This window comes from Rhizobium sp. 32-5/1 (genome assembly GCF_029537235.1).
In the GTDB taxonomy this organism is placed as follows: Bacteria; Pseudomonadota; Alphaproteobacteria; order Rhizobiales; family Rhizobiaceae; genus Pararhizobium.
On the sequence record NZ_CP120638.1, the window covers coordinates 2,474,648 to 2,530,000 of the forward strand.

The 55,353-nt window shown below is 61.2% G+C and carries 38 protein-coding genes and 15 pseudogenes (1 of these 53 running past the window's edge); 27 read left to right on the forward strand and 26 right to left on the reverse strand.

What is annotated here, in order from left to right; genetic code table 11:
• A protein-coding gene (locus tag P6U16_RS12585) for a low molecular weight protein-tyrosine-phosphatase (RefSeq protein ID WP_277703835.1) crosses the window boundary here: on the forward strand, positions 1-218 show its 3' end. It extends 253 nt beyond the left edge of the window; only the last 218 of its 471 coding nucleotides appear in the window; its start codon lies off the left edge, out of view; its stop codon occupies positions 216-218.
• Here the strand turns inward: P6U16_RS12585 and thpR are convergent.
• Both thpR and P6U16_RS12595 read right to left on the reverse strand, forming a co-directional pair.
• Positions 155-745, reverse strand: a complete 591-nt coding sequence (gene thpR, locus P6U16_RS12590) for an RNA 2',3'-cyclic phosphodiesterase (RefSeq protein ID WP_277700872.1) — start codon at positions 743-745, stop codon at positions 155-157. The genes P6U16_RS12585 and thpR overlap by 64 nt on opposite strands.
• A 162-nt stretch (positions 746-907) precedes the next feature.
• Positions 908-1,552 carry an arylesterase gene (locus P6U16_RS12595; RefSeq protein ID WP_277700873.1) on the reverse strand — a complete coding sequence of 215 codons (645 nt, stop codon included), beginning with the start codon at positions 1,550-1,552 and terminating at the stop codon, positions 908-910.
• An 86-nt stretch (positions 1,553-1,638) separates the two neighbouring features.
• Here P6U16_RS12595 and P6U16_RS12600 point away from each other — a divergent pair, with 86 nt between their 5' ends.
• On the forward strand, positions 1,639-2,367 hold the full coding sequence (locus P6U16_RS12600) for an ABC transporter ATP-binding protein (protein WP_277700874.1): 729 nt from the start codon (positions 1,639-1,641) through the stop codon (positions 2,365-2,367).
• On the opposite strand, the gene P6U16_RS12605 is transcribed toward P6U16_RS12600, so the two are convergent.
• On the reverse strand, positions 2,340-2,531 hold the full coding sequence (locus P6U16_RS12605) for a hypothetical protein (RefSeq protein ID WP_277704024.1): 192 nt from the start codon (positions 2,529-2,531) through the stop codon (positions 2,340-2,342). The two genes, P6U16_RS12600 and P6U16_RS12605, sit on opposite strands and share 28 nt — an antisense overlap.
• On the opposite strand from P6U16_RS12605, the pseudogene P6U16_RS12610 reads away from it, so the two are divergent.
• Positions 2,442-4,929, forward strand: a pseudogene (locus P6U16_RS12610) (ABC transporter permease). The gene P6U16_RS12605 and the pseudogene P6U16_RS12610 sit on opposite strands and share 90 nt — an antisense overlap.
• 15 nt (positions 4,930-4,944) lie before the next feature.
• Here the strand turns inward: P6U16_RS12610 and P6U16_RS12615 are convergent.
• The 5 genes and pseudogenes from P6U16_RS12615 to P6U16_RS12635 all read right to left on the reverse strand — a co-directional run bounded on the left by P6U16_RS12615 (position 4,945) and on the right by P6U16_RS12635 (position 12,422).
• A pseudogene (locus P6U16_RS12615) lies at positions 4,945-6,196 on the reverse strand (glycerate kinase).
• Positions 6,197-6,233: 37 nt separating this feature from the next.
• Positions 6,234-7,244 carry a LacI family DNA-binding transcriptional regulator gene (locus tag P6U16_RS12620; RefSeq protein WP_277700875.1) on the reverse strand — a complete coding sequence of 337 codons (1,011 nt, stop codon included), beginning with the start codon at positions 7,242-7,244 and terminating at the stop codon, positions 6,234-6,236.
• Between the two features lie 171 nt (positions 7,245-7,415).
• On the reverse strand, positions 7,416-10,580 hold the full coding sequence (locus P6U16_RS12625) for an efflux RND transporter permease subunit (RefSeq protein ID WP_277700876.1): 3,165 nt from the start codon (positions 10,578-10,580) through the stop codon (positions 7,416-7,418).
• A gap of 27 nt (positions 10,581-10,607) precedes the next feature.
• Complete coding sequence (locus tag P6U16_RS12630; protein ID WP_277700877.1) at positions 10,608-11,714, reverse strand: efflux RND transporter periplasmic adaptor subunit; 1,107 nt, start codon at positions 11,712-11,714, stop codon at positions 10,608-10,610.
• Between the two features lie 102 nt (positions 11,715-11,816).
• Complete coding sequence (locus P6U16_RS12635) at positions 11,817-12,422, reverse strand: TetR family transcriptional regulator (protein ID WP_277700878.1); 606 nt, start codon at positions 12,420-12,422, stop codon at positions 11,817-11,819.
• Positions 12,423-12,628: 206 nt separating this feature from the next.
• Between P6U16_RS12635 and P6U16_RS12640 the strand changes: the two are divergent.
• Positions 12,629-14,274: pseudogene (locus P6U16_RS12640) on the forward strand (AMP-binding protein).
• A gap of 16 nt (positions 14,275-14,290) precedes the next feature.
• Here P6U16_RS12640 and P6U16_RS12645 read toward each other — a convergent pair.
• The 3 genes from P6U16_RS12645 to secA form a co-directional block, all read right to left on the reverse strand.
• The gene (locus P6U16_RS12645; protein WP_277700879.1) at positions 14,291-15,574 is read right to left on the reverse strand and encodes a GNAT family N-acetyltransferase; all 1,284 of its coding nucleotides are present in this window, start codon (positions 15,572-15,574) and stop codon (positions 14,291-14,293) included.
• A complete protein-coding gene (locus P6U16_RS12650) occupies positions 15,571-17,010 on the reverse strand; it encodes a lipopolysaccharide biosynthesis protein (RefSeq protein WP_277700880.1) in 1,440 nt (479 codons plus the stop codon). The genes P6U16_RS12645 and P6U16_RS12650 overlap by 4 nt, the downstream gene beginning before the upstream one ends.
• 432 nt (positions 17,011-17,442) lie before the next feature.
• Positions 17,443-20,154: a preprotein translocase subunit SecA gene (secA, locus tag P6U16_RS12655; protein ID WP_277700881.1), complete on the reverse strand. Its 2,712-nt coding sequence runs from the start codon at positions 20,152-20,154 to the stop codon at positions 17,443-17,445.
• Between the two features lie 242 nt (positions 20,155-20,396).
• Here secA and P6U16_RS12660 point away from each other — a divergent pair, with 242 nt between their 5' ends.
• From P6U16_RS12660 to P6U16_RS12685, 6 genes and pseudogenes are all read left to right on the forward strand, one after another.
• Positions 20,397-21,257 carry a peptidylprolyl isomerase gene (locus tag P6U16_RS12660; RefSeq protein ID WP_277700882.1) on the forward strand — a complete coding sequence of 287 codons (861 nt, stop codon included), beginning with the start codon at positions 20,397-20,399 and terminating at the stop codon, positions 21,255-21,257.
• A 151-nt stretch (positions 21,258-21,408) separates the two neighbouring features.
• Positions 21,409-22,649 (forward strand): annotated as a pseudogene (gene argJ / locus P6U16_RS12665) (bifunctional glutamate N-acetyltransferase/amino-acid acetyltransferase ArgJ).
• 19 nt (positions 22,650-22,668) lie between these two features.
• Complete coding sequence (locus P6U16_RS12670) at positions 22,669-23,439, forward strand: GNAT family N-acetyltransferase (protein WP_277700883.1); 771 nt, start codon at positions 22,669-22,671, stop codon at positions 23,437-23,439.
• Positions 23,436-23,852: an 8-oxo-dGTP diphosphatase MutT gene (gene mutT, locus P6U16_RS12675; protein WP_277700884.1), complete on the forward strand. Its 417-nt coding sequence runs from the start codon at positions 23,436-23,438 to the stop codon at positions 23,850-23,852. Before P6U16_RS12670 ends, mutT begins: the two co-directional genes overlap by 4 nt.
• A gap of 243 nt (positions 23,853-24,095) precedes the next feature.
• Positions 24,096-24,416 (forward strand): hypothetical protein, encoded by a 321-nt coding sequence (locus P6U16_RS12680; RefSeq protein WP_277703836.1) that lies wholly within the window; start codon positions 24,096-24,098, stop codon positions 24,414-24,416.
• A 77-nt stretch (positions 24,417-24,493) separates the two neighbouring features.
• Positions 24,494-24,667 carry a Flp family type IVb pilin gene (locus P6U16_RS12685; RefSeq protein ID WP_277700885.1) on the forward strand — a complete coding sequence of 58 codons (174 nt, stop codon included), beginning with the start codon at positions 24,494-24,496 and terminating at the stop codon, positions 24,665-24,667.
• Between the two features lie 10 nt (positions 24,668-24,677).
• On the opposite strand, the pseudogene P6U16_RS12690 reads toward P6U16_RS12685, so the two are convergent.
• Positions 24,678-25,561 (reverse strand): annotated as a pseudogene (locus tag P6U16_RS12690) (methyltransferase domain-containing protein).
• Positions 25,562-25,792: 231 nt separating this feature from the next.
• Here P6U16_RS12690 and P6U16_RS12695 point away from each other — a divergent pair.
• The 5 genes from P6U16_RS12695 to P6U16_RS12715 are packed head-to-tail and all read left to right on the forward strand — an operon-like array spanning position 25,793 to position 28,718.
• Positions 25,793-26,533: a ComF family protein gene (locus tag P6U16_RS12695; RefSeq protein WP_277703837.1), complete on the forward strand. Its 741-nt coding sequence runs from the start codon at positions 25,793-25,795 to the stop codon at positions 26,531-26,533.
• 49 nt (positions 26,534-26,582) lie between these two features.
• Positions 26,583-26,840 carry a glutaredoxin 3 gene (gene grxC / locus P6U16_RS12700; protein WP_158474948.1) on the forward strand — a complete coding sequence of 86 codons (258 nt, stop codon included), beginning with the start codon at positions 26,583-26,585 and terminating at the stop codon, positions 26,838-26,840.
• A 9-nt stretch (positions 26,841-26,849) separates the two neighbouring features.
• Positions 26,850-27,707 carry a carbon-nitrogen hydrolase family protein gene (locus tag P6U16_RS12705; protein ID WP_277700886.1) on the forward strand — a complete coding sequence of 286 codons (858 nt, stop codon included), beginning with the start codon at positions 26,850-26,852 and terminating at the stop codon, positions 27,705-27,707.
• The gene (locus tag P6U16_RS12710; protein WP_277700887.1) at positions 27,704-28,132 is read left to right on the forward strand and encodes a DUF1178 family protein; all 429 of its coding nucleotides are present in this window, start codon (positions 27,704-27,706) and stop codon (positions 28,130-28,132) included. The genes P6U16_RS12705 and P6U16_RS12710 overlap by 4 nt, the downstream gene beginning before the upstream one ends.
• 1 nt (position 28,133) lies before the next feature.
• A complete protein-coding gene (locus tag P6U16_RS12715; RefSeq protein ID WP_277700888.1) occupies positions 28,134-28,718 on the forward strand; it encodes a DUF3291 domain-containing protein in 585 nt (194 codons plus the stop codon).
• A 35-nt stretch (positions 28,719-28,753) separates the two neighbouring features.
• Here P6U16_RS12715 and P6U16_RS12720 read toward each other — a convergent pair whose 3' ends face one another.
• The 4 genes and pseudogenes from P6U16_RS12720 to P6U16_RS12735 form a co-directional block, all read right to left on the reverse strand.
• The gene (locus P6U16_RS12720) at positions 28,754-29,653 is read right to left on the reverse strand and encodes a DUF3616 domain-containing protein (protein WP_277700889.1); all 900 of its coding nucleotides are present in this window, start codon (positions 29,651-29,653) and stop codon (positions 28,754-28,756) included.
• On the reverse strand, positions 29,650-30,396 hold the full coding sequence (ubiG, locus tag P6U16_RS12725; protein WP_277700890.1) for a bifunctional 2-polyprenyl-6-hydroxyphenol methylase/3-demethylubiquinol 3-O-methyltransferase UbiG: 747 nt from the start codon (positions 30,394-30,396) through the stop codon (positions 29,650-29,652). Before ubiG ends, P6U16_RS12720 begins: the two co-directional genes overlap by 4 nt.
• Positions 30,393-30,836 (reverse strand): hypothetical protein, encoded by a 444-nt coding sequence (locus P6U16_RS12730; RefSeq protein WP_277700891.1) that lies wholly within the window; start codon positions 30,834-30,836, stop codon positions 30,393-30,395. The genes ubiG and P6U16_RS12730 overlap by 4 nt, the downstream gene beginning before the upstream one ends.
• Positions 30,837-31,347: 511 nt before the next feature.
• Positions 31,348-32,243: pseudogene (locus tag P6U16_RS12735) on the reverse strand (LysR family transcriptional regulator ArgP).
• Between the two features lie 100 nt (positions 32,244-32,343).
• Between P6U16_RS12735 and P6U16_RS12740 the strand changes: the two are divergent.
• The 3 genes and pseudogenes from P6U16_RS12740 to P6U16_RS12750 all read left to right on the forward strand — a co-directional run bounded on the left by P6U16_RS12740 (position 32,344) and on the right by P6U16_RS12750 (position 34,525).
• The gene (locus tag P6U16_RS12740) at positions 32,344-32,952 is read left to right on the forward strand and encodes a LysE/ArgO family amino acid transporter (RefSeq protein ID WP_277700892.1); all 609 of its coding nucleotides are present in this window, start codon (positions 32,344-32,346) and stop codon (positions 32,950-32,952) included.
• A gap of 34 nt (positions 32,953-32,986) precedes the next feature.
• A pseudogene (locus P6U16_RS12745) lies at positions 32,987-33,621 on the forward strand (LysE family translocator).
• Between the two features lie 13 nt (positions 33,622-33,634).
• Entirely contained in the window at positions 33,635-34,525 is an 891-nt protein-coding gene (locus tag P6U16_RS12750) for a dihydrodipicolinate synthase family protein (RefSeq protein WP_277700893.1), read from the forward strand.
• Positions 34,526-34,546: 21 nt separating this feature from the next.
• Here P6U16_RS12750 and P6U16_RS12755 read toward each other — a convergent pair whose 3' ends face one another.
• Positions 34,547-35,008 (reverse strand): DUF1801 domain-containing protein, encoded by a 462-nt coding sequence (locus P6U16_RS12755; RefSeq protein WP_277700894.1) that lies wholly within the window; start codon positions 35,006-35,008, stop codon positions 34,547-34,549.
• A gap of 114 nt (positions 35,009-35,122) precedes the next feature.
• Positions 35,123-35,781 (reverse strand): annotated as a pseudogene (locus P6U16_RS12760) (glutathione S-transferase family protein).
• Positions 35,782-35,873: 92 nt separating this feature from the next.
• Here P6U16_RS12760 and P6U16_RS12765 point away from each other — a divergent pair.
• Positions 35,874-36,383, forward strand: coding sequence for a helix-turn-helix domain-containing protein (locus P6U16_RS12765; RefSeq protein WP_277700895.1), 510 nt, complete (start codon positions 35,874-35,876; stop codon positions 36,381-36,383).
• 22 nt (positions 36,384-36,405) lie between these two features.
• Here P6U16_RS12765 and P6U16_RS12770 read toward each other — a convergent pair whose 3' ends face one another.
• Positions 36,406-36,726, reverse strand: a complete 321-nt coding sequence (locus P6U16_RS12770) for a helix-turn-helix domain-containing protein (RefSeq protein ID WP_277700896.1) — start codon at positions 36,724-36,726, stop codon at positions 36,406-36,408.
• Between the two features lie 47 nt (positions 36,727-36,773).
• Between P6U16_RS12770 and P6U16_RS12775 the strand changes: the two genes are divergently transcribed.
• The gene (locus P6U16_RS12775; protein WP_277700897.1) at positions 36,774-37,229 is read left to right on the forward strand and encodes an SRPBCC family protein; all 456 of its coding nucleotides are present in this window, start codon (positions 36,774-36,776) and stop codon (positions 37,227-37,229) included.
• Between the two features lie 48 nt (positions 37,230-37,277).
• Here P6U16_RS12775 and ppk2 read toward each other — a convergent pair whose 3' ends face one another.
• Together ppk2 and P6U16_RS12785 are read right to left on the reverse strand one after the other, a co-directional pair.
• Positions 37,278-38,180: a polyphosphate kinase 2 gene (gene ppk2 / locus P6U16_RS12780; RefSeq protein ID WP_277700898.1), complete on the reverse strand. Its 903-nt coding sequence runs from the start codon at positions 38,178-38,180 to the stop codon at positions 37,278-37,280.
• A 192-nt stretch (positions 38,181-38,372) separates the two neighbouring features.
• Positions 38,373-38,776, reverse strand: a pseudogene (locus tag P6U16_RS12785) (host attachment protein).
• Between the two features lie 466 nt (positions 38,777-39,242).
• Here P6U16_RS12785 and P6U16_RS12790 point away from each other — a divergent pair.
• Entirely contained in the window at positions 39,243-39,461 is a 219-nt protein-coding gene (locus P6U16_RS12790; RefSeq protein ID WP_277700899.1) for a DUF6500 family protein, read from the forward strand.
• A gap of 92 nt (positions 39,462-39,553) precedes the next feature.
• On the opposite strand, the gene P6U16_RS12795 is transcribed toward P6U16_RS12790, so the two are convergent.
• Positions 39,554-40,420, reverse strand: coding sequence for a transglutaminase-like domain-containing protein (locus tag P6U16_RS12795; RefSeq protein ID WP_277700900.1), 867 nt, complete (start codon positions 40,418-40,420; stop codon positions 39,554-39,556).
• Between the two features lie 230 nt (positions 40,421-40,650).
• Between P6U16_RS12795 and P6U16_RS12800 the strand changes: the two are divergent.
• The 6 genes and pseudogenes from P6U16_RS12800 to clpB all read left to right on the forward strand — a co-directional run bounded on the left by P6U16_RS12800 (position 40,651) and on the right by clpB (position 50,352).
• A pseudogene (locus tag P6U16_RS12800) lies at positions 40,651-41,904 on the forward strand (aspartate kinase).
• Positions 41,905-41,992: 88 nt separating this feature from the next.
• The gene (gene ptsP / locus P6U16_RS12805; RefSeq protein WP_277700901.1) at positions 41,993-44,260 is read left to right on the forward strand and encodes a phosphoenolpyruvate--protein phosphotransferase; all 2,268 of its coding nucleotides are present in this window, start codon (positions 41,993-41,995) and stop codon (positions 44,258-44,260) included.
• A gap of 74 nt (positions 44,261-44,334) precedes the next feature.
• Positions 44,335-45,416, forward strand: a pseudogene (gene prfA, locus P6U16_RS12810) (peptide chain release factor 1).
• Between the two features lie 5 nt (positions 45,417-45,421).
• Positions 45,422-46,283: pseudogene (gene prmC / locus P6U16_RS12815) on the forward strand (peptide chain release factor N(5)-glutamine methyltransferase).
• A gap of 339 nt (positions 46,284-46,622) precedes the next feature.
• Entirely contained in the window at positions 46,623-47,420 is a 798-nt protein-coding gene (locus P6U16_RS12820; protein WP_277700902.1) for a DUF4167 domain-containing protein, read from the forward strand.
• A 325-nt stretch (positions 47,421-47,745) separates the two neighbouring features.
• Positions 47,746-50,352, forward strand: coding sequence for an ATP-dependent chaperone ClpB (gene clpB, locus P6U16_RS12825; protein WP_277700903.1), 2,607 nt, complete (start codon positions 47,746-47,748; stop codon positions 50,350-50,352).
• Between the two features lie 87 nt (positions 50,353-50,439).
• Here clpB and P6U16_RS12830 read toward each other — a convergent pair.
• The 4 genes and pseudogenes from P6U16_RS12830 to P6U16_RS12845 all read right to left on the reverse strand — a co-directional run.
• A pseudogene (locus P6U16_RS12830) lies at positions 50,440-50,628 on the reverse strand (pyridoxamine 5'-phosphate oxidase family protein); the annotation flags it as partial.
• 273 nt (positions 50,629-50,901) lie between these two features.
• Positions 50,902-51,944 (reverse strand): annotated as a pseudogene (locus tag P6U16_RS12835) (IS110 family transposase).
• A 76-nt stretch (positions 51,945-52,020) separates the two neighbouring features.
• Positions 52,021-52,494 (reverse strand): annotated as a pseudogene (locus tag P6U16_RS12840) (MSMEG_1061 family FMN-dependent PPOX-type flavoprotein); the annotation flags it as partial.
• Between the two features lie 145 nt (positions 52,495-52,639).
• Positions 52,640-54,601, reverse strand: coding sequence for a M23 family metallopeptidase (locus P6U16_RS12845; RefSeq protein WP_277700904.1), 1,962 nt, complete (start codon positions 54,599-54,601; stop codon positions 52,640-52,642).
• Positions 54,602-55,353: the final 752 nt, after the last annotated feature.

Sequence of the window (55,353 nt, forward strand, 5' to 3'; positions counted from 1 at the left end):
TCTTCGGCATGGATCGCCGCAATGTCGACCATCTGCGCGCGCTGGCGCCGGATGCAGCACAAATGCGAATCCACCTGTTTCTCGACTATGCGCTTGGCACCGCCACCGATGTGCCGGACCCGTACTACGAAAGCGAGGATGGCTTCGAAACGGTCTACAGAATGCTCTCCGCCGGGTGTTCGTCGCTCATCGGCAGGCTCGACGAGCGTTTCTCGTAGAGCGGAAAAATCTCTTCCGTCAGATAGGGGCCGCCGCCCACGGAATCGCGTGACGAGAGCAGCACGAAGCGCGAGACGGTGAAAGGATTGGTGTGGAAGTTGCCACGCCCGCCAAGATAGCTGACGACGTCATCGACACGGGACGAGCGCAACCGCGCCAGCGACACATGCGGGGTGAACTTACGCGGGTCGGCGGGCAGGCCGAGCCTCTGGCAGATGCGTTCGATCTCCGCCTGCAGCGCATACATTTCCGGCGGGTTGCTGACGCCGGCAAAAACCGAGTGCGGCTTCTTCGATCCGAATGCGCCCATGCCGGTGAGTTGAAGCTGGAATTCGGGGCGTTCGATCCGGTCCAGCCGATCGACGATCTCGTCTGCGGTGCGGTTATCGACATCGCCGATGAAGCGAAGCGTGATGTGGTAGTTTTCCACATCGATCCAACGGGCACCGGGAAGACCACCACGCAACAATGAAAGGCTCATCGCGGCATTACGCGGAATCTCGAGGGCGGTGAAAAGTCTCGGCATGACGAGCTCCCCGAATCTCTTTCAGACGTCTCAGCGAAACATGCCGATCATCTGTAAGCAACTGTTATTTAGCACCTGCAATATTTGGCGCGCATCCTGTTAACAACTTCTGAACGGTCACCGCGCGGTCTGTCGATTCGCGCAAGCCGCAACATCCGCCGATCAGCCGCCCGCGGAAAGACGCCCGATAAACCGTTCTGCAACCGGCAGAAATTTTTCGACCATGACGCCAATGCCCTTGCCGTTCGGGTGCATGCCGTCTTCGAGCTTGAGCGTTGCGTCGTCGATGACTCCATCGAGAAAGAATGGATAGAGCTCCAGCCCGTGGGTCTTGGCGAGTTCTGCATAGATCGGGTTGAAGCGGTCGGCATAGTCGCCGCCCATGTTCGGCGGCGCGAAGATGCCGATCAGCAGCACCGGGATACTGCGCGCCTTGAGCTTGGACAGCATGGCGTCGAGGTTCTTGCGACTGTCCTCCGGCGGGATGCCGCGCAGCGCGTCATTGGCGCCCAGTTCGAGGATCACGCCCTTGGTGCCATCAGGCACCGACCAGTCGATCCGTGCCAAGCCACCCGAGGTCGTGTCGCCGGACACACCGGCATTGGCGATCGTCACGTCGAGCCCCTTTTCGCGCAGGGCTTTCTCCAATCGCGCGGGAAAGGCATCTTCCGGCGGAAGCTGGTAACCGGCCATCAGGCTGTCGCCGAAGCCGACAAGACTGATCGTTTCCGCACGGGATGCCACGGGCGTTGAGAGAAAGATGGACGCCAACACCAACAAAAATGCCCTGAAACCTTTTAATCGCATGATGTCGTCCCTAAATCCGTTCCCATCCGCCCGTCGTAACAGTCAGGCTGGCATTTTTCATACTTTCACATATAGGGCGGTTTCCTTTGGTAAAAACCATGATCGAACTGAAAAATGCGGATCTGACGCTCGGGCAGGCTGCAGCCTCGGTGCATGTTCTCAAGGGGATGAGCCTCTCCATCGGTACCGGCGAATCCGTTGGCATTGTCGGGCCGTCTGGGTCCGGCAAGTCGACGCTTCTCATGGTGCTGGCCGGCCTGGAGCGGCTGGACAGCGGCGAGATCACCATTGCTGGCACCCCTTTGCACGGATTGAGCGAGGATCGGGTGGCGGAATTCCGCGGCCGCAATATCGGCATCGTGTTCCAGTCCTTTCATCTCATTCCCAATATGACGGCGCTCGAAAACGTCGCGGTGCCGCTTGAGCTTGCCAATGTCAGGAATGCCTTTGAAATCGCCCGCCAAGAACTTGTCTCCGTCGGCCTCGGCGAGCGCCTGTCGCATTATCCCGGCCAGCTGTCCGGCGGCGAGCAGCAGCGCGTGGCGATTGCCCGCTCGCTTGCGCCATCGCCAAAGCTCCTGATCGCCGATGAGCCGACCGGCAATCTCGATGCCGAGACCGGCCGGCAGATCGCCGATCTGATTTTTTCGAAACAGGCCGAGCGCGATATGACGCTCATTCTCGTTACCCATGATGCGAGCCTGGCGGCGCGCTGCTCGCGCCAGGTGCGCGTGCGCTCCGGTGAGATCGTCGATGATGGTTCGGTGCCGATGAAGGATGCAGGCGCTCACCGCAGCGCGGTCGTGACCGCATGAGGATCGCTGCCGATATCATTCCGCAACGCTTTGGCGCGTCGATCGCTCTCGCTTTCCGACTGGCATTGCGGGAGATGCGTGGCGGCCTCAAGGGCTTCTACATCTTCCTCGCCTGCATCGCGCTCGGCACCGCCGCCATTGCCGGCGTCAACTCGCTGTCGCAATCGATCACCGGCTCGATCGCCAGCCAGGGCAGGAGCTTCTGGCCGGCGATATCCGGTTCCAGCTCAACAACCGCGTCGCGACCGACGAGGAAACGACCTTTCTCGATGGCACGGGTTCGCTCTCCATGTCATCGTCGCTGCGGTCGATGGCGCGCTTGCCGGATGGTTCCAATCAGGCGCTGGTCGAACTCAAGGCTGTCGATGGCGCCTATCCGCTTTATGGCACGCTGCAAAGCGAGCCCGCCGGGCCGCTTTCGGCCAGTCTTGCCAAGGACGGCGACCGGTTCGGCGGTCTGGCCGCACCCTCCTGCTGGAACGACTCGGCATCAAGGTCGGCGACGAACTCATGCTGGGCACCGCGAAAATCCGCGTCACCGGCACGATCCTGCGTGAACCGGATGCGCTGTCGGAAGGTTTCGGCTTTGCACCGCGGCTGATGATCTCGGAGGACGCGCTGGCCGCGTCGGGGCTAGTCCAGCAAGGCAGTCTGGTGCAGCATGTCTACAAGGCCCGCGTCGATAACCCCGCAAGCCTGCCCCTGATCCGCAAGGAGGCCGAGGACCGCTTTCCGTCGGCCGGCTGGTCGATCCGAACCTCGGAGAATGCAGCCCCTGCGCTGACGGCCAACATCACCCGGTTTTCGCAGTTCCTGACGCTTGTCGGCCTGACCGCGCTGATTGTCGGTGGCGTCGGCGTCGCCAATGCCGTGCGCGCTTTCCTCGATTCCAAGCGTGGCGTCATCGCGACCTTCAAATGCCTCGGTGCGCCTGCTTCCGTCGTCGCGATGATCTACCTGTTCCAGATCCTGTTCATCGCGCTGATCGGCATTGTCATCGGTCTCATTGTCGGCGCCCTCATTCCGTTTGTCGCGGCCCAGTTCCTGGCCGGCATCCTGCCCGTGTCGACCGGTTTCGAATTCTTCCCGTCGGCGCTCGGCATGGCTTCGCTGTTCGGCGTGCTGACGGCGCTGGCCTTCGCCATCCTGCCGCTTGGCCGCGCCCGCGATGTTCCCGCGACCGCGCTGTTTCGCGAGCAGGGTTTCGAGCGTGCGCGATGGCCGGCCTGGCCCTATATCGCCGGAGCAGCCCTTTGCCTTGCGGCGCTCGCCGGCCTTGCCATCTTCACGGCCTATGACCGCTATATCTCCATGGTCTTCCTTGGTGCCATCGCTTTCGCCTTCGTGGTCCTGCGCGGCGTATCCGTGCTTGTCTCGGCGATTGCTCGGCGGGCGCCACGGGTCAAATCCCCGGCGCTGCGGCTGGCAATCGGCAACATCCACCGTCCGGGTGCATTGACACCCTCTGTCGTTCTTTCGCTCGGGCTTGGTCTCGCGCTGCTGGTCACGCTGGCGTTGATCGACGGCAATCTGCGGCGGGAACTGACCGGAAACCTGCCGGAGCGGGCGCCGAACTTCTTCTTCGTCGATATCCAGGGCACCGAGATCGAGGGTTTCCGTTCCGTGCTGCAGATGGCATTGCCACAGGGCAAGATCATCGAGGTGCCGATGCTGCGCGGCCGCATCCTTGCCTTCAACGGGCAGGATATCAGCAAGATGACCGTGCCGCCGGGCGGCCAATGGGTGCTGCGCGGCGACCGCGGCATCACCTATGCCAAAAACATTCCGGAAAACTCGACCCTGACGGAAGGCGAGTGGTGGAGCGCCGACTATACCGGTGAACCCTTGGTGTCCTTTTCCGAGGAGGAGGCTGGCGAACTCGGCCTGAAGATCGGCGACACCGTCACCGTCAACGTGCTTGGCCGCAACATCACGGCGAAGATCGCCAATTTCCGCACCGTCGAGTGGGAATCGCTGTCGATCAATTTCGTCATGGTGTTTTCGCCCAACACATTCGCCGGCGCTCCCCATGCCTGGCTTGCCACTGTTATCGACCCCACGGCAACGGCGGAGCAGGAGGCGGCTGCGCTGAAGGCGATCACCAACGCCTACCCGACCATCACCAGCGTGCGCGTCAAGGACGCGCTCGACATCATCAACGAACTGGTCGGTCAGCTGGCGACCGCCATCCGTGCGGCAGCAGCCGTTGCGCTGGTTGCGTCCGTTCTGGTGCTGGCCGGGGCGCTCGCAGCCGGCAACCGGGCGCGCATTCACGATGCCGTCGTCCTGAAGACGCTCGGTGCAACGCGCGCCACGCTGATCCGGGCTTTCTCCTACGAATATGCCATTCTCGGCCTGTCGACGGCGATCTTTGCTCTTTTTGCCGGTGGCGTGTCGGCCTGGTTCGTCGTCAGCCGGATCATGACGCTGCCATCATCCTTCCTGCCTGACGTTGCGGGCCTCACGGTGGTGATCGCCCTGGCAATGACCGTCGGCATCGGCTTGATCGGAACCTGGCGGGTTCTCGGCCAGAAGGCCGCTCCGGTGCTGCGCGAACTCTAGGGTCTGGCGTTCTTGTCAAAGAATCAGGATCGCCCTGAAGTCATTGACGTTCGTCCCTGTCGGTCCGCAGACAAACAGATCGTCCACGGCGTCGAAGGCAGACCAGGCGTCGTTGTTGGCCAGATTCGCGTCTGCCCGGACACCGGCGGCCAGCATGCGGCCGATGCTTGTTCCATCGGCGAATGCCCCGGCATTGTCCTCGCTGCCATCGATACCGTCCGTGTCGGCGGCCAGCGCGTGAATGCGCGTCGAGCCTGAAATCTGTGTGGCGAAGGACAGGAGGAACTCCGTGTTTCGGCCGCCCTTTCCTTTTCCCCGGACGGTCACGGTGGTTTCCCCGCCGGAAAGCAGCACCACGGGTGTCTGAAATGGCCGGCCGCGGCGCTCCACTTCGCGGGCAATCGCCGCATGGAAGCTGCCAGCTTCGCGTGCCTCGCCCTCCAGCGCGTCCGACAGGATTACAGCTTGCACGCCCTGCGCTTCCGCCACGGCCGCTGCCGCTTCCAGCGAGACATTTGCTGAGGCGATCAGGTGAACGTGGTGGCCGGAAAATTCCGGGTCTTCCGGTGATGGAGCGCGCGCCGCGGTCTCGATGTGGCGGATGATCTTCGCCGGCAGGCCGATGCGATAGGTCTCGATCGCCCTCAAAGCGTCCCGCGCATCGCCCTCACTCGGTATGGTCGGCCCGGAGGAAACCAGCGCCGGATTGTCGCCCGGTATGTCGGAAACGACGAAGGTCACGACTTGTGCCGGATGGGCTGCCGCGGCAAGACGTCCGCCCTTGATCCGGGAGAAATGCTTGCGGATGAGGTTCATCGCCGAAATCGGCGCACCGGATTTCAGCAGGGCCTCGTTGAGCAGGATTTCGTCGGAGAGTTCAAAACCTTCCGGTGGTGCCGGCAGGAGCGCCGATCCGCCGCCGCACATCAGCGCAATCACAAGGTCGTCCTCGGTCAGATCGCGCGCAAGTTCGAGTAGTCTGGCGGAGGCCGCGAGCCCGGCCTCATCCGGCACGGGGTGAGACGCTTCCATAACCTCGATCTGCGCGCAGGGGTGGCGTAGCCGTACCGCGTGACGACAGCGCCCTCGAGTTCCCCGGCCAGGCGTCCTCGAGCGCGCGAGCAAGCTGTGCGGCACCCTTGCCTGCGCCGATGACGATCGTCCGCCCCTTCGGCACGGCGGGCAGAAACTTACGAATACCCTGATCGGGCTTTGCCGCCTCGACAGCTGCATTGAAAAGCGTGGTCAGAAGATCTCTGGGCGTCATTTTTTATCCCTCCCGGACAGTTCAATCGATGTTCGTTTCATCGCGATGCCGCTGCGGTGCTGCCGCGCAGGACCAGACGAAGCGGGAGTTCCCGGACCCGCATGTGCAGGCGCTGGGCGGGTGTCGCCAGCAGATACTGAGCCGCCAGCGTGCCCATTTCCTTAGCCGGCACATCGACGGTGGTCAGCTCCGGGCTCGTCAGCTCGCCGATTTCGAGATTGTCGAAGCCGAGGACCGAAACCGTGCCCGGCACGGCGATATTCTCTTCCCGGCAATATTTGAGCGCGCCGGCGGCAACGATATCGCTGCCGCAAAAGACGGCGGTTGGCGGATTGTCCGCGCCCATCAACTGCTGCATCCCCAACCGGCCACCGTCGACCCTGTAGGCGGATTCGATGATGCTGAGTGGAGTGATGCCGTTCTCGCGCAGTTCCGCAACGAAACCGTCCCGGCGCGCAATGGCCCGGTCGTTGTTATCGGTTATCCCGCCGAGCATGGCGATCCTGTTGTGGCCGAGATCGAGCAGGTAGCGCGCGGCCATACGCCCGGCCTTGTCGTTGTCGAACCCGACTGCCGCGCCGATCTCCGTCGCAGCGGCGGTGTAAGTGAAGACATAGGCGATGTTGCGCTGTTCGAGCAGCGCGATGGTTTCGGGACGGTGGGCAGCACCGACCAGCACGATGGCATCGACGCCGCGCTCGACGAGCAGCCTGACCTGATCATATTCCAGGTCGATGTCGAAGGCCGAAGTGCCAATGATCAGCGACACGCCTTTTTCCGAAAGACCTGACTGTAGACTGTTCATCATGGCGGCATAGATGGCGTGATCCAGCGTCGGGATGACGGCGCCTGCAAGGCGCGACTTGGTGGAGCGCAGGCTTCGGGCCGAGCCGTTCGGAACATAGGCCAAATCCATCGCCGCCTGCAGCACCCTTTCGCGGATACGGATATCGACGTTCGGATTGTCGTTCAGCACACGCGAGACGGTCGCCGGAGAGCAGCCTGCTCTCCGCGCCACATCGACAAGCTTGGTGTCCGATACGTCCAATGTGCTGCCTCTGAAAACTGTGAAATCGTTTTCACGAATTTTCCCACAAGTGGCAAAAGGTGCTGTAAATGTCAACCGAGATCGTGAAATCGTTTTCTCAATTATAAAAAAGCCACTGCGCGTCTCCGCGCGGTGCCTCCTTGTTCACGAAGTGATTTTACCCGCTCTTGCTTATTCCGCCGCGATGGCGGTTGGTCGCATGACCTCAATCCCATCGCCCAGCGCTGCCGGCGCTGTTTCCGCTTCGGCCGACCGTGCCTTGGGCTCGCGACCGAAGAACAGCGCATAGGCGGCAGGCAGCACGAAGATCGTCAGCACCGTCGCCACCAGGATGCCGCCCATCATGGCGTAGGCGAGCGGTCCCCAGAAGACGCCGCGCGAGATCGGGATCAGCGCAAGCACGGCAGTCAGTGCCGTCAGCATGATCGGGCGGAAACGCAGCACCGCCCCGCCGATGATCGCCTCCATGCGGTTCATGCCGGCGGCGATGTCCTGGTCGATCTGGTCGATCAGGATGATCGAGTTGCGGATGATGATGCCGAGGAGCGCGATAACCCCGAGGATCGCAACGAAGCCGAAGGGCGCGCCGCTGATCAGAAGCGCCGCACTGGCGCCGATGATGCCGAGCGGCCCGGTGGCCAGCACCAGCATCGCCTTGCCGAAATGCTGCAACTGGATCATCAAAAGCACGACGATGACCAGCAACATGATCGGCGCCTTGGCGGCGATCGAGGCCTGGCTTTCGGCCGCATCCTCGGCGCCGCCCTGGATATCGACCTTGTAGCCGGGGGCAAGCCCGTCCCTCAGGCCCTGCATCTCGCCATACATCTTCAGCGCCACGTCATTGGGCTGCACGCCATCGGGCAGGGTGCCGCGCACGGTGATCGTCGGCAGGCGGTCGCGCCGCCATTCGACGCCCTGTTCGAGAACCGGCACGACCTTGGCGATCTGGGAGAGCGGAATGAAGCCGCCGAAATCGGTCGGGATATAGACCGAGTTGACGGCCGAGAGCAGCTTGCGGTTTTCCTGTGGTTCGCGGGCAACGATCGAAACCGTTTCCTCGCCGTCGCGGAAATCCCCGAGCGGCGCGCCGCTGGTGGTCGCCTGCAGCATCTGGCGAATGCGTTGCGACGTAACCCCGAGTGCCCGGGCGCGGTCCTGGTCGATGACCAGCTTCATGGCCGCCACCGGTTCCAGCCAGTCGTCATGGACGGCGCCGAGCATGGGATTGTCGGAGAATTTCTGCTTCACCTGATCGGCGATGCGCCGCACCTCGGCCCGATCAGGACCACTCACGCGCATCTGCACCGGCCAGCCGGTCGGCGGCCCCAGGAACAGCCGGTCGACCTTGGAGCGGACCGAGGGGAAATCTTCGGCCAGAATGTCGCGCAGCTTGAGGATCAGGCGTTCGCGGGCCGGTTCGTCCTTGGCCATGACGAGCAGCTGGGCGAAGTTCGGATTGCGCAATTGCTGGTCGAGCGGCAGGAAGAAGCGCGGCGCACCCTCGCCGATATAGGTGGCGATGAAGCGCTTGTCTTCGTCCGCGATGATGCGGTCCTCCAGCGCCTTTGCCTGCGCCTCGACCTCGGTGATGCTGGTCCCCTCGGGCAGCCAGAGATCGACAAGGATTTCCGGGCGCGAGGATTGCGGGAAGAAGTTCTGCGGAATGAACTGGAACGCCCAGAGACTGCCGACGAAGGTCGCGAGTGTCAGCGCAATCACGGTGAGGCGATGGCGCACGGCCCAGCCGACGCTGGCCCGCAGACGGCGATAGAAGCGGGTGTCGAACACGTCCTTGTGGGCGCCCACATGATGGCGCTGTTTCAGGATCATGTAGCCGAGCCAGGGTGTGAAATAGACCGCGACGAACCAGGAAACCACCAGCGCGATGCCGACCACGTAAAACAGCGAGCGCACGTATTCGCCGGCCGTCGAGGCGGCAAAACCGACCGGGATGAAGCCTGCCGTGGTGATCAGCGTTCCCGTTAGCATCGGAAATGCGGTGGAGGAATAGGCAAAGCTCGCAGCCTCGATTTTCTCCAGGCCTTCCTCCAGCTTGCGCTCCATCATCTCGACAACGATCATAGCATCGTCGACGAGAAGACCGAGCGCGATGATCAGGGCACCAAGCGAGATGCGCTGCAGGTCGATGCCGAGTTCGTACATGATGGCAAAGGTGGCCGCGAGAACCAGCGGGATGGCGATGGCAATGACGAGGCCGGAACGCCAGCCGATCGACACGAAGGAGACGATGAGCACGATGATCAGCGCTTCGCCGAGAGCCTTCATGAATTCGCCGACGGCCTCGGTCACGACCTCGGGCTGGTTGGCGATCTGATCGATCTTCACGCCATAGGGCAGGGCCTCGCTGAAGCGCTCATAGGTCGCCTCGACCGTCTTGCCGACATCAATGACATTGTAGCCCTTGGCCATGACGACGCCGATCTGGACGCTGTCCTGGCCGTCGAAACGGAACTTGCGCGCAAACGGCTCTTCCAGCCCTGCGGTCACGGTTGCGATATCGCCAAGCCGCGTCACCTGCCCGCCGGAGCGCAGCCGCAATTCGCGGATGTCGTCCACCTTGTCGACGCTGCCCTCGACGGAGATGCGCACCGACCGTTCCCCGGTCTCGACGCGGCCGGCCGGATCGACATTGTTCTGGCCGGCCAGCGTGGTGTTCAGGTCGGCAAGGGTCAAGCCGCGCTCTGCCAGTGCCTTGGAGGAAACGTCGATGTAGACCTTCTCGGGCTGGTCGCCGATGATCACGGCCTTCTCGACGCCCGGCGTCGCCAGGAGCATGTCGCGCGCCTGGATGGCATAGGCCTTCAGTTCGGGATAGCTGAACCCCTCACCGGTAAGCGAGTGCAGGGTGATGAAGGTATCGCCGAACTCATCGTTGAAATAGGGACCGTAAAGTTCGGAAGGCAGTTCCGAGCGGATGTCGCCGACCTTCTTGCGGACCTGGTAGAAGGCATCGGCCACCTCGGCTGCATCCGTGTCGCCCTTGACCTGCAGCGTGATGATCGCGCTTCCGGCGCGGCTATAGGAACGCACGAAATCCAGATGCGGCGTCTCCTGCAGCTTGCGCTCGATCTTGTTGACGACCTGATCCTGCATTTCCTCGATCGAGGCGCCGGGCCATGCGGCCTGGATCACCATCACCCGGAAGGTGAAATCCGGATCTTCCTTCTGGCCCATGTTCATGAGCCCGAAAACGCCGGTGAGGAGAATGAGGCCGAACAGGAAGCGTGCAATGCCCGCATGGCCGATGGCCCAACGCGACAGGTTGAAAGCTTGTTTGCCATCGCCGGCTGGGCCGTTGGTCGAGGTGGTCATGGCGTCGTTCCGTTCCTTGATTTCGGCTTAGCGGACAAGCTGGGCGGTTTTGTCTTGGCCAGTGGCGCTTGCCTGCTGGTTCGCAGCTTCCGGCAGCTTCACCTTCAGCTCATCGCGCATGAACTGCGTGCCTGCTGTCACGACGATGTCGCCGGGCTTGAGGCCATTTGCGATCCGGGCCTCAGTGCCCGCGAAATCGGCGATCTCGACAGGGCGCGCATGGACTGTTTCGGTTGATGGATCGACCGTCCAGACCAGGGCCGTCTCGCCTTGCTTGGCAAGGGCGCTGAGCGGAACGGCGACCAGCGATGGGCCGGCGTCCACAGCCGCGCTTATCAGAGCCGTCATGCCGAGCAGCGCCGGCGAATTTTCCGGCAGGCTCACGCGGATTGCAAAGGTCCGGGACTGCGGATCGGCACTGCCGGCGACTTCGCGCACCTTGCCCTCCAGGGTTTCGCCGCTGTTCGACCAGATCGTCACTTTGACTGTCTTGCCCGGCTTGAAGGCGAGAATGTCCGTCTCGGGAACGGCGACCAGCACTTCCTTTTCGCCATCCGCCGCGACCGTGACCACCGGTGTACCCGCGGCAACCACCTGGCCTGCCTCGGCGTTGACCGCCGTGACGATGCCGGTCCGATCTGCCTGCAGGGCGCCGTAGGTCACCTGGTTTCGGGCCTGTTCAAGGGTGGAAAGGGCGGCGTCGCGTGTCGAAACGGCCTGGTTGTAGGAAAGCTGCGCCTGTTCGAGTTGCGATTTCGACGAGACCTGCTTGTTGAAAAGGTCCTCGGCGCGTGTCTTTGCCAGCGCCGCCGTTTCGACCTGCCGCTCGGCGGCTGCGAGATTGGCCTCGGCGGAACGAACCGACAGCGCGTAGTCGGTCGTGTCGATGCGGGCAAGCACGTCGCCCTTGGTCACGCGATCGCCGATATCGACAAGCCGTTCGGTGATCTTGCCGCCGACCCGAAAGCCGAGTGCCATTTCGGTGCGCGAGCGCACCGTGCCCGAATATTCCAGTTCGCGCGCCGTCTGCGCCTGCGCCACCGTCATGACCTTTACCGGCCGCACGACGTCCGCCTGGACTTCCGGCGCCTGTTCGGAGCAGCCTGCAAGACCAATCATTGCGGCAAGCAACATAGAGGTTGCTATCGTTGTCTTTATCCGTCCTGCCTGAAAAACCATGGCTGAATTCCTGTCGTTGATGTCTGGTGTTTTGTGCAGGCTGGCGGTGTGATGCCGCTACTTCAGTGCCCGGATTGCGAATTCTACGAGGTCTTCGGGCTGCGCCCGGTTTGGCTTGGAAATGCACTGCATGATCAACTGCGGATGACAGAGCGAGGTGATGCTGGCACCAAAACATTTGGCGGCGACGGAAATGTCCTGCTCGCGAAACTCTCCCAGCCGGATCCCGTCTGAAATCACTTCGGCAATGAGGTCGTGCAACCGGTCGATGTGTTTCTCGATGACGTTCCAGTCGCGCTCGATGGCGACGATCACCATCTCGTGGACCTTTTCCTCGTCCATCATGGTCTCGACAGTCAGTCGGTGCTGCTCGAGAGCATAGCGGCGCAGCCGCTCGGTGGCGCTGATGGGAAGGCCGGCTGTGTACCGGGCAAGCTCATAACTTCCGCCCAGCATCCGGTTGCAGATCGCCTGGTGAATCTCGACCTTGGACGCAAAGAACCGATAGATGTTGGCCGTCGACATGCCGAGTTCCTTGGCAATGTCCGCTACCGTCGTCTTGCCATAACCGTAGTGACGGAACAGGCCCTCGGCGGCATTGAGGATCCTTGTGATGTTATCCTGGCGGCCGACATCGATTTCCGGGCTGATGGCTTCCTGCATGGTGTCTTGCCTTACGACTGACGAATTTTGAATTTCGTCAGTCGTAAGGCATCAATCATTATCTGTCAAGCAGATGGGGCGCTCGCGTGCCGGCAATGGTCCTTGGAGGCTGATCTGGTAACGAAAAATCAGCCTGACCCAGGACGGTTGAATACCACGCTGCGAAAATGGTATTGCACTGCAGCGAAATTCCTTCCGGGCAAACCATGCTGCCGATCAGCGATACCTATGACCATCTGCGCCGGGACTTCCGCTGGCAGATTCCCGAGCGCTTCAACATCGGCGTCGCGGTCAGCGATGCCTGGACGACGCACGAACCCGATCGTGTATGCCTCCAGCATTTCAGCCCCGATGGTGCCCATCTCTCGCTCACCTATGGCGCCCTGAGTGCCCGATCCTCCTCCTTTGCCAATGCTCTGGTCGCGCACGGGGTTGCGGCCGGCGACCGGGTAGCCATCCTGCTGCCGCAGGGTTTCGAGACGGCGATCGCCCATGTCGCAATCTACAAAATGGGTGCCATCGCCCTGCCGCTCGCTTTGCTTTTCGGTGTGGAAGCTCTTGAATACCGGCTGCGTGATGCCGATGCGGCTGCGATCGTCACCAATCGCTTCGGCCTTGGAAAGATCGCTGCGATCCGCGATCGTCTGCCGGACCTGAAACTTGTCGTTCTCGCCGATGACGCTGACGACAGCGAGGCCGGAACGGAATCGTTCCGCAGGTTGGCTGAAGGTTTCTCTCCGGCTTTCACCTCCGTGGATACGACCCCCGACGATCCTGCGATGATGATCTACACGTCGGGCACGACGGGGCCGCCCAAGGGGGCGCTGCATGCGCACCGCGTGCTTCTCGGCCATATTCCGGGGTTCCAGTTTCACCATGCCTATCTGCCGCAGGTGGGGGACCGGATGTGGACGCCGGCCGACTGGGCCTGGGCCGGGGGCTTCTGAACGCGCTCCTGCCGTCGCTGCTGCTCGGCGTGCCCGTCGTTTCCTCGCCGGGCCAGAAGTTCGATCCGCACATGGCGCTCCGCATCATGGAAGAGATGCAGGTGCGCAATGCCTTCATCCCGCCAACGGCGCTCAGGCTGCTGAAGGCCGTGGACAATCCGCGGGCGCACTACAATCTCAACCTGCGCACGATCGGTTCGGCGGGTGAATCGCTCGGCCGCGAAACCTGCGAATGGGCAAGCGAAGCCTTCGGCGTGCCGGTCAATGAATTCTACGGCCAGACGGAATGTAACATCGTGCTGTCGTCGGCGGCCCATCTCGGCGTGTTGAAGCCTGGATCGATGGGCAAGGCGGCGCCCGGTCACGAGGTCGCGATCATCGATGGTGACGGCAATGTCGTGCCTGATGGAACCGTCGGGCAGGTCGCGGTGAAGCGGCCCGACCCGGTGATGTTTCTCGGCTACTGGAAGAACGACGAAGCGACGCAGCGCAAATTCATCGGCGACTGGATGACCACGGGAGACCAAGGTGTTCAGGATGCCGAGGGCTATGTCACCTTTTTCGGCCGCGACGACGACGTCATCACCTCATCGGGCTACCGGATCGGTCCGAGCGAGATCGAGGATTGCCTTGCCGGCCACCCCGCCATCCAGCTTGCGGCGGCCATCGGCAAGCCGGATCCGCTGCGCACGGAAATCGTCAAGGCCTATGTCGTGTTGCGGCCCGGCCATGCGCCATCTGCCGAGCTGGGAGCAGACATTCGCGATTGGGTGAAGACGCGGCTTTCGATGCACGAATATCCGCGCGAGGTCGCGTTTGTCGAAAGCCTGCCGCTGACGACGTCGGGCAAGGTCATTCGGCGCCTGCTGCGGGATCAGGCGGCGGCCGAAGTGCCGGCGCCGTAAGCCGCCTGACTATTGGCTATTTCGAACGGCGCGGCGCCAGCGCCCGGATCTTTTCGCGCAGCAACCGGGCCATGTTGCGGGTGTTGCGATAGAGATGAAGCTGGGCTGCGACCTGCCGGACGTCACGGTCGCGGTTCTGGTTGAGGCCGATCACCAGCGTGCCCATCTCCTCGCGTTCTTCCCAGAAGCGGCTCATCACCGGATGGTCAGGCACGGCGCAGCTGTCGGAACGCATGATGTTGGCATCGTCGAGATGCCATTCCGTCAGTTCAGCCATCAGGAGCTTGCCGGGAGAATACCTGGCATAGCGCTCGTCATAGGCGGTTTTCCAGGTATAGGCTTCGCCGGCCATCATGAAGACAATCATTGTTGCAATCGCGGTGCCGTCGAGATCGAGCGTGTGGATGCGCACGCTGTCGGCCTCGGCGAGATTGGTGATCGCCTCGCGGGCAAAGGCCGCCCGGTAGCGGTCCATGACCATGGCGGTGCGCTGGCGGCCCTTCCAGCCGCTGGCTTCGAGCGCCAGGAATTCCTCCATGCGCACCCGAATCTCGGCCGGCTGCCGGGCAACGTTGTAGCTGAGCTTGCCGATGGCTTCGAGATGTCCCCATTGCCGGCGCAGATCGCGGAAATGCGACGGGGTCATCGCCTTGCGAAGATAGGCCTGGCCATCCAGCAGGCTTTCCAGCATCGGCCGCGTGAAGCTGTCTGTTACCGTGATCGGCAGGTTTCGGCCGATGGCCACTGCGCGGGCCATCTGGGCAAACTTGCCTTTCAGGCGGACATCCGGCAGCACCAGTACGGACGGCAGGCCGGCTGACGGATCGGCCAGGGCCTCGTAGAGGTTGTCAATCGTTTCGGCGGCTTCTTCCGCATCAAGCAGTGGCACCCCAAGCGGGCCGAACGGGTTCGACCAGGCACGAATGATCGACGCGCCTATCGAGAAGCCGGGCTTTTCAATTGAAAACGGCATGAGAAACCGAATGCGGCTGCGCCGCTCATCCTGGTCGCGGATAAGCGCAAGCCGGATGACCCGGTCCTCAAGGCGTGGCATGGCGGGCGCCAGGAAGCGTCCGGTAAAAAACACGTTCGGCTCCAGCGCCCTGTTCGACAGGAAATCCAGTTCCTGCTGCAGGTCATAGCCGGCCCGGGCGGGATACAGGCAGAGATGTCGCCCCGGCCGGCCAACCGACAATGTATTTTCGGCTGCCGGATGATGGATAGCCGGTGGAACCAGTCCGCCGAGAAGTCGTGCCGCGCGGCCGTTTGCATCGTCCGGATATTGGGGCGTGCCGGTCATGATCTGGATGCCTCTGCTTTGATGGTTCTGGCATGGGGATCCGCAAAAGCGAACAGCACAATGCCGAAAGTGTGGCGCACGGCCAGATGGAGAAGGATTGCCTCGATCAGCATGGCGCCCGCGGTCGCAAGGGCAGCACCCGTCAAGCCGAAAAGCGGGATCAGCGTCATGTTGAGCGCGAGATTGCAGACGAGGGCCGCGGCATAGAGGGCAACGCAGAGCTTCTGCTGTCCCGCCATCGTCAGGAAAGCCTCTGCCGGACCAACGAGTGCCTTGGCCATGATACCGGCAAACAGGATGACCATCAGCGGATAGCCGGCGAGGAAGGCCGGTCCGAAGAGCGACAGTAGGAAATTGCCGGCCAGCAGCACCACCCCGCCGACCACAAGCGATGGCCAGAACGACCAGCGTGCGCTTTCGACGGCAATTACTGCCAGTTGCTGGCGATCGGGATCCGCCATGGCGGCGGAAAACCGCGGTGCTGCGGCCGCCTTGACCGAGAACATCACGAAATGCACCAGCGCCATGGTCTTGGCGGCGGCAAAATAGATCGCGACGCTTTGCGGATCGAGATAGAGGCCGACAATCACCACATCGGAATTGGTCAGCATGAAGCCGAAGCCCTCGATCAGGAAGATCGGAAAGGCGATGCGGATCCAGGTGCCGAACTCAATTCTACGGGGCCCCTTGACGTAGCGCTTGCGCAGCCTCCAGGTCAGGATAAAGAACTGCGTGACGCTCGTCAGGTAGGTCGCGGCCATGGCCGCGATCATCGCGGTCTGTGCCGTATGCGGTTGACCGCTGGCGACGGCCAGCATCATCAGGGCCAGGATAAGCAGCGGCCGGATGATATAGGTCGGGCTCAGCGCCGAAACCGCCCAGCTGTGGGCGCGCGACGTGCCGTCCATGACGTCGCCAAGCGCGATCATCGGAAGCGCGAAAATACCGAGATAAAGCGGCACGATGTAATAGTTATCGATCCAGCCCCCGAACAGCCAGAGGCCGCCGATGCCGGTAATGGCGAGGCCTGTCGCCGATATCAGGGCGAAGATGCGGACGGTCGTCGTCAATCCGCGGATTTCCGGCAAGGCCTCTCGCGCATGATATTGCGGCAGGAAACGAATGATCGCGGTGTGAAAGCCGAGGCAGGAAAGATTGCCGAACAGGATGACGAGGACCCAAACGAAAACGTAGATGCCGTATTCGAATTCGCCCATGACACGGGCAAGGATGATCTGGGAAATAAACGCGATTGCAGCGCTGATGATGCGAATGGCAAAGGCGACGAGCGCCATGCGCTGGGCCTGATGCCTGGGATCGTTTCCGGTGAGAACCGGCCCCAGCTTTTCGACAAGCGGCGCCAGCCGTTCTCGCAACGCGGGCGGCAAGAGACGTCCAGCCGTATGACATGCAGCCAGGAACAAGGGGATACCCATCGATTACGCAATACAGGCACAAGTCTTGCCAGATCAGCGTTAACAAAGGGTGCAGGGGCGTGGGATGCGTGCGCTGAACGCCTGGATTTTTAATCCGAAAAAATTGAATGCAATGGCGCGGCACTGATGACAGAGGCCGGCTCTCTGCTATTATAGGTTGCATTCGATGGCAGAAGGAGCGTGGGCGACACCAGCTCGCTCAACCGGGAGGACGGGCTCCCCAGCCGAGGCAACGGCCTTGCTATCGAATCTGGAGGTGATCTATGTGGCAAAAGCCATTTAGCATCGCGCTTATCTTGAGGAAAACCCGGACAGGCTGGTCGATAGCTGTCCGGGTGAATATCAAAAGATAAGCAAACGGCAGCGGGATAGCAGTCCCGTCTGCCACTTCAGAAAATAAGCCCTGAAGGCGTCAAAAGTAAGTCCCGGCTTTTATGCCTCGAAGGCGCCATGGCAATGCTTGTACTTCTTGCCGGAGCCGCAGGGGCAGGCCTCGTTCCGCGATACCCTGCCCCAGCTCAACGGGTTCTGCGGATCGCGATTTTCCGGGGAAACGACCAGCTGGGCGCCGCCTTCGTTGAAATCGTCCTCGCCGGTCAGCGGATCGATGTGATGACCCTCCATCATCGGCAGCTGCGGCTGCGGCGCGTCGGCGGCCTCGCGAACCAGTTCCACACGCATCAGCTGTGCCGTCACCGCCTGGCGCAGATTGCCGAGCAGGGCCTGGAAGAGTTCGAATGCCTCGGACTTGTATTCCTGCAACGGATCACGCTGGGCATAACCGCGGAAGCCGACGACGGAGCGCAAGTGGTCGAGATTGACGATGTGTTCGCGCCACAGATGATCGATCGTCTGCAGAACGACCGAACGCTCGACATATTGCATGATGTCTTTGCCGAAACGTTCGGCGCGATCCGCCGCTGCAGCATCGGCTGCCGCCGTCAGGCGCTCGCGGATGTCGTTTTCGTCGATGCCTTCCTCTCGCGCCCAGTCGGCGACGGGAAGATCGAGGTTCATCTGGTTGCGGACATCGTTCACGAGACCTTCGACATCCCACTGTTCCGCATAGGCCTTTTCCGGAATGCGCTTGTTGACGATGTCGTCGATGACATCATGGCGCATGTCGGTGACGGTCTCGGTCACATCAGGCGCATCCATCAGTTCGATGCGCTGTTCGAAAATGACCTTGCGCTGATCGTTCAGCACGTCGTCATATTTCAGGAGGTTCTTGCGGGTATCGAAGTTGCGGGCTTCAACCTTCTTCTGTGCTCGCTCCAGGGCCTTGTTGATCCAGGGATGGACGATCGCTTCGCCTTCCTTGAGACCAAGCTTGGTCAGCATCGAATCCATGCGGTCCGAGCCGAAAATGCGCATCAGGTCGTCCTGCAGCGACAGGAAGAATTTCGAACGGCCGGGGTCGCCCTGACGGCCGGAACGGCCGCGCAGCTGGTTGTCGATGCGGCGGCTTTCGTGACGTTCCGTCGCCAGAACGTAGAGACCGCCCGCGGCCAGAGCGATGTCCTTCAGGCGCTGAACCTCGACCTTGATCGCAGCTTCCTTTTCAGTCCGCTCGGGACCGTGCTCCATATCGCCGAGTTCGGCGGCGATGCGCATTTCCAGGTTGCCGCCGAGCTGGATGTCGGTGCCGCGGCCGGCCATGTTGGTGGCGATGGTGACGGCGCCTGGCACGCCGGCCTGGCTGACGATGTAAGCTTCCTGCTCGTGATAGCGGGCATTCAGAACCTGGAAATTCTGGAAGCCGGCCTTCTTCAGCATTTCTGCAAGAAGTTCTGACTTCTCGATCGAGGTCGTGCCAACCAGGACAGGCTGCTTGCGGTCCTGGGCTTCCTTGATCTCGGCGATGATCGCCTTGTATTTTTCTTCCGCCGTCCGGTAGACCTCGTCGTCCTCGTCCTTGCGGATGATCGGCAGGTTGGTAGGCACTTCAAGCACTTCCAGCCCGTAGATGTTGCCGAATTCCTCGGCTTCGGTCGAAGCCGTACCGGTCATGCCACCGAGCTTCTTGTACATGCGGAAATAGTTCTGGAAGGTGACCGAGGCCAGCGTCTGGTTTTCCGGCTGGATACTGACGCCTTCCTTGGCTTCCAGCGCCTGATGCTGGCCTTCGGAATAGCGGCGGCCCGGCATCATGCGGCCGGTGAATTCGTCGATGATGACGATCTCGTCATTGCGGACGATATAGTCCTTGTCGCGCTGGAACAGCCGGTGGGCCTTCAAAGCGTTGTTGACATGGTGGACGATCGCGACGTTCTCGACGTCATAAAGCGTTTCGCCCTTGAGCAGCTTTGCCTCGCGCAACAGGTTTTCCAGCTTTTCGGTGCCGACTTCGGAGAAGTTGGCCGAGCGCTGCTTCTCATCAATCTCGTAGTCTTCCGGTTCCAGCATCGGAATGAACGCGTTGATCGTGTTGTAAAGTTCGGAGCGGTCGTCGAGCGGCCCGGAAATGATCAGCGGCGTGCGCGCTTCGTCAACCAGGATCGAATCGACTTCGTCGACGATGGCGAAGAAGTGGCCGCGCTGCACCATCTGGGCGCGCTCATACTTCATGTTGTCACGCAGATAGTCGAAGCCGAGTTCGTTGTTCGTGGCATAGGTGATGTCGCAGGCGTAAGCCGCGCGGCGCTGGTCATCCGAGAGGCCATGGACGATCACACCTGTGGTCATGCCGAGGAAGGAGTAGATGCGGTTCATCGTCGCGCTATCGCGCGCGGCGAGATAGTCGTTGACGGTCACGACATGCACGCCCTTGCCGGCCAGTGCGTTGAGATAGACAGGCAGGGTCGCCACCAGCGTCTTGCCTTCACCGGTCTTCATTTCGGCGATGGCGCGCTCATGCAGGATCATGCCGCCGATCAGCTGGACATCGAAGGGCCGCAGGCCCAGCGTCCGGCGCGCGGCTTCGCGGACGACCGCAAAGGCCGGTACCAAGAGATCGTCCAGCGTCTTGCCTTCGGCGAGATGCTTGCGGAACTCGACCGTCTTGGCCGCGAGCGCCTCGTCGGTCAGCGCCTTCATCTCCGGCTCGAGCGCGTTGATCGCATCGACCCGTGTCTTGTAGCCGCGAACGCGACGATCGTTCGATGAGCCGAAAATTTTGCGGGCGAGGCCGCCGAGACTGACCATGAGGAATGGTCCTTTCTTTTCTGTCGCTGGCACGTTCCAGGGCCAAGGCCACATTTCCGAGAAATGCACTGAAACGCCCGGAAACTGTTCTGGACGCGAGGTTGCGTGACAGATAAGAGGGGGTCGAATTATGTCAACGGGAGTTGAGGCGCGGCGAGGCTACAGAACGGCCACATTCTGGTGATGTGGAACGTTTTCAGCCGGCCCGATCTCCCGGTTTTAAAGCGCGAAAGGTTAGACGAATGTTCAAGCACAACAAGCTGGCAGCGGTGGCGCTGGTCGCCCTGATGGCGGCTCAGGGTTCCGTGTTCGCCGCCGATGCGGCCGATCCGGTTGTCGCCAAGGTCGGCGGAAACGAGATCCGCCAGTCGGATATCGACATGGCCATCGGCGGCCTCGATCCGCAAGTGGCCCAGCTTCCCGAAGAGCAGAAGCGCGCCGCCGCGCTGTCCGCCGTGATCGACATGCAGCTGCTTGCCGCAGACGCAAACAAGGAAGGTCTCCAGGAAAACGAGACCTTCAAGAAGCGCGTTGCCTTCCTGACCAATCGCGAACTGCACAATGCCTACTTCAAGAAACATGTCGTCGAAGGCATCAAGCCGGAAGAGGTCAAGGCACGCTACGATAAGGAAATTGCGGCGATCACCCCGCCGGAGGAGGTCAAGGCCAGCCATATTCTGGTCAAGACCGAAGATGAAGCCAAGGCCGTCATCAAGGAGCTTGATACCGGCAAGGATTTTGCGACGCTTGCCAAGGAAAAGTCCACCGACCCGAACAAGGATGGCGGCGGTGACCTCGGTTACTTCACCAAGGAGCGCATGGTTCCGGAATTCTCCGAGGCTGCTTTCGCTCTTGAAAAAGGCAAGTATACTAAGACCCCGGTCAAGACCCAGTTCGGCTATCACGTCATCCGTCTCGACGACCGCCGCACGCAGGCAGCCCCGACGCTTGAGCAGGTCGAGCCCCAGGTCAAGCAATTGGTGATGCGCGACAAGTATCTCGAGCTTCTCGCTGCAGCCAAGAAGGATGCCGGGGTCGAAATCACTGATCCGGCCCTGAAGAAAGCCTATGACGACGCCAACAAGGCGCCGGCCGCCAACTGATCGACGCTGGAAGGGTGTCGCTGTCGTAAAGCGGTGACGCCCTTCTGCTTTAAGCGTCCGAGTTTCAACGGGTCCCGGGGATGTCAAATCTTTCGGGACCTTGTCGTAGGTCCGGCTTGCGGACCGTCGCTCTTGTTATGCAGGTTTGATCATGTCCGGCACCGTCTCCCGCTTGCGCCCAAGTCCTTCGCCGAAATGCCCGCCATCCGCGGCGTGCGCATGGCCACAGCCTCGGCGGGCATCAAGTACAAGAATCGCACCGATGTGCTGATGATGATCTTCGATGCACCGGCGTCTGTTGCGGGTGTCTTCACCCGGTCGAAATGCCCCTCGGCGCCGGTCGATTTCTGCCGCGGCAATCTGCCGGGCGGCATTGCCCGCGCCGTTGTCGTCAATTCCGGCAATGCCAATGCCTTCACCGGCAAGAAGGGTCGCGCCGCCACGGAACTGACGGCGCAGTCGGCCGCCAAGGCCGCCGGCTGCAAGGAAACGGAGGTTTTTCTTGCATCCACCGGCGTGATCGGTGAGCCGCTCGATGCCACCAAGTTTGCCGGCGTGCTGGATGACCTGGCGGTTTCTGCGAGCGGCGATTTCTGGTTCGAGGCCGCCAAGGCGATCATGACCACCGACACATACCCCAAGGTTTCAACGCGCAGCGCGACGATCGGCGGCGTCAAGGTCACGATCAACGGTATCGCCAAGGGCGCCGGCATGATTGCGCCTGATATGGCGACCATGCTGTCCTTCGTCGTCACCGATGCGGATATCGCCCCGGCGGCGCTACAGATGCTTCTTTCCGATGGCACCGGCCCCACCTTCAATTCCGTCACCGTCGATAGCGATACATCGACATCCGATACGCTGATGCTGTTTGCGACCGGCGCTGCCGGCACCGATGGCCAGACCAAGGTCACCGACGCGGCCGATCCGGCGCTTACCGATTTCCGCGCGGCGCTCAACGATCTGTTGCGCGATCTTGCGCTGCAGGTGGTTCGTGACGGCGAAGGCGCACGCAAGATGGTGGCCGTCACCGTCGAGGGTGCTGAAACCGATGCGGCTGCCAAGCGCATCGGCCTGTCGATTGCCAATTCACCGCTGGTCAAGACGGCTGTCGCCGGTGAAGACGCCAATTGGGGTCGCGTCGTCATGGCCGTCGGCAAATCAGGCGAAATGGCCGACCGCGACCGCCTGGCGATCTGGTTCGGCGATATCCGGGTGGCTGTCGATGGCGAGCGCGATCCGGATTATTCCGAGGCCGCGGCGACTGCAGTGATGAAGGCGCAGGACATTGCGATCCGCGTCGAGATCGGTCTCGGCTCCGGTACTGCCACGGTCTATACCTGCGACCTCACCAAGGAATATGTCGAGATCAACGGCGACTATCGGAGCTGACGCATTGGAGAGACCCGATTTGATCACAAAGGCCGACCTGCCGATCGTGCGCCGTCTCGAGGCCGTCGGCTTCCGGGCCTGGCCTGCCGCGTCCGTCCATTACGATGGCAGCTGGCTCATTCGTCTGACCGCAGGCCATCCCTCCAAGCGCCTCAATTCTCTCAATCCTCTGGATCCATCCGACTATCGCGATCTGGAAATCCGGCTGGAAAAGGCGGCCAAGCGGTTTTCGGATTACGGCTTGCCGCTAACCGTGCGCCAGTCGCCGCTGACGCCGCCGCAGATGAAAACGCTGATGGATGCGCAGGGCTGGTCCTTGCTGGGCGAAAGCATCGTCATGATGGCCGATATCGCGGCCAGCGATCTCGTCGACGGCATGGACTACCTGCCGATCCGCGACGTCGGGCGTTTCGTCGATGCGCGTATCCGGATTTGCGGCGACGACCCGCAGAGCAAGCCGGGCCTGACCGAGATCATCAATGCGATCCGTCCGGAAAGCGGGCTGTTCCTGTTCGAGGATGCGACGCTTGGGCCGACGGCCGTTTCGCTTGTCGTTCACGACAATGATCTGGCCGGCATCCTGCAGTTCGGCGTCACTGAGACGCTTCGCCGGCAGGGGATCGGCGCTTCGATCCTTGATGCCTCACTGCGCTGGGCAAGGCTGCGCGGCGCTCGCAAGGCTTGGCTGCAGGTCGAGGCTGAAAACGACGCAGCGATCGCTCTTTATCGCAAGTTCGGTTTCAAGGACGTCTATCGCTACGTCTACCGTCGGCTGGATGCAGGATCATGACCGAGCCGGCCGGAAAACGCATTTTGCTGGTTGCCGCCTGCGCTTTGGTGGATAGCGACGGACGTGTCCTGCTGGCGCAACGGCCCGAGGGAAAATCGCTGGCGGGTCTCTGGGAGTTTCCCGGCGGCAAGGTCGAGCCCGGCGAGACGCCGGAGGAAACGCTGATCCGGGAGCTGGACGAGGAACTTGGCATCAAGACCAAGATTGCGTGCCTTGCGCCATTGACGTTCGCCAGCCACACCTATGACGATTTCCACCTTTTGATGCCGCTTTACGTCTGCCGCCGCTATGAGGGCGTGGCCCATGGGCGGGAGGGGCAGGCCCTGAAATGGGTCCGCCCCAAGGCCTTGCGCGATTATCGGATGCCGCCCGCCGACGAACCGCTGATCCCGTTTCTGATGGACCTGCTGTAGTCTCTTCCTCAGTGCCCGAACTTTGCTGTGTGTTGTCCTTGATGGGAGGTTTCGCACCGCGAAATCGCCGTTTCGTTAATCGAACGTTTATCATCTTCCAGCAAAATCGAACGCGTAAGGATTGCCGGTGTGCGTCCGGGGCGGGGCATCCTGTTTCCGGTACCGGTTTCGAATATGCACGGAGTTCAAACGAAGTCGTCTTTCCGCTTCGGGCCGTTGCAGATGAGTTTCGAGAGGCTGACTATGGTGGACGACGATTTCTGGAGAACTGTTCAGGACAAGGATCTGGTTACCAGCCAGTCCCGCCGGACCGGTGTGCTCAATCTGTCGCTGCTGTTCGGCACGGCCGTGATCGCGCTGACGCTGATCCTGACACCGATGCTCGCCTCGAAGACCGACAATCGCGTGCTGGCCAATGCGCCGTTCGACTATGACAATATTCAGACCGGTTCGATTCCATCCGGCAATGCGACGAAGCGCTATACGGTGCGCCGCAGTGTCCTGCAGGAAATGCCCGGTGCCGTCTGCATCATCGATAGCGATGGTACCAAAAGCGGTTGCTGAGTGCATGACACGAACCTGGGTGTGGTCGCTGCGTCCCGCGTTCTCGTTTAACGACGTTGCGAACAGGCCGGGGGCCCATGAGAATTTTGATCCGCTTTCTGGCAAATGACACCGGGGCCACTGCCATCGAATATGGTCTGATCGCGGCCCTGATTTCGGTCAGCTTGATTGTCGGCCTGCAGGGCTTTTCAGACCAATTGCTGATCACTCTGACAACGATCAAGGATGCGATCGTCAACGCAGGCACTTGAGGACTGCGGCTTAATCGCCAATTTTCCGTTCCGGGACGCCCAACGCGTCCGATAGCCGGCGTTTTGCAGATCCCGGCGCCAGCGGCTTTTGTTGGCTTTCATGCGGTGCCCATCCGGAGAGGTAAATGATCGAGAAGGTGGCGCGGATGCGGCCGTCCGTATCCGAAAAGCGTTCGGCATAAATTTCGGCGGCTCTCAGGAAGAAACGGCGTGTCAGCGGCTTGCGGCTGCGGGTGGCCAGAGGATTGGTCATGCCCATGGCGCGCAAGTCCTTGAGCAGCGAAAACAGCGAGGCATAACGCACGGTATAGTTTTCGCTGTCGGCGACCGGCAGGGCGAAGCCGGCGCGCTGCAGCAAAGCGCCGATGTCCCGGACATCGGCAAGGGGATCACCCGGGGACTGGCGCCGCCGGTCAGTTCGCTCTCAGTGGCAAGCAGCACCTCGCGCAATTCCTTCAGGGTGTCGTTGCCGGGGATCGCGGCCAGGAAAAGCCCGTCGGGCTTCAGTGCGCGGCGCACCTGGATGAAGACGCCGGGCGTATCGTTGGTCAGATGCAGCGACAGAGGCGAGACGATCAGGTTGACGGACTGAGGTTCCAGCGGCACGGTCTCGAGCGACGCCACGGAAAGCGCATTTTCGCCATTGCCAAACGCCTGGTCGATCTCGACGCGTTCGACCCTGTCAACTTTGCCCGTCCGGGCAAGATGATCAGCCGTGACACCGGTATAGCCATGGAGTTCGACGGCCCGTTCGAAGTGGCGCTCGACGACGCTCAGCCGTTCGGCGAGGTCCTGTCCGGCAATTTCCAACAGAAACAGCGCCTTCGGATCGGCGTTGCGCAAAGCGCGCTTGCGGCGGGCCTCGACAAGCGGCTGGTCAAAAACGATATCCAATGTACTCTCTCCGGTAGAGGCTTTTGCAGGACACCTGCGCTCGGCATGGACTTAAGCGGTTCTGCAACGGCTTTAAAGTGTTCCGGTGACCTTTGCGCCCCAGATTCGGCGTGCGGTCCTGAAATGCACCCGATATTGCGAGCATCGTGGCAGGAAAACGTGATCGACAGCGACGTCAATGACGGGGACGAAGAGATCAGGCGCAATCGCCTTGCCGCTCTGTTCGACGCATTGGGGAGCGGGCTGGGCAGGGGCTGGTCGGCTGCCGTCGATGTCGTCTATCCGCCGGTCTGTGTCGGCTGCGGCAGGATCGTCGGCCAGCATCGCGGCGTCTGCCCGGCCTGCTGGGCGACTTTGCGGCTGATCGAGCGGCCCTATTGCGAGGTGCTTGGCGCACCGTTCACCCATGATCTGGGGGCCGGCATTCTGTCGGCTGACGCGATCGCCAATCCGCCGGTCTTTGAGCGGCTGCGCTCGGTCGCCATTCATGACGGAATTGCGCGGTCGCTGGTGCACGGGCTGAAATATCGCGACCGGACCGACCTTGCGGCGATGATGGCGCAGTGGATGGTGCGGGCGAGCGATGGTTCGGTGGCTGCCTGCGATGCCATCGTGCCGGTGCCGCTGCATGCCTTGCGGCTCTGGGGGCGGAAGTTCAACCAGTCCGCCGAGCTTGCCCGGGCGATTGCGCGGATTTCCGGAAAGCCCTATCTGCCGAATACATTGCTGCGGACCAAGCGCACCGCCCGCCAGGTCGGGCTCGGCGCTACGGCGCGGCAGGATAATGTTCGCGGCGCCTTCACGGTGCCGGAAAGCGGCAGGGCCGGTCTCTTTGGGAAAAGCATCGTGCTTGTCGATGACGTATACACCACCGGTGCCACCGTTTCCGCTGCCACCCGGGCGCTGAAGCGGGCCGGCGCCGGAGAAGTCACGGTTTTGACCTTTGCAAGAGCCGTCTCCGGTCTTATATGACAAACCAAGGATTACCGGCATGGGGCCGGCCAAGGAACAGGTAGAAGTCATGGCGTCCGTCGTCATCTATACGCGTCAGTTTTGCGGATATTGCTCCGCTGCCAAGAAGCTTCTGGAGACCAAGGGTGTGAAGTATGTGGAGCATGACGCCACCTACGCGCCTGAGGTGCGCCAGAAGATGATCGAGAAATCGAACGGCGGTACGACCTTCCCGCAAATCTTCATCGACAATATTCACGTCGGCGGCTGCGACGATCTGCAGGCGCTGGAACGAGCCGGCAAGCTCGATGGCATGCTGGCCGCTTAAGGAGCACCCATGACCTTCAAGGCCGCAGCGATCCAGATGTGTTCCGGTGTCGACCCTGAGGTCAATGCCGTGACCATGGCACGCCTGGTGCGTGACGCCGCAGCGCAAGGGGCCTCCTACATCCAGACACCGGAAATGACCGGCGCGTTGCAGCGGGACCGGGCGGGGCTGCGGGTCGTGCTGCGCGACGAGGCAAACGACGTCATCGTCTCGACGGCATCCGCGCTGGCTGCCGACCTCGGTATCCATCTGCATGTCGGCTCGACGGCAATTGCGCTTGCCGACGGCAAAATCGCCAATCGCGGCATTCTTTTTGGCCCGGACGGGGACAAAATCTGCCATTACGACAAGATCCACATGTTCGATGTCGACCTCGACAATGGCGAGAGCTGGCGGGAAAGTGCGGCCTATACGCCGGGCAATGCTGCCCGGCTGGTCGATCTGCCCTTCGGGAAACTGGGTTTTGCCATCTGCTACGATGTCCGCTTTCCCGAACTGTTCCGCACCCAGGCGGTGGCCGGCGCGCAGATCATGTCGATCCCTGCCGCCTTCACGCGCCAGACCGGCGAGGCGCATTGGGAAATTCTGCTGCGGGCTCGCGCCATCGAAAACGGCATGTTCGTCATCGCCGCCGCGCAAGGCGGTCTGCATGAGGATGGCCGCGAGACCTACGGGCATTCGATGATCATCGATCCCTGGGGCCGGGTGCTGGCTTCCGCCGGCGGTACCGGCGAGAGCGTTGTGCTGGCCGATATCGACGTTTCCGCGGTTGCCGCGGCACGCGGAAAAATTCCCAACCTTAAAAATGCCCGTCCGTTTTCGCTTCAGGATCAGCCGCAACCGGCCTCCGGAGGCGTCGCCGCGTGATCCGCTTTACCCTCTCCTGTGATAACGACCATGCCTTCGAAGGCTGGTTTTCTTCCGGCGCGGACTATGACCGGCAGGCCGATCTCGGTCTCGTCACCTGTCCAGTCTGCGGTTCTTCCTCCGTCGGCAAGCAGCTGATGGTGCCTTCGGTCGCCACCGGCCGCAAGAAGGAGGAGACCCGGATGATGATGATGGATGAGGTGCACAAGCAGGCCGTGGCCAAGATCCGCGAGATCGTCACGACCATTCGCGAAAACTCCGAGGACGTCGGTGAAAAATTCCCCGAGGAAGCCCGCAAGATCCATTATGGCGAAGCCGAGCAGCGCGGCCTGATCGGCAAGGCGACGCTGCAGGAGGCGCGCGAACTCATCGATGAAGGCATCGAGATCGCGGCCCTTCCGACGCTGCCAGACGACGTCAACTGACATGCAGCCGGCTGGAAGGCATCTGGCCATCTATAATTTCGGCCTGTTTGTTGCACCATACGACGACCCAGCGGTTGAAGGGTTCCGGCTGCGCGAGCCGTTCAATTTCGACGCCGCTGCGCGGTCCGAGGGCTTTGTAGGTCGCTCCGGATATCAAGGCGAGCCCGGTCCGCGCTGTTGGGGAGAGCAGGTTTTCCCGCGCTTCATCCATGGCAGCGGATTCGAGACAGCACCATCTTCGTTATCCCTCTGGGCGGATATCGAAAGCCTGATGGCCTTCACATACTCGGGCGTGCATGCCGATGCGCTCAAACATGCCCGCAACTGGAACGTCCAGCGGCAATGGCCGGCGCTGGTGCTCTGGTGGGTGGAGGCCGGGCGACGACCGGTCTGGGCAGACGGGGTTTCACGGCTGGAGCGGCTGCACGATCATGGGTCGGGGCCTAATGGTTTTACGTTCAAAGAACCCTTCACTGCCAGCGGTGAAGCCTGTGTCATCGACCGGGCACGCGTCCGGCAGATTGCGCAGAACAACACCACAAGGCAGGGCCACCTGCTCGGGCATGTTCTGTCGCTGAAGGCATGATAGCGCAGTGGCGGACCGCGGGGACGGCGGTTCTCTCAGAAGGTGATCTCAAGGCTGCGGAAGCGGCGTTGATGATCCGGCGTATCGGCGTCGTTGCGCTTCTTGCTGCCGTCATCGCTGAGGATGAGGGCAGTGCGCTGCCCGGTCTGGACGACGACCGCCTCCGGGGTCAGTTTCAGCAACGAAACGTCGTTGCGCTGGCGCGGTTCGGTATCGTCGCCATCCCATTCGTAAAGGGCGAAATCGCCTTTGGTGTCGTTCATCGGGCCGGCCAGGATCAGATAGGCGGGAGAGGCGATGCCTGTTGCGTCGATGCTGCGGATGCCGCGGCCGCCGAGATCAAGCGTCAGCGTCGGGCCAAGATCCGGCTCTGCTGCTTGCTCGACGACGTCAGCCGGATTGCGCAGCGGCACGAGGATCGCCCTGTTGTCATCGAGCGGGCCGCGAAAGCCGATCAGCAGGTGGCCATCAGGCGTGGAAGCGAGGCCTTCGATATCAATCAACGCTCCGGCACCGCCGATGGCGTCTTTCAGTAGGCCGCGCAGGGTAAAAAACGGCTGGTGTTCCGGAACAAGCACCGGGATGTCACCGCTGGCATCAAGCCGCGTTGCGAAGAAGACAGAGCGCTTCTTTGCGTTGCCGCCACTCTGCGGCCTGGAGTGCGAGGTAATCCAGTAGATGCGGTCGCCGATGCGGGCGCCCGCCTCGATGTCGCAGCCGTCATTGCCGAGGAACGGCTTGAGATCGACCGACGCGACCGGCGCGGGCAATCCATGACGGTAGATGTTGAGCACGTTGATCTCGTCGCTGGCGACCGTGAAATGCGTGTCGTCGAGCGCAACTGTGGCGGAGGCCTCGATGAGGCCTTCATAGATGGTGAAACCGGGAGAGGCGTCGTCTTCGCCAGCCTCCTCGCGGATACCAGTCTCGCTCATATCGGGCGCCTGGCCACCAGCATGTAGTTGACGTCCATGTCCTTCGACAGGTTCCACTGGTTGGACAAGGGATTGAAGAAGACGCCGGTGCGGTCGGTGATGTCGAGGCCGCTGGCGTTCAGCGGCTTTTCCAGCTCTTCCGGGCGGACCAGCTTTTCGAACTGATGGGTGCCGCGCGGCAGCCAGCGCAGGACGTTTTCGGCGGCGAAAATTGCCAGCGCCCGGGCTTTCAGGGTGCGGTTGATGGTGGCGACGAACATCATGCCGCCGGGCCGGACCATGGAGGCGCAGGTGCTGATGAAGAACTCGACATCGGCGACATGCTCGACCACTTCCATGTTGAGGATGACATCGAAGGTTTCGCCGGCTTGCGCCAGGGCCTCGGCCGTCACGGCGCGGTAATCGACCGACACGCCGCTGCCCTGTGCATGGGTCTTGGCGATCATGATGTTCTTTTCGGAAGCATCCGCTCCGACGACGTCGGCGCCCATGCGGGCCATGGGCTCGGACAGGAGGCCGCCGCCGCAGCCGATATCGAGCACGCGCAGGCCTTTCAGCGGTTGCGGGGCCAGCGGATCACGGCCGAAGGCTGCTGAAACACGGTCGCGGATATAGGTGAGGCGCACCGGATTGAACTTGTGCAAAGGCCGGAACTTGCCACGCGGATCCCACCATTCGGCGGCCATGGCGGAAAACCTGTCGACTTCGGCCTGATCGATCGTCGTGCGTGCCTGTTCGCTCATCGCGTCCGTCCCTGTCCGTTTGTCTCTTTGAAGTCGGATGATCGGGCCGGAAAGTCAAGGGTTGCGGATGCCGCAGGGGCCACCCTGCGCCCCTTCAGGCAACGATCGAATTTCGGCAGCCTGTATTTCGGATGCTCGATCAGAAATTTCTGAAGCGCAGTCATCCTCTCCTCGAAACTGTCGAACGCCGTCTGGTTCAAGTTGGCGATGCAGGCCGGCAGGCGGGAGCAGGCATTGCCTGACAGGCCGATCTCGCGCTGGACACGGACCGTGGCGTTCTGGTGGGGCGAGACCAGCATCGCGCCGGTACAGGCCAGATCCCGGGCGCATTTCCGCGTTCTGCAGATCCTCCAGAGGCGATATTTGGTTGCGATAATGCGGCAGTGCCGTTCATGGCTGGCGGAAAGGCGTTTTTCATAATCCGTAAATTCGGCAGGCATGGCGGGCTCCAAGGGTGAGGGCAGCCGACCGCGTTCACGCGGCGGCTTTCGCCCGTGTTTTGATGTTGTTTCATCCGTTTGCGCTCTCGCGACGGTCAGGATCGGCCGGGGCACATCGGGTGCCGGATTGAGTTAGAGTGAAGTGACACACGATGTGCCCCGTCTCGGTGGTTTTTACCTGCAACTCCGGTTTCTCGTCGGGGTGGCGGTACCATTTGCGGTACGGGGCAACACGAAAGAACCTTCGTGCTGCCTGGATATGTCTCACGACACATCCGTGGCCGGTCCTCCTATGTGCCGCACAGGCGCGCCCCGCCCTGTTTCAGGCGAGAGGGAAACCATTTTCTGCAGGCCCCTGCAGCCGCATCTGCGTTTCAAACGCAAACCGAAGGCACCGGCCCCGCCTCGCCGGCAACGCTCTCCGGTGTATCCGATGGCGGGACGGGAAGAGTATGGCACGGGTGCGTGAAGCGGGGATTTACGGGGATGAATTTTTTGGCGATGTGGCCGGTCAGAGCAGATGCTGTCTACCCACTTTCATCACCTGCTGCGTCAGTTCCGACAGGCGGTCCGCCGCCAAGCGGTTGATCTGCCAGTAGAGGGGATGTCGAGCCAACTGTCCGGTACGAGTTCCACGAGACACCCTTCGAGGATGTGCGTGCGGGTCAGATGCACCGGGTTCATGCCCCAGCCCATGCCCAACAGGCTGCCGCTGACGAAGCTTTCCGTCGATGGCAGCCAGTGGGTCGGCAAAACCACGTCGCTTCCAAGGGTCTGCCGCACCCAGTCGTTCTGGAGCTTGTCCTTCTGGTTGAAAGTCAGTGCGGGTGCAGCGGCGATGGCCTGTGCGGTCACGCCGTCGGGAAAGTAGCGGGCCACGAAGTCGGGGCTGGCCGTGGCGTGATAGCGTAGCGCGCCCAGCGAAAAGCGCCGGCAGCCGACGATGGGCTTTTCGACGCTGGTGACGGCGGCGACGACGCGGCCGCGCTGCAGCCATTCCGCCGTGTGGTCCTGATCATCGACCGAGACGTTCAGGAGATAGGCGGAGGATTTCGAGAAATTTGCGATGGCCTCAAGAAACCATGTGCCCAGGCTGTCGGCATTGGTGGCAAGCTGGAGCGTGACCCGGTGCTGCGGATCCGCGGGATCGGCAAGCGAGGGAAGATGCTCGAACAGGTCGCGCTCCAGCATGCCGACATTCTCGAAATGGCGGCACAGCCATTCGCCCTTTTCCGTTGCTGTGCACGGATTGCCGCGAACGACCAGCACGACGCCCAGCCGCTCCTCCAGCTGTTTGACGCGCTGCGAAACGGCAGACGGCGTGACGTTGAGGATGCTAGCCGCCTTTTCGAAGCTGCCGGCGCGGACCACGGCCGAGACGGCGCGAAGGGCGGAATAGTCGAGCACAGGGTTAGCCTTGCTTAATTGACGTAAGCTTATTTAACTACACTAAGTCGGAGCGACGGCCTATCGGAGAGCAACTCAATTTTTCGGATGATTGCACCGCATGGATCTCTCGATTTTTCTGACCGGGCTGACGATGGGGCTAAGCCTTATCCTGGCGATCGGCGCGCAGAATGCCTTTGTGCTGCGTCAGGGGCTGCGGAATGAATATGTGTTTGCCGTCTGCCTCACCTGTGCGCTGTCCGATGCGATCCTAATCGTCATCGGGGTGAGCAGCTTTCAGACGGTCTCGGCCCTTTTGCCCTGGCTCGATCCCGTCATGCGTTACGGTGGGGCGGCCTTCCTCCTCTGGTACGGCGGCAAGAGCCTTGTGTCGGCGCTGCGCTCATCGAACGCGCTTGATGTCGGGGATGGCAAGGCATCCAGCTTCGGCAGGACGATCCTCACCTGTCTGGCGCTGACCTGGCTCAATCCGCATGTCTATCTCGATACGGTGGTGCTGCTTGGCACGGTCTCGACGCGGTTTCCTGGTCGGCAGGTGTCTTTTGCCGGTGGCGCGGTTCTCGGCTCGTTTCTGTTCTTCTTTTCGCTTGGCTATGGCGCGATCCGGCTGAGGCCGATATTCTCCCGGCCTGCGGCGTGGCGCATCCTGGAAGGGGTGATCGCGGCGGTCATGGGGCTTATTGCATTCAAGCTTGTCAGCGGCCTGTAAGGCGGGCGGGCGCGCATATTCGGAGGGCAGACTATTGGACGCGGATTTTCATCAGTTGCTGATCGTGTGGATGGCCTATGTCATTGCGGCGGGCAGTCCCGGCCCAGCAATATGCGGATCATGGGCGTTGCCATGAACCAGGGCCGCAGGGCAGCGCTTTTCCTCGCCTGCGGCGTGATCAGCGGCTCGATCTTCTGGGGCATGATGGCGGCAACCGGCGTTTCGGCTATCCTCACCCGCTATGCCGAGGCGCTGTTCGTGCTGAAGATCCTCGGCGGCTTCTATCTGCTTTATCTCGCCTACAAGGCCGGGAAATCGGCGCTCAAGCGCGACGAGCATATGGCCGGCGAGATGATCGGGCGGCAAGGGCAATCGGGTGTGGCGCTCTACAAGCGTGGCCTTTTGATGCACCTGACCAATCCGAAATCGATCCTCGGATGGATCGCGCTGATGACGCTCGGGCTCGGGCCGCAGGCTTCGGCGGCGACGGTCGCGACGATCCTTGCCGGTTGCGCGGTTTTGAGCGTGATGATCTTCTTCGGCTACGCGCTTTTGTTTTCGACCGCGCCGATGGTGCGCCTCTACCGGCGGGCGCGGCGGGGGATCGAGGGGACGCTGGCGCTGTTCTTCGGCGCGGCCGGCCTGAAATTGCTCTTTACCCGCACCTGAAAGCCTGTTGCGCATGTCTCTTTTTCACGGACTTTCCGCCTTTCCCATCACGCCTGCAGACCCGTCCGGCCGCGTCGATACCGATGCGCTCGCGCAGTTTGTGGGGCGGGTCCAGACGGCTGGCGCCGATTCGATCGGGCTTCTGGGCAGCACCGGCGCCTACGCGTTCCTGACAAGGGACGAAAGGCGCAGGGCCGTTGAAGCGGCGATTGCCGGCGTTGGCGGGAAAATTCCTGTCATCGTCGGTGTCGGCGCGCTGCGCACCGACGAGGCCGTTGCTCTGGCGCGGGATGCGAAGGCGGCCGGTGCCGATGGGCTGCTGCTGGCGCCGGTGTCCTACATGCCGCTGTTCGAGGACGAAGTCTACGCGCATTTTGCTGCGGTCGCCGAGGCCGGGCAATTGCCGCTGTGCATCTACAACAATCCCGGCACGACGAAGTTTCTCTTCAGCACGGCGTTGATCGCGCGGCTGGCACAACTCCCCAATATCCGCGCCATCAAGATGCCGCTGCCTTCGCATGGCGATTTCGCCGCGGAAATCGCTGATATGCGCGCGGTGACGCCGGCGGATTTTTCGATCGGGTACAGCGGCGACTGGGGTGCTGCCGCGGCTTTGCTGGCCGGCGCCGATGCCTGGTACAGCGTGATCGGCGGTCTGCTGCCCGTGCCGGCACTGGCCTTGACGCAGGCGGCGCAATCGGGAAACCGGGTGGAGGCGGAGCGTCTCGATCAGGCCTTTCAGCCGCTCTGGGCCCTGTTTAGGGAGCATGGCAGCTTCCGGGTGATGTATGCGATTGCTGCGATCCTGGGTCTTGGGGATTACGCGCCGCCGCGACCTGTTATGCCGGTGCCGGACGAGGCGTTCGACAAAGTGAGAGCGGCTCTGAGTGGTCTCTCGGCCTAAAACCTCGCCGTTGCATCGAGCTTACATCCGCTCGCCGGGCAATTGGCTGGCCTGCCTTATCCAGGCCGCCAGTTGGGCCTCGTCGAGGGCGACGTTTTCATGGATGTGGAAATAACGGGTTTCGCCCGCCTTGGATGCGACGGGGGGCGGCGGATCGAGCGATGCGCCGCGGAAGAAGGCCAGCTTCACGTATTTCGTAAAACAATGCAGCCCCAGGAACCAGCCGTCTCCCTCCCTGCCGTAAAGCGGCGAATTCCATTTCACCGCCTTTTGCACATTGGGCACGGTCTCCACGATCAGGACATCAAGACGGCGGCCGATCTCGCTTTTCCAATCCGGCATCGCGGCGATATAGGCCTGAACGGGGCCATCTCCGCTTCCCTTGGCGATCTGCGGATTTCCGCCGGAGAGCAGGACCGGCGCATCGGCCGCCGAAGCTTTTTCGGCGTTCTTCGTAGTTTTCGCGGGTACGGGCTTTGCCATGCGGTCACTCCGCGCTGAGATGGTGCTGTGCGAAGGGATAGCATCGTCTTCGCAAAGTGTCCAAAGGCGCAGATCCCTCAGGCAGGTCGCGATGCACCGCAGTTGCCTCCTGTCTCAATCGCGATCGGGGGCGCCGAGCGGGAAGAAGGCGCGATAGGGGCGGCCTTCATCGACGGTGCGGGCGACGGAGGGCCGGGCGAGCAGGCGGGCGCGGTAGGCGCGGAGATTGGGTAGCGTGTCCGGGATCGGGTGGACCCAGTCGGCATAGAAGAGCGAGGGGCGGCGGCGCAATCGGCGAGCGTGAAGGTATCGCCGGCAGCCCATTCGGATTTTGCGAGAACCCCATCCAGCCAGGCATAGGCATCGTCGAGCATGGCGCGGGCTTGCCCGACGCCGTAGGGATCGCGGTCGGCTTCCGGGCGGATGGCGTTGAAGACGACCTTCTGCATCGGCGTCATGATGTAATTGTCGAAGACGCGGTCCATCATCCGGGCCTGCAATGCTTCGATTGGATCGGCAGGCAACATGGGGACCGGGCCGGGATGGCGCAGCATCAGATATTCGATGATGGTCGTTGCCTCCATCACCGTCTCGCCACCGTCTTTGAGCACCGGGAAGCGCTTGACCGGCCAGAGCGACTGCCACTCGGCAAGAATGTCGGCATGATCGGGGTCGAGCATCAAATAGTCGAAATCCGTGCCGTTTTCGTAGAGCGCGATCAGCACCTTCTGGCAGTAGGACGAAAACGGATGGGCGAAAAGTTGCGGTGTCATTCTGTTTCCTCCAAAACTGATTGCGAACTGCAATTGGTTGTTTTGTAGTCTGACCGATCCTATATTGCAACTGGTTTCAATCGAGGATGCAAATGGACGCTTCGCACCGGTCGGGTTGCCCGATCAACCTGACGCTGGAAATGCTCGGCGACCGCTGGAGCCTGATCATCATCCGCGACCTGATGTTTGGCAACCGCCGGCATTTTCGCGAGCTTCTCGGCGGATCGGAAGAGAGGATCGCCTCCAATATCCTGGCCGACCGGCTGAAGCGGCTCACCGAATCGGGGCTGATCTCGCGGCGCGACGACCCGAGCCACAAACAAAAGGGCATCTACAGCCTGACCGAACCGGCCATCCAGCTGGTGCCGCTTTTGGCGCAGATGGGCGCCTGGGGACGACGGCATGCGCCGGCCTCGGAGGAGCTGTCGATCCGCGCCGAAATTCTGGAAGAGGGTGGCCCGGCGATGTGGGAGGCGTTCATGGTGGAGTTGCGGGCCTTGCATCTGGGGCAGCCCGCGCCGGAGCGCTCGGTGTTTTCCGAGTTGCAGGCGGCGTATCTGGCGGTGGTTGCGCGCAAATCAGGGGCGCTGCGCTCCGCATAGGCTCTCCTCTCCTTGGCGACGATCAGCCGAGATCAGCCTGCAGCCGGTCGAGGATTCCGACGGCATGGGCGGCATAGGGGCCGATCCAGCGGTCATGGATATGCTTGATCGGCAATGCGTTGAGATGGTTCCAGCGCTCGCGGCCCTCGCGCTTGGCGATAATCAAGTCGGCCTCCTCCAGAACCTTCAGATGTTGCATCACCGTGCAGCGATCGAGATCGGGGAAAGCGAGACAGAGCATGCCGGTCGTCTGCGGCCGGTCCTTCAGCAAATCCAGCAACTGGCGCCGTGTCCGTGAGGACAAGGCCTTGAAAATATTGTCGTTATCATCAGCAATTGACATGTTGTATTTTTATAACATAATGAGCTCTTTTACAAGGAGGAAATGTCATGGATCTCAAGTTCAGGGTGGCTGGCCGTATTGCCCGGCCGGTGTCGGCAGTTTTCGAGGAGGTGGTCGATCCGCAGCAATTGTCGCGTTATTTCACGACGGGTGGCGCGAAAGGACGGATGGAAACGGGCGCGACGGTCCTGTGGGATTTCCACGATTTTCCCGGCGCCTTTCCTGTCAAGATCGTCGAAGTCGTCAAGGATAGCCGCATCGTTCTCAAATGGGCCGCGAACGAGCCGGGTGCGGCGGAGCCCTATGATACGACCGTGACGATGGCTTTCGAGGCGCTGGACGACGGTCGGACGCTCGTCACCATCGCGGAAGAAGGCTGGCGCGAAACGCCGGCCGGGCTCAAGGCGTCCTATGGCAATTGCGAGGGCTGGATGCAGGCGCTCTGCGCCATGAAGGCATGGCTGGAGCATGGCATCAACTTGCGCGAGGGCATGTTCAAGTAGGCACGGTACGGGCTGCAGACCGGGTGCCTGCGGCCCGCGATGCCGCGGTCAGTAACGCTCCGGCACGTACATTTCATCCGGCACCGGAGCGCGGATGTAGTCGTCGTGGCGGATGCGATCGGGGAGTTCGATTTCGGGCTTGGGAACGTCCTCATAGGGGATCTGGGCCAAGAGATGGGCGATGCAGTTGAGCCGCGCCTTCTTCTTGTCGACGGCCTGGACCACCCACCACGGCGCGTCCTGCGAATGGGTTTTGGCCAGCATCTCTTCCTTGGCCTTGGTGTATTCCTCCCAGTGGATGCGGCTTTCCATGTCCATGGGTGAGAGCTTCCACTGCTTCAAGGGATCATGGATGCGCATCTTGAAGCGGAATTCCTGCTCCTCGTCGGTGATCGAGAACCAGTATTTGATCAGGATGATGCCCGAGCGAACCAGCATGCGCTCGAATTCCGGCACGGTGCGGAAGAATTCGTCGAGCTCTTCCGGCGTGCAGAAGCCCATGACGCGCTCGACGCCGGCGCGGTTGTACCAGCTACGATCGAACAAAACCATTTCGCCCGCCGTCGGCAGATGCGGCACGTAGCGCTGGAAATACCACTGGCTTTTCTCGCGCTCGGTTGGGGCGGGCAGGGCGACCACGCGGCAGACGCGCGGATTGAGCCGCTGGGTGACGCGCTTGATGGCGCCGCCCTTGCCGGCGGAATCGCGACCTTCGAACAGCACAACGACCTTGAGCTTCTTGTGCTGGACCCAATCCTGCAGGCGCACCAGTTCGTGCTGGAGGCGGAAGAGCTCGCGGAAATAGAGCTTGCGGTCGATTGTCGGCTCGGCTTCTTCCGACATGCCCTCGGCAACCAGCTCGTCGAGCCGGTCCTCTTCCATCTGCATTTCCAGCTCCTCGTCGAAGCTGTCGGCAATTTCCGCCTTGATGCGGCTAAGCTGGTCCATCATGGGTCGTTTTCCTGTTTGTCGGGAGGGACAGGAGCAGGATTTGATGACGGGGATATGACAGTTTTATGCGGCAGTCGCGAAATCAGGGTGAATCGCGGGGCGCTTCGCTGCGCCGCGTTTGCAATGGCAGCGAAAAGGCCCGCCGTTTCCGGCAGGCCCCACAAATTTGGAGTCTGGTCCAGGCTCAGTGCCTCAGGCGGCGGCGAGGGCTTTTTCGATGTCCTGGATCGAATGACCGGTCAGGTCCTTGTCCAGTTCGCCGACGAGAACCTCGGACAGGGACTTGTGGTAGCTCTTGCGCATCTCGCCGAGCGTGCGGGGGCTGCGATGATGACGAGGCTCTTGATCTTGCCAGCGAGCACGTGGCTGTTCAGCATATTGGCGACGCCGTTGCCGAAACCGTCTTCTTCCTGCTGGCTGTCGTCAGGATTGGCGGCGCTCGAGTGATGGCGGCCGCCGGAAGAAATCTTCGAGCTGTCGATGTCTTCATCCGGCATCGCCCGCAGCTTGACGTTCTGGGCATCGCCCTCGTTCTGGAACAGGCTCAGCTTCTCGCCATCGGCAACGGCAATCACGGTATTCTGGGGAAGGTGCATTTGAAATCTCCATGCTGTGCAAGGCTGAGGCTGCCATTGGGGCGGCCACGGCTTGCTTCAGGGCTACAGGAACGTCGTTAGGCGGGGATCGTTCCATGGAGGTGGTGGTTTTGGATGGGCGTGATTGGCTTCTGTTGTGCACTTTCGGCCAACTCTGCCTTGATGCGGCTGAGCCGGTTGATCGTCGGGTTACGTTCTCGTTACTCGCGGCGACATGAGCAGGTTTGATGACAGGGGCGTGACAGATGTCGTGTTGAGACTGTTTCCGGTCACCGTGCATGCCATCTCAATACCGCTTGTGGCAGCTTTGCGCCAACACCGGACATTGCGGCTGTCGCAAAAGTCAGGAAAACAAGTGTTGCTTTAATTTGGACTTTTGCGACAACCCGTTTGAGTTCAGGCTGTCAGCATTCCTGTATCGAGCAAAGCATAGTAGCTCGACTGTCAATTACAAAAAGAGGGCACCATGAGACCGAGCTTACGGGCGAAAGCTATTTCAGTCTGCGAGGACAAAATCGCGAAAAAGGGCGAAGGTGTCGGTCTGTCATTCTATGCGTTCTTTGCGAACAAGAACGATGACCCCGACCTCCTTATGGAAGCTGCCGAGTGGTGGATCAAAACCAATGCGCTGGACCATTTCGAGAAAGCGGTCAAAATCCGTGAGATGATCAAATCCGGGAAATAGGCAATGACCGCTTCGGGCCGACAGCGGTCATTGGTATTTGCGGTCGCATAGTACCCGAGCATGCAGAACTTCAGCCGACGAGCTTTGAGTACCTACTGCGCGACCGAAACCTTCTCACGAACCTGCCTGACAGCATTGAAGACCTCTCCAGGCATGGCGAACCCTGGAGCGCCATAGAGTAAACGGAGCTCTTCCCTATGACGGTCGGGGTCGAGCAGGACCTCCGCCAAATGATCGAAGCGTCGCAGTTCCTCGGTGCTGATCTCCTCGTCTGGGGATGGCATCGCGCCCCAGTCGTCCCACGGCAGCATCTCGACCTTGTTCAGGCTGGCGAGGTCACGGATCATATTTGAGGCGATAAACCAGAAGCCGCCTTCATCGAAGATGCCAAAGCGATTGGGGTCGTCCTCGCCACGCCGGCAGAGTTGCCAGGCCTGAGCGGCCAGCAGGAACTCACCCGACGGCAAGTCGAGGGTGTCGAAGACCAGCCCCAGTTCTGCACGCTGAAAGTCATCGATCTGAAAATCGACCATCCGCCAGCGATCACCATTCCAGACCTCCACCACCCAGTGGTCGATCGCCTTGTCGGGAGCGAAATAACTGCCGAAACCGCACCGCGACCTGGCCGCACGGCCGTTCGCTCGCAAGGCCGACACCGCGAGTAGCGAGAAATGGCTGCAGACACCAACCGCGCGACCCGCAGCAGGACGTGGTGAATTGCCCCCCGCAAGGAGGCCGTCCAGCACGGCGTCCACCGATCTCCTTTGCGAGAGTTCACGGCGCTCCGGAGTCAGCTCTTCGCCATATCTCGACGCCCAGTGTTCGTGAAGCATTCTTCCCTGAATCCAGGCGGCTAGGTCGGCGATGTTCGTTGGAGCGCCTGCCAGCCCGACCTTATTCTTCTTTGCCGTGGAATGCGGGCCCGGCTCTCGGAAGTAGTCCAGCGTAACCATGTCCATTAGTATCCTCCAAGGCCGGATGATCCAGCGAGGGCGCATTGGTGTCAAGCGCACGGCGAACGCCCGCTTCGGGGCCGAAAAAGGACCTTATGGGATTTCCTTCATTGTTCCGTCGCGACTCAGAAAGCCCGACCACCACCACCATTGCACCCCGCCGCCAATTTCGCTAAGAGACCGCAACTTTATAAAGATCGCGCTCGCGCGCGAGGCATTTTCGGCGGTTGGGGCATATGGCACGCATCGTGATGAAATTCGGCGGGACGTCCGTCGCGGATATGGATCGCATCAGGAATGTGGCCCGCCATGTGAAACGTGAAGTCGATGCCGGGCATGATGTTGCCGTGGTGGTATCCGCGATGTCGGGCAAGACCAATGAGCTGGTCGCCTGGACGCGCGATGCTTCGCCGATGCACGATGCCCGCGAATATGATGCGGTCGTGGCGTCGGGCGAGCAGGTGACCTCGGGTCTCCTGGCTTTGGCTCTGCAGAACATCGGCATCAATGCGCGCTCCTGGCAGGGCTGGCAGATCCCGATCAGGACCGACAATGCCCATGGCGCGGCGCGCATCATGGAAATCGACGGTTCGGAGCTGATCCGCCGCTTCGGCGAGGGTCAGGTGGCGGTCATTGCCGGCTTCCAGGGGCTTGGACCCGACAACCGCATCGCGACGCTCGGGCGTGGCGGATCGGATACATCGGCTGTCGCGATCGCGGCTGCGATCAAGGCGGACCGCTGCGATATCTATACCGATGTCGACGGCGTCTACACGACCGATCCGCGCATCGTGCCGAAGGCGCGGCGCCTGAAGAAGATCGCGTTTGAGGAAATGTTGGAAATGGCATCGCTCGGCGCCAAGGTTTTGCAGGTCCGCTCCGTCGAGCTTGCCATGGTATTCAAGGTTCGCACCTTCGTGCGCTCCAGTTTCGAAGACCCCGATGCGCCGGGCATGGGCGATTTCTTGAATCCCCCGGTACGCTGATTTGTGATGAGGAAGAGATTTTGGAACAGGAAGTCGTCACCGGCATCGCCTATGCCAAGGATGAAGCGCAGATTTCGCTCCGGCGTCTGTCCGACCGGCCCGGCGTTTCGGCCGCCATTTTCGGACCGCTGGCCGAGAGCCATATCAATGTCGATATGATCGTCCAGAACATTTCGGAAGACGGCTCGAAGACCGACATGACGTTTACGGTGCCGTCGACCGATGTCGACAAGGCGCTGAAGGTGCTGAACGACAGCAAGGACAAGATCGGCTTCGACGTCATCCAGAACAGAATCGGGCTTGGTGAAGGTCTCGGTCATCGGCATCGGCATGCGCAGCCATGCCGGCGTTGCGGCCTCCGCCTTCAAGGCACTTGCCGAAAAAGGCATCAACATCAAGGCGATCACCACCTCTGAAATCAAGATTTCGATCCTGATCGACGGCGCCTATGCCGAATTGGCGGTTCGGACTTTGCATTCCGTCTACGGTCTCGATAAGAGTTAGACGAAGCAGTTGTTTCCACTGATGGCGCGGTGTGGCGTCCGTGGAACTACAATCTGCTGTTGTTGACTTTGATGGGGGACGTTGCGCGATGAGAGACCTCTCTCCAGGTCCACGCGTTCTTCTCAAGCGGTTGCGCGAACTGATGGCGGAACCGCTCGAGCCGCAGGAGCGCCTGGACCAGATTGTTCGCCAGATTGCGCAGAACATGGTCGCGGAGGTGTGCTCGGTCTATGTGTTGCGCTCCGACGGCGTGCTCGAGCTTTACGCCACCGAAGGCCTGAACAAGGATGCCGTCCACCTGGCGCAACTGAAGATGGGGCAGGGCCTCGTCGGCACGATTGCCGCAAGCGCGCGTCCGCTCAATCTGTCCGACGCGCAATCGCATCCGGCCTTCACCTATCTTCCGGAAACCGGTGAAGAAATCTACCACTCCTTCATGGGCGTGCCGATCCTGCGCACCGGACGTTCGCTCGGCGTTCTCGTCGTGCAGAACAAGGCGAGCCGCAACTATCGCGACGACGAGGTCGAGGCGCTCGAGACGACCGCCATGGTGCTGGCCGAAATGGTCGCCACCGGCGAACTCAAGAAGATCACCCAGCCGGGCCTGGAACTCGACCTGTCGCGCCCGGTGACGATCGAGGGCAAGAGTTTTGGCGAGGGCATCGGTCTCGGTTATGTCGTGCTGCACGAGCCGCGCATCGTCGTCACCAACCTTTTGAACGAGGACACCGACCACGAATTGCGGCGGCTGGCGGAAGCGCTGGGTTCGCTGCGCATCTCGATCGACGACATGTTGTCGCGGCGCGAAGTTTCGATGGAGGGCGAGCATCGCGCGGTGCTCGAGGCCTACCGGATGTTTGCCCATGACCGGGGCTGGGTGCGCAAGCTCGAAGAGGCGATCCGCAACGGCCTGACGGCGGAAGCGGCTGTCGAGCGGGTGCAGAGCGAAACCAAGGCACGGATGATCCGGCTGACGGACCCCTATCTGCGCGAGCGCATGCACGATTTCGACGACCTTGCCAACCGGCTGCTCAGGCAACTGACCGGGTATGGCGCCAAGACGGCAGACGCAGTGTTTCCCGATGACGCGATTGTCGTGGCGCGGGCCATGGGCGCTGCCGAGCTCCTGGACTACCCGCGCGAAAACGTGCGTGGCCTCATTCTGGAAGATGGCGCTATTACCAGCCATGTTGTCATCGTGGCTCGCGCCATGGGCATTCCCGTGGTCGGGCAGGCCGCCGGTGTCGTGGCGCTGGCGGAAAACAGGGACGCGATCATCATCGATGGCGATGATGCCAAGGTGCATTTGCGGCCGATGGCGGATCTGCGCAGCGCCTATGAAGAAAAGGTGCGGTTCCGGGCGCGTCGGCAGGAGCAGTTCAAAGCCTTGCGCGATGTCGAGCCCGTGACCATGGACGGTAAGCGCATCAAGCTGCAGATGAATGCCGGGCTTCTGGTGGATCTGCCGCAGCTGAACGAATCTGGAGCGGAGGGCATCGGCCTGTTCCGCACCGAGCTGCAATTCATGATCGCCTCGACCATGCCGAGAGCCGAGGAGCAGGAGGCTTTCTATCGCAATGTGCTGAAACAGGCGGCGGGCAAGCCGGTGATCTTTCGCACGCTCGACATTGGCGGCGACAAGGTCGTGCCTTATTTCCGCGCGGCGGAAGAGGAAAACCCAGCGCTCGGCTGGCGGGCAATCCGCCTGTCGCTCGACCGTCCCGGCCTGTTGCGCACGCAATTGCGGGCGCTGCTCAGGGCAACCGCGGGTCTTGAGCTGAAGCTGATGCTGCCGATGGTGACGGAAGTTTCCGAGCTGCGCACGGTGCGCGAACTGCTGCAGAAGGAAATTCAGCGGCAGTCGAAGACCGGCGAGCAATTGCCGCGCAAGCTGCAATTCGGCGCGATGCTGGAAGTTCCAGCATTGCTCTGGCAGCTTGATGAACTGATGGACGAGGTCGATTTCGTCTCGGTCGGATCGAACGACCTGTTCCAGTTTGCGATGGCGGTCGATCGCGGCAATGCCCGCGTCTCGGATCGTTTCGATGTTCTGGGGCGGCCGTTCCTGCGCATCCTGCGCGATATCGTGCGCGCCGGCGACCGCAACGAGACGCCGGTGACGCTGTGCGGCGAAATGGCAAGCAAGCCCTTGTCCGCCATGGCGCTTCTCGGCATCGGCTTCCGCTCGGTCTCGATGTCGCCGACGGCGATCGGTCCGGTCAAGGCGATGCTTCTTGCGCTCGACGCAGACAAGCTCTCCGCGATGATGCAGGCGGCGCTGGATGACACCAAGAGCCAGGTGCCGATGCGCGAGCTGCTGATAAGTTTTGCGGCCGAAAACGGCGTCCCGGTCTAGCGGTCAATTTGAAAGCGTGCGCTCCGGCTCCTATTCGTGCGGGCCGAAGCCGAACGCGATTTTTGGAGTTTTCATTGCCAACACTACCCGTTCAGAAAATGCGCGAGCTGGAGCGCCGGTTCGCTGAAGTCGAGGCGCGGATGTCGGCTGGGCCGGCGGCGGATGTCTATGTCAAGCTGGCGTCGGAATATTCGGAATTGCAGCCGGTCGTAACCAAGATCCGGGCCTATGAGAAGGCCACGGCAGAGCTTGCCGACGTCAATGCGCTTTTGTCCGACAAGGCGACCGATCGCGAGATGCGCGACCTGGCGGAGATGGAGAAGCCTGACATCGAGGCGCAGCTGGAAGCGCTCGAAACCGACATGCAGATCCTGCTTCTGCCCAAGGATGCGGCCGATGAGAAGAGCGCCATCCTGGAAATCCGCGCCGGTACCGGCGGCTCGGAGGCGGCACTTTTGCCGGCGATCTCTTCCGGATGTACGAGCGTTATGCGGCGGACAAGGGCTGGAAGGTCGAGGTTCTCTCAGCCAGCGAAGGGGACGCCGGCGGCTACAAGGAAATCATCGCGACGGTGACAGGCCGTGGCGTGTTTTCCAAGCTGAAGTTCGAATCCGGCGTGCACCGGGTGCAGCGCGTGCCCGATACGGAAACACAAGGGCGCATCCATACATCGGCTGCGACTGTCGCCGTTTTGCCTGAGGCCGAAGACATCGATATCGAAATCCGGCAGGAAGACATCCGCATCGACACGATGCGCTCGTCGGGTGCCGGCGGCCAGCACGTCAACACGACGGATTCGGCGGTGCGTATCACCCATATGCCGTCGGGTATCGTCGTCACCTCGTCGGAGAAGTCGCAGCACCAGAACCGCGCCAAGGCGATGCAGGTGCTGCGCTCCAGGCTTTACGACATGGAGCGCCAGAAGGCCGACAGTGAACGCTCGGCGTCTCGCAAGAGCCAGGTCGGTTCGGGCGACCGGTCCGAGCGAATCCGCACCTATAACTTTCCGCAAGGCAGAGTGACCGACCACCGCATCAACCTGACGCTCTACAAGATCGACCGGATGATGATGGGCGAGATCGATGAAGTCGTCGATGCACTTCTGGCTGATTACCAGGCGGGTCAACTGGCGTTGCTCGGCGAACAGCAGGGCTGACCCGGATGGCGGAGACCATCGACAGCCTGTTTGCGAGAGCGCGGCAAGATCTGCAGACCGCCGGCATCGAAGGCGCGGCGCAGGATGCGCGGCTTCTGATCTGCGGGCTGCTCAACCTGTCCCTGACAGAGTTCATGATGCGGGGGCGATGGGCTTTCCATGCAAGAGGTCGACACAATCCGGGCTGCGGTAAAGCGCCGCGCTGTGCGGGAACCCGTGCACCGGATTCTAGGGGCGCGGGAGTTCTTCGGGCTGACGCTTGGGCTGTCTCCCGAAACGTTGGAACCGCGGCCGGATACCGAGATCCTCGTGGAGCGGCTGATCCCGTTTGCCGAGCGCATCGCTGCCGACAAGGCCGTCTGCCGCATTCTAGATCTGGGAACCGGGACCGGGGCGATCTGCCTGGCGTTGCTGCAAACCGTACCGCAGGCGACAGGGATCGGAGCGGATATTTCGCGCGATGCCCTATCGACGGCGCTTGCAAATGCCGCGCGCAACGGCCTTTCGGACCGGTTCGAAACGCTTGAGAGCAGCTGGTTTGCCGCGGTTTCGGGCCGTTTCGACATTATCGTCTCGAATCCACCCTATATTCGCTCGTCGGTTATGGCGACACTTGAGCCCGAAGTGCTGAATCACGATCCGGCAGCAGCGCTTGATGGCGGCGCGGACGGGCTTGACGCCTACCGTGCCATCGCAGCCGGTGTGGTGGCGTTTCTCGACGCGGGCGGGATCGTTTGTCTCGAGATCGGGTACGATCAGCGGCAGGCGGTCACGACCCTTTTCGAAGCCAGCGGTTTCACGCTTGTCGATCAGGCGAAGGACCTGGGCGGTAATGACCGTGCGCTGATTTTTCGCCACGGGGATTGAGCAGGAAAAATGCTGCGAGCGCGCAGGTTCTTTTGCAGGGCCAAAGAAAATGCTTGGAATTCCACGGGAAGCGGGCTAGGTTGGCCTCACGCGCTGGGCAGAAGGTCATAGACCAAAGATTCGTTCCGGTCTGACTTGGCTACGGGGATTGCTCTCACAAAAGAGTTGCTGAAGTTGGACAGTGCCTGGTGCGGGTACCTGTTAATTTGACGTTAACCAGCGACAGGACTGCCAATGAGGCGGTTGGTTCGCGGCGCGTGTTTGCCGGATCCGGATTTCGCCGATCGGGCCACGAAGCCACATGATCATCAATATCAAGAGAATTCGGGTGAGTGAACGATGAGGCCAGGACAGCAAAACAAGCGCGGCCGTGGGCGTAACAACAATAGCAGCAGCAGTAACAACAATAATAATGGCAGCAACAACAATAATAACAACAACAATCATAACCGGAAGGGCGCCAACCCGCTGACCCGGACCTATGACAGCTCCGGCCCGGACGTCAAGATCCGTGGTACGGCCCAGCACATTGCCGAGAAATATTCGAACCTTGCCCGTGATGCGCAAAGCTCCGGTGACCGGGTCGTGGCCGAAAACTATCTCCAGCACGCCGAACACTACAACCGTATTATTGCTGCCGCCCAGGCGCAGATGCAGGAACGGTTTCAGCGCGACGACCGCGGCGATTACAATGATCGTGACGGCAATGAAGGCAACGACAACAATGATCGTGACGGCAACGACCGCGGCGATCAGGATGATGGCGATCAGAACTACAATGACGATGCGCCGGTCGTTCAGCAGCCGCAGCAGCGCCCACAGCCGCAACCGCGCTCCCAGCGCCCGCAGCATGTTCAACCGCAGCAGCAACCACAGCCCCAGCAGCAACCACAGCCGCAGCCGGTGAACGACGGCTCAGGCCCACAGCCGGTCATCGAAGGCACCCCTGCCGAAGTCTCGCTGGAAGAGGAAGCGCCTTCGGGTGCCGGCCGCACGCCGCGCCGCCGTGGTCCGGCCCGCCCGCGCCGGCAGCCGCGCCGTGGTGACGCTACAGGCGACGAAACCGCTGCATCGGGAGATGCCGGCGGTGAACAGGGTAGTGATGCATCGTCGCTGGTCGAAGTGGCCGGCGAGTAAATAGCACACTGCGCCAGCCGGATATTGTCCGGGTCTTCAGATCAATGAAAAGCCCTTGAAGCTGCACGCTTCAAGGGCTTTTTGCATCCGGTAGATCGTTTGTCTCCGCGCTGAAAACCGGATGTGCGCGATACCTTCGTTGATTTTCATCTCTGTCCTCAACCACCTCTTTAATTTGCAAATTTCCTCCCCCATATTCGAGTTTAAAGGTTGATCACGCGCAAGGCGCAAGATCGGCTGAAATGAAAGGCTTGCCTTTTAGGGAGCCTTATCCTGAACCATCGGACGGTGCCGAAACGGGCTGTGCGATAACTGGAGGTAGACCATGAATATCGAAAAATACTCCGAGCGGGTGCGCGGTTTCCTGCAATCGGCGCAGACCTATGCGCTGGCGCAGGGCCATCCGCAGTGGACCCCCGAACATATCCTGAAAGTGCTGCTCGACGACGACCAGGGCATGGCGTCGTCCTTGATCGAGCGTGCCGGCGGCGACGCAAAGGCGGCAAAGATTGCCAATGACCTGGCGATTGCCAAGCTGCCCAAGGTTTCCGGCGGCAATGGTTCGCTTTCCCTGGCGCAGCCGCTGGCCCGCGTGTTCCAGACGGCCGAAGACGCTGCGAAAAAGGCCGGCGACAGCTTTGTGACGGTCGAACGGCTTTTGCAGGCTCTGATCATCGAGACCTCTGCTGCAACCTCCGGCATCCTGTCAAAGGCAGGTGTCACCGCGGCAAAGCTCAACCAGGTCATCAACGACATCCGCAAGGGCCGCACCGCCGACGGCGCCAATGCCGAAGCTGGTTTCGACGCGCTGAAGAAATATGCCCGCGACCTGACGGCGGACGCGCGCGACGGCAAACTTGATCCTGTGATCGGCCGCGACGACGAAATTCGCCGCACTATTCAGGTCCTGTCGCGCCGCACCAAGAATAACCCGGTGCTGATCGGTGAACCCGGCGTCGGCAAGACGGCGATTGCCGAGGGCCTGGCCTTGCGCATCATCAATGGCGACGTGCCGGAAAGCCTGAAGGACAAGAAGCTGATGGCGCTCGACATGGGTTCGCTGATTGCGGGCGCGAAATTCCGCGGCGAATTCGAGGAGCGGCTGAAGGCCATTCTCTCCGAGGTCCAGGCGGAAGCGGGCGAGATCATCCTGTTCATCGACGAGATGCACACGCTGGTCGGTGCCGGCAAGGCGGACGGGGCGATGGATGCCTCCAATCTGCTGAAACCGGCGCTTGCGCGCGGTGAACTGCACTGCGTCGGCGCGACCACGCTTGATGAATATCGCAAGCATGTCGAGAAGGATGCGGCGCTTGCCCGCCGGTTCCAGCCGGTCATGGTCAACGAGCCGAATGTCGAGGACACGATCTCTATCCTCCGTGGCCTTAAGGAAAAATACGAACAGCACCACAAGGTTCGGATCTCCGATTCGGCGCTGGTTGCGGCCGCGACCCTGTCCAACCGCTACATCACCGACCGGTTCCTGCCGGACAAGGCGATCGACCTGATGGACGAAGCGGCGTCGCGGCTGCGCATGCAGGTGGATTCGAAGCCGGAAGAGTTGGACGAACTCGACCGGCGCATCATGCAGCTGAAGATCGAGCGCGAGGCGCTGAAGCGCGAAACCGACCGGTCGTCCAAGGACCGGCTGGAAAAGCTGGAACTCGACCTTGCCGGCTTCGAGGAAGAGGCCGACGCGCTGACGGCGCGCTGGCAGGCGGAAAAATCGAAGCTCGGGCTTGCGGCCGACCTGAAGAAGCAGTTGGAGGAGGCCCGCAATGAACTGGCGGCAGCCCAGCGCAAGGGCGAATTTCAGCGTGCCGGGGAGCTTGCCTATGGATTGATCCCGAAGCTTGAAAAGGAGCTGGAGGTTTCCGAAAGCCAGGATTCCTCGGCGCTCGACCCGATGGTCCAGGAGGTCGTGACCCCCGACAACATTGCCCATGTCGTCTCCCGCTGGACGGGTATCCCCGTCGAGAAGATGCTCGATGGTCAGCGCGACAAGCTGTTGCGCATGGAAGACGAGCTTGGCAAATGGGTGGTCGGCCAGGGCGATGCGGTACAGGCGGTGTCGCGCGCGGTTCGCCGTTCGCGGGCCGGTCTGCAGGATCCGAACCGCCCGATCGGCTCGTTCATCTTCTTAGGACCCACCGGCGTCGGCAAGACGGAACTGACCAAGGCCTTGGCGCGCTTCCTGTTCGACGACGACAGCGCGCTGGTGCGCATGGACATGTCGGAATATATGGAGAAACACTCCGTTGCCCGGCTGATCGGCGCACCTCCCGGCTATGTCGGCTATGAGGAGGGCGGGGCGCTCACCGAGGCTGTCAGGCGCAAGCCCTATCAGGTCGTTTTGTTCGATGAGATCGAGAAGGCGCATCCTGATGTTTTCAACGTTCTGCTGCAGGTTCTCGATGACGGCCGCCTGACCGATGGCCAGGGCCGCACCGTCGATTTCCGCAACACGATGATCATCATGACCTCCAATCTCGGGGCGGAATATCTGACCCGGCTTGGCGAGAATGAGGACAGCGACACGGTGCGCGATCAGGTTATGGATGTGGTACGCGGGCATTTCCGGCCCGAATTCCTCAACCGTGTCGACGAGATCATCCTGTTCCACCGCCTGAAACGCGGCGAAATGGGCGCGATCGTCGATATCCAGCTGACGCGGCTGCGGCAACTGCTCGCCGATCGCAAGATCACGCTCGAACTCGACGACGAGGCGCGCGCCTTCCTCGCCGACAAGGGCTACGATCCTGCCTATGGCGCACGTCCCTTGAAACGCGCCGTGCAGAAGTTCGTTCAAGATCCGCTCGCCGAGCAGATTCTCCAGGGCAATTTCCCTGACGGATCGGTGATCAAGGCGTTCTCCGGCTCCGACCGGCTGAACTTCAAGCTGCGCGATGGGACCGAGAAGGCTGCGGCCTGATTAAATGATAAAGAAAAGGCCGCCCTTCGGGGCGGCCTTTTCCGTTCCTGCGCTCCCGCAAAACTGCAGGACATTTATCTGATGCCCTCAGTATAGCGTCTTCTTGTATTCGCCTTCGAGCGCGTCATCGATCCTGCGCATTTCGGCGTCGTCGACCGGAGCACCGGTTGTCTGGTCCAGAATGATCTTCGACAGCGACGGCATCTCGCGGCGATCCTGGAAGGTGTCGGGATTCCACAATTGCGAGCGCCGAAAGGCCTTGGCACATATGTGGACGGCCCCCTACCTGCAAGAATTTATTTCGAATGATTTGATCGGATCGCTTGCGTTCATATGTCCGGCCTGTTGGTGCGTTCGCACATGAACGCTGGCCAAGATGGGTTCCGCACCACGAGTTCCAAACAATGCCTCGACCACATGGGCCATTGGGCCAAACGGAGTGTCTCGCGTCTCGGATCGATCGATCATACCATCTGTCGTTCTCTTGCAAGTTCACGTATCAGCGCACGGTAACTTCTGTATCATGCTCACCGTGGCCGACTGAGTTCTTCACGCCGCACAGGCCGGCGCCGACCGAGTCGCATTGCCCCTGTATGCCTCTCCGGTCACCATCATCTTCCAGGCAATGCGGGCGACCTTGTTCGCCAGCGCGACAGCCACCAGCTTGGGAGCCTTGCGCTTGAGTAATTCCATGAGCCATGGCGAGCCGTTTTTGCCGCGTCCCACTCTCACATGGCGAAGCAACGCGGTCGCACCCAACACCAGCGTCTTTCGCAGCACCTCATCCCCGGCTCTCGTGATAACCCCAAGCCTGACCTTGCCAGCGGTCGAATGGTCCCTTGGTGTCAGCCCCATCCACGCGGCGAACTGCCTTCCGGAGGCGAACTGTTTCGGCGCCGGCGCCTTCATCACCAGCAGCACCGCACCGATCGGGCCAACCCCGGTATCTGAGCAAGCCGGCGGCAGCATTCGTTATTGCGATACCAAGCCATCAGCCTTGCATCCACCGCTTTCAGACGCTCGTTCGCCTGCGCGAACTCCGCAGCCAGGGACGCGAACAAATCGCGCGCCAGATCAGGAACGAAACCGTCCGCCATGATGCGTTCCAGCAGCAGCGAGATATGGCTTATTCCCTTGGCCGCGGTCAGCCCGAACTCGGCCGCATAGCCTCGGATCATATTGGCAAGTGCCGTCTGCGCCGCGACAGCGCGCTCGCGCATGCCAACCAGCATCAGTATGGCCTGCTGATCCGCGCTTTTCGTCGGAACGAACCGCATCGTCGGACGACTCATCGCCTCGCATAGTGCCTCGGCATCAGCGGCGTCGTTTTTTCCGCGTTTGACATAAGGCTTCACGAGCTGCGGCGCGATCAGCTTCACCTCATGCCCCAGCGAAGTCAGCAGCCGGGCCCAGTGATGCGAGGCACCGCAGGCTTCGATCGCAATCACCGTCGACGGGCATTTTGTGAAGTAATCCACCATTTCCTTGCGGCGCATCTTCTTGCGCAGGACCGGTTGCTCGGCAGCATTCACCCCATGCAATTGAAAGACACTCTTTGACGTATCCATACCGATACGGATAATCTGTTCCACGGACCGCTCCTTTGTTTGAGATCTTCAACGACTAAACTTGGCACATTTCGATGCCGTTCGGAGGCCGTCCACCCCAACAATGCAGGAAAACCTCGTTCACTTTCATCACGATCGCGAGTTTGGGAACGCGACCTTCAACGCGCATGCTCTCGAGCAGATCAGGATCATTGACCAGGCTGGCCTGTCCATTCACGCGCAAAGTGTCTTCAAATCCCGGAATGACGAACAGGAGCCCAACGCTTGGGTTGGCGAGAATATTGACCAGCGTGTCGAGGCGGTTATTGCCGGGCCGGTCCGGTATCGCCAGCGTATGCGGATCAAGGATTTTGACGAAGCCGGAGGGATCACCGCGGGGGCTGACATCGGCTTTGCCATCCATATTCTGCGTGCCGATGCACAGGAATGGCGACCGTCTGATGAAGTCCTGCGCATGTTTGTCGAGTGAGCCCTGACACTTCTGAATGGCGAGCGGCGTAATCGCAGGAAACAGACGTCGCAGAGAGTCTTCATCCTCTATGACAAAGGCCGGATCGATCTCGAATGCGCTCATAATTGCCTCCCCGTTCTTCAGTCCCTAACTGATGTACGTACATCAGATTGCTGCGACCGGTCAACAGAGGGTATCCTGTGCGCAGACACCGTGGTCACTCGGATAGCTTATGCGTGGGACTGGCGCAGCACCGGAATGGCGGTCTTTACTGTGTGGCCGCGACTTCGCTCGGCGTGCCGTTGTCCTTGGCGAGCAGTTCGTCGATGCGGCCGCGTTCCTTTTCGAATTTCGCCAGCACCTCGCCATCCAGCGATTTGCCGCCGGGAAGGCGAATCTTCAGGGCATCGACCTTGGTGCCGTTAACGATCAGTTCGTAGTGCAAATGCGGACCGGTCGATTGGCCTGTGGTGCCAACCCAGCCGATCACCTGGCCCTGCACGACCTTGGCGCCCGGAACCACACCCTTGGCGATGGCATTCTGGTGATTGTAGGAGGAGACATAGCCATTGGCATGGCGGATCAGCGTCTGCCGGCCGTATCCGCCGGAATCCCAGCCGGCCTTTTCAACCACGCCATTACCGGCAGCGATGATCGGCGTGCCGCGGGGTGCCGCCCAATCGACACCGGTGTGCATGCGCGAGAAACCGAGGATCGGATGACGGCGCATGCCGAAACCCGAGGTGAAGCGGCCATTCGGCACGGGATTGCGCAGCAGGAACTGGCGAATGCTCTTGCCGTTTTCGTCATAATAATCGACGCCGTTGTCGTCCTGATCCTGGAAACGGTAGAAGCGTGTCTGCGCATCGCCGAATTTGGCGTTGACATAGAGCAGCTCGGAATCGGCCGTCGCCTTGCCGCTTTCGTCGGTGACCGAGAAAAAGGCTTCAAGACTGTCCGTCGGCTTCAGTTGCGCCTGGAAATCGACGCTGCTTGCCAGAAGCTTGATGATCTGCGCCACCATATCAGGCGTCATGCCGTAGGAAAGTGCTGCGCGGTAGACGCCGTCATAGACCCGCGGCAGGTCGCGGCCGGAGGAGACGACTGGGGTTCCGTTGTCGTCGAAGGCCGTGGCGATGGCTGCCAGAACGGGCGGCTCGCTGCCGCGCACGAAATGCGCCTTGTCATCGACGGCCATGGTCAGCACGTGGCTGCCCTTGGAATAGACACTGGCGCGCACGACCTTGGCTTCCTCACCCTTCTGGATGATGCCGATGCGCAGGACATCGCCTTCGGAGAGTTCCTTGGTATTCAGCGCCTTTTCCAGATAGCCGCTGACATCCTCGGCCTGGGACTTGGCATAGCCGGCATTGACGAGCACGGTCGCGATCGGCGTCGGCCGGCGCACCGGAATGACGTCATCGGCATATTCGGTGCTTTGCTCGGTGATGTTCTCATAGGCCGAGACACTCATATTCTCCTCGACGATGCGCGCCGACAGACCCTGGATCAGATCGAGCGCTCCGTCATCCGAGGCAAAGCGTCGGGGATCGACATAAAACAGCGAGGCGAGCTGCGTATTGCCGTCGGTGAGAACAGACCCGTTGGTACGGACGTTTTCCTCGACCTCGTCGAGCGACATGGCCGCATCAAATATCAGCGGAGAGCCCTTCAGGGGAAAATCGACTGTCTTCAGGCTGACCTCGGATTCGACATCCGAACCGTAGATCGTGCCGGTGCGGCTGATTTGGGGTGTTGCCTGGCTGTCATCCGTCGAAAAGATCGCCAGCGGATCAAAGCGGGGATAGTCGTCGCTTGTCTGGTGGTTGGCGGCGAGCGCCATCTTCACATGGGCGAAGGGCTGACGCCGCACCACCTCCTTTTCACCGTCATGGGTCATGGTCGAGACTTCCATGATGGTGCGGTCGGATGGTTTGGCGACAATGTTGGGTGCAAGGATGCGATCGCCGCGCTTGGCAGCGGTGACCGGTTGCCCGTTGCGGGCGGGATCAATGGCTGCGTAGGCTTCGGCCGGAATCGCCAATTGCTGGCGGCCATCAAGGGCCGCGAACAGGGCGACGCCCATCAGGAGGCTGGAGGTGATGCCGGTCAGGAACGTGCCCGAAAGCCAGCGCAGCGAAATCTCGCGGCGATCGGGCGCCTTGCGGCCATCCGCAAGGATCGGCGGTTCGTTGCCGAGCGACCGGATCATAGTCTTGTCAGTGATCATGCCAGATGAGCCCGAGTCCCTGATTGCGATCTGATATCTTATTCTTGTTCCAGATACATTGTGCGAAGATGTGCATCTTTCATGAGCGGGAGTCAAACAAACGGCTGCCCACGGCCATGTCGGCTCATCAAACACCAAGCGCGGACCGCCCGCCCTGATCGATGCGTCGTCGGTGCTGTGCGTTAACAGTCTGTTTAGAGTGAGAGATTGTGAAAAAGTGAGGGCGAAAATGTGATTTTGCGTGTGCGCCGCATCAATCCGCCCCGCAATTTCCTGTGCAACACCTTGCGGGACAGCGGTTTGTCAGAAAACTGTCATTTTTTTCAAAAAAGCTGTTGACTATGAACGGAGCCCGGGCTTATAAACCGCTCACCAACGAGGGCGGCGGCGCTGCTGGCGACCGACGAACTCGCTCTGAAGTTTCTTACGAAAGTTTGGTGCGGATTGTGGGTTTCAGGCGGGAACGCTGATGGCTCTCGGGGTAAGGTTTTCGACGGGGTTTTGAGCTTCGTCTGTTTTTTGACAATTGCATATAGAGAAAGAGAAACGTGGGCGGCGGATGTTCGCAACTGGATTAAGTTCCGGTTTTAAGTCGACAATGGCGGTCACGTTTCTATGAGAAGTTACATCGTTCCTGGTTTGCTTGACTTTAGGGTTTAGCGGATTGAACTGCGCCGGATGGCGAAGTTTGGTTTCGATCAGGAATATGTGAAGTTCTCGTCGATTCAGACGTGACCATTAAGCCAGACTAG

What these genes read in the sequence shown, in the direction of transcription:
- thpR (WP_277700872.1), bottom strand. Translation starts at nt 745, where the DNA reads ATGCCGAGACTTTTCACCGCCCTCGAGATTCCGCGTAATGCCGCGATG.
- P6U16_RS12595 (WP_277700873.1), bottom strand. Translation starts at nt 1,552, where the DNA reads ATGCGATTAAAAGGTTTCAGGGCATTTTTGTTGGTGTTGGCGTCCATC.
- P6U16_RS12625 (WP_277700876.1), bottom strand. Translation starts at nt 10,580, where the DNA reads ATGACCACCTCGACCAACGGCCCAGCCGGCGATGGCAAACAAGCTTTC.
- P6U16_RS12630 (WP_277700877.1), bottom strand. Translation starts at nt 11,714, where the DNA reads ATGTTGCTTGCCGCAATGATTGGTCTTGCAGGCTGCTCCGAACAGGCG.
- P6U16_RS12635 (WP_277700878.1), bottom strand. Translation starts at nt 12,422, where the DNA reads ATGCAGGAAGCCATCAGCCCGGAAATCGATGTCGGCCGCCAGGATAAC.
- P6U16_RS12645 (WP_277700879.1), bottom strand. Translation starts at nt 15,574, where the DNA reads ATGACCGGCACGCCCCAATATCCGGACGATGCAAACGGCCGCGCGGCA.
- P6U16_RS12650 (WP_277700880.1), bottom strand. Translation starts at nt 17,010, where the DNA reads ATGGGTATCCCCTTGTTCCTGGCTGCATGTCATACGGCTGGACGTCTC.
- secA (WP_277700881.1), bottom strand. Translation starts at nt 20,154, where the DNA reads ATGGTCAGTCTCGGCGGCCTCGCCCGCAAAATTTTCGGCTCATCGAAC.
- P6U16_RS12660 (WP_277700882.1), top strand. Translation starts at nt 20,397, where the DNA reads ATGTTCAAGCACAACAAGCTGGCAGCGGTGGCGCTGGTCGCCCTGATG.
- mutT (WP_277700884.1), top strand. Translation starts at nt 23,436, where the DNA reads ATGACCGAGCCGGCCGGAAAACGCATTTTGCTGGTTGCCGCCTGCGCT.
- P6U16_RS12680 (WP_277703836.1), top strand. Translation starts at nt 24,096, where the DNA reads ATGGTGGACGACGATTTCTGGAGAACTGTTCAGGACAAGGATCTGGTT.
- P6U16_RS12685 (WP_277700885.1), top strand. Translation starts at nt 24,494, where the DNA reads ATGAGAATTTTGATCCGCTTTCTGGCAAATGACACCGGGGCCACTGCC.
- grxC (WP_158474948.1), top strand. Translation starts at nt 26,583, where the DNA reads ATGGCGTCCGTCGTCATCTATACGCGTCAGTTTTGCGGATATTGCTCC.
- P6U16_RS12705 (WP_277700886.1), top strand. Translation starts at nt 26,850, where the DNA reads ATGACCTTCAAGGCCGCAGCGATCCAGATGTGTTCCGGTGTCGACCCT.
- P6U16_RS12715 (WP_277700888.1), top strand. Translation starts at nt 28,134, where the DNA reads ATGCAGCCGGCTGGAAGGCATCTGGCCATCTATAATTTCGGCCTGTTT.
- P6U16_RS12720 (WP_277700889.1), bottom strand. Translation starts at nt 29,653, where the DNA reads ATGAGCGAGACTGGTATCCGCGAGGAGGCTGGCGAAGACGACGCCTCT.
- ubiG (WP_277700890.1), bottom strand. Translation starts at nt 30,396, where the DNA reads ATGAGCGAACAGGCACGCACGACGATCGATCAGGCCGAAGTCGACAGG.
- P6U16_RS12730 (WP_277700891.1), bottom strand. Translation starts at nt 30,836, where the DNA reads ATGCCTGCCGAATTTACGGATTATGAAAAACGCCTTTCCGCCAGCCAT.
- P6U16_RS12740 (WP_277700892.1), top strand. Translation starts at nt 32,344, where the DNA reads ATGGATCTCTCGATTTTTCTGACCGGGCTGACGATGGGGCTAAGCCTT.
- P6U16_RS12750 (WP_277700893.1), top strand. Translation starts at nt 33,635, where the DNA reads ATGTCTCTTTTTCACGGACTTTCCGCCTTTCCCATCACGCCTGCAGAC.
- P6U16_RS12755 (WP_277700894.1), bottom strand. Translation starts at nt 35,008, where the DNA reads ATGGCAAAGCCCGTACCCGCGAAAACTACGAAGAACGCCGAAAAAGCT.
- P6U16_RS12765 (WP_277700895.1), top strand. Translation starts at nt 35,874, where the DNA reads ATGGACGCTTCGCACCGGTCGGGTTGCCCGATCAACCTGACGCTGGAA.
- P6U16_RS12770 (WP_277700896.1), bottom strand. Translation starts at nt 36,726, where the DNA reads ATGTCAATTGCTGATGATAACGACAATATTTTCAAGGCCTTGTCCTCA.
- P6U16_RS12775 (WP_277700897.1), top strand. Translation starts at nt 36,774, where the DNA reads ATGGATCTCAAGTTCAGGGTGGCTGGCCGTATTGCCCGGCCGGTGTCG.
- ppk2 (WP_277700898.1), bottom strand. Translation starts at nt 38,180, where the DNA reads ATGATGGACCAGCTTAGCCGCATCAAGGCGGAAATTGCCGACAGCTTC.
- P6U16_RS12790 (WP_277700899.1), top strand. Translation starts at nt 39,243, where the DNA reads ATGAGACCGAGCTTACGGGCGAAAGCTATTTCAGTCTGCGAGGACAAA.
- P6U16_RS12795 (WP_277700900.1), bottom strand. Translation starts at nt 40,420, where the DNA reads ATGGACATGGTTACGCTGGACTACTTCCGAGAGCCGGGCCCGCATTCC.
- ptsP (WP_277700901.1), top strand. Translation starts at nt 41,993, where the DNA reads ATGAGAGACCTCTCTCCAGGTCCACGCGTTCTTCTCAAGCGGTTGCGC.
- P6U16_RS12820 (WP_277700902.1), top strand. Translation starts at nt 46,623, where the DNA reads ATGAGGCCAGGACAGCAAAACAAGCGCGGCCGTGGGCGTAACAACAAT.
- clpB (WP_277700903.1), top strand. Translation starts at nt 47,746, where the DNA reads ATGAATATCGAAAAATACTCCGAGCGGGTGCGCGGTTTCCTGCAATCG.
- P6U16_RS12845 (WP_277700904.1), bottom strand. Translation starts at nt 54,601, where the DNA reads ATGATCACTGACAAGACTATGATCCGGTCGCTCGGCAACGAACCGCCG.